Annotated in this window: 50 protein-coding genes (2 of these 50 only partly in view); 19 read left to right on the top strand and 31 right to left on the bottom strand. The window is 75.3% G+C overall.

Annotated elements, in window-relative coordinates:
• Together BLS21_RS05340 and BLS21_RS05335 are read right to left on the bottom strand one after the other, a co-directional pair.
• On the bottom strand, positions 1 to 409 hold the 5' portion of the coding sequence (locus BLS21_RS05340) for an alpha/beta fold hydrolase (protein ID WP_091214777.1). 329 nt of this gene lie to the left of the window's left edge; 409 of the gene's 738 nt are visible here — the first part of the coding sequence; it begins with the start codon at positions 407 to 409; its stop codon lies off the left edge, out of view.
• Positions 410 to 549: 140 nt separating this feature from the next.
• Entirely contained in the window at positions 550 to 1,491 is a 942-nt protein-coding gene (locus BLS21_RS05335; RefSeq protein WP_091214774.1) for an alpha/beta fold hydrolase, read from the bottom strand.
• 189 nt (positions 1,492 to 1,680) lie between these two features.
• Here BLS21_RS05335 and BLS21_RS05330 point away from each other — a divergent pair, with 189 nt between their 5' ends.
• Positions 1,681 to 2,283, top strand: a complete 603-nt coding sequence (locus tag BLS21_RS05330; RefSeq protein WP_091214771.1) for a TetR/AcrR family transcriptional regulator — start codon at positions 1,681 to 1,683, stop codon at positions 2,281 to 2,283.
• A 27-nt stretch (positions 2,284 to 2,310) separates the two neighbouring features.
• On the opposite strand, the gene BLS21_RS05325 is transcribed toward BLS21_RS05330, so the two are convergent.
• From BLS21_RS05325 to BLS21_RS05300, 6 genes are all read right to left on the bottom strand, one after another.
• On the bottom strand, positions 2,311 to 3,384 hold the full coding sequence (locus BLS21_RS05325; RefSeq protein WP_091214767.1) for a thioredoxin family protein: 1,074 nt from the start codon (positions 3,382 to 3,384) through the stop codon (positions 2,311 to 2,313).
• 31 nt (positions 3,385 to 3,415) lie between these two features.
• On the bottom strand, positions 3,416 to 4,636 hold the full coding sequence (locus BLS21_RS05320; RefSeq protein WP_091214763.1) for an epoxide hydrolase family protein: 1,221 nt from the start codon (positions 4,634 to 4,636) through the stop codon (positions 3,416 to 3,418).
• Positions 4,637 to 4,782: 146 nt separating this feature from the next.
• Positions 4,783 to 5,226: a VOC family protein gene (locus BLS21_RS05315; protein WP_091214760.1), complete on the bottom strand. Its 444-nt coding sequence runs from the start codon at positions 5,224 to 5,226 to the stop codon at positions 4,783 to 4,785.
• A gap of 34 nt (positions 5,227 to 5,260) precedes the next feature.
• Positions 5,261 to 6,568 (bottom strand): NAD(P)/FAD-dependent oxidoreductase, encoded by a 1,308-nt coding sequence (locus tag BLS21_RS05310; RefSeq protein ID WP_091214758.1) that lies wholly within the window; start codon positions 6,566 to 6,568, stop codon positions 5,261 to 5,263.
• A 53-nt stretch (positions 6,569 to 6,621) separates the two neighbouring features.
• Positions 6,622 to 7,980, bottom strand: coding sequence for a dihydrolipoyl dehydrogenase family protein (locus tag BLS21_RS05305; RefSeq protein ID WP_091214755.1), 1,359 nt, complete (start codon positions 7,978 to 7,980; stop codon positions 6,622 to 6,624).
• Complete coding sequence (locus BLS21_RS05300; RefSeq protein WP_091214752.1) at positions 7,977 to 8,165, bottom strand: bleomycin resistance protein; 189 nt, start codon at positions 8,163 to 8,165, stop codon at positions 7,977 to 7,979. Before BLS21_RS05300 ends, BLS21_RS05305 begins: the two co-directional genes overlap by 4 nt.
• Before the next feature lie 390 nt (positions 8,166 to 8,555).
• Here BLS21_RS05300 and BLS21_RS05295 point away from each other — a divergent pair, with 390 nt between their 5' ends.
• A complete protein-coding gene (locus tag BLS21_RS05295) occupies positions 8,556 to 9,149 on the top strand; it encodes a peroxiredoxin family protein (protein ID WP_091214749.1) in 594 nt (197 codons plus the stop codon).
• A 13-nt stretch (positions 9,150 to 9,162) separates the two neighbouring features.
• On the opposite strand, the gene BLS21_RS05290 is transcribed toward BLS21_RS05295, so the two are convergent.
• The 3 genes from BLS21_RS05290 to BLS21_RS05280 all read right to left on the bottom strand — a co-directional run bounded on the left by BLS21_RS05290 (position 9,163) and on the right by BLS21_RS05280 (position 15,374).
• Entirely contained in the window at positions 9,163 to 11,922 is a 2,760-nt protein-coding gene (locus BLS21_RS05290) for an ATP-binding protein (protein ID WP_091214747.1), read from the bottom strand.
• A gap of 770 nt (positions 11,923 to 12,692) precedes the next feature.
• Positions 12,693 to 13,931, bottom strand: coding sequence for an epoxide hydrolase family protein (locus BLS21_RS05285; protein ID WP_217635991.1), 1,239 nt, complete (start codon positions 13,929 to 13,931; stop codon positions 12,693 to 12,695).
• Positions 13,932 to 14,132: 201 nt separating this feature from the next.
• Positions 14,133 to 15,374, bottom strand: a complete 1,242-nt coding sequence (locus tag BLS21_RS05280) for an epoxide hydrolase family protein (protein ID WP_091214741.1) — start codon at positions 15,372 to 15,374, stop codon at positions 14,133 to 14,135.
• Positions 15,375 to 15,792: 418 nt separating this feature from the next.
• Between BLS21_RS05280 and BLS21_RS05270 the strand changes: the two genes are divergently transcribed.
• Complete coding sequence (locus BLS21_RS05270; RefSeq protein ID WP_217635990.1) at positions 15,793 to 17,409, top strand: GNAT family N-acetyltransferase; 1,617 nt, start codon at positions 15,793 to 15,795, stop codon at positions 17,407 to 17,409.
• 637 nt (positions 17,410 to 18,046) lie between these two features.
• On the opposite strand, the gene BLS21_RS05260 is transcribed toward BLS21_RS05270, so the two are convergent.
• Both BLS21_RS05260 and BLS21_RS05255 read right to left on the bottom strand, forming a co-directional pair.
• Positions 18,047 to 19,081 carry a uroporphyrinogen decarboxylase family protein gene (locus BLS21_RS05260; protein WP_091214738.1) on the bottom strand — a complete coding sequence of 345 codons (1,035 nt, stop codon included), beginning with the start codon at positions 19,079 to 19,081 and terminating at the stop codon, positions 18,047 to 18,049.
• A gap of 107 nt (positions 19,082 to 19,188) precedes the next feature.
• Positions 19,189 to 20,070, bottom strand: a complete 882-nt coding sequence (locus BLS21_RS05255; protein ID WP_091214735.1) for a helix-turn-helix transcriptional regulator — start codon at positions 20,068 to 20,070, stop codon at positions 19,189 to 19,191.
• A gap of 133 nt (positions 20,071 to 20,203) precedes the next feature.
• Here BLS21_RS05255 and BLS21_RS05250 point away from each other — a divergent pair, with 133 nt between their 5' ends.
• The 4 genes from BLS21_RS05250 to BLS21_RS05235 all read left to right on the top strand — a co-directional run bounded on the left by BLS21_RS05250 (position 20,204) and on the right by BLS21_RS05235 (position 22,954).
• Entirely contained in the window at positions 20,204 to 21,226 is a 1,023-nt protein-coding gene (locus BLS21_RS05250; protein ID WP_175479432.1) for a zinc-dependent alcohol dehydrogenase family protein, read from the top strand.
• A gap of 89 nt (positions 21,227 to 21,315) precedes the next feature.
• Positions 21,316 to 21,459 carry a cupin domain-containing protein gene (locus tag BLS21_RS25740; RefSeq protein WP_245700074.1) on the top strand — a complete coding sequence of 48 codons (144 nt, stop codon included), beginning with the start codon at positions 21,316 to 21,318 and terminating at the stop codon, positions 21,457 to 21,459.
• Positions 21,460 to 21,503: 44 nt separating this feature from the next.
• Complete coding sequence (locus tag BLS21_RS05240; protein WP_091214727.1) at positions 21,504 to 22,544, top strand: NAD(P)-dependent alcohol dehydrogenase; 1,041 nt, start codon at positions 21,504 to 21,506, stop codon at positions 22,542 to 22,544.
• Entirely contained in the window at positions 22,541 to 22,954 is a 414-nt protein-coding gene (locus BLS21_RS05235; RefSeq protein WP_091214724.1) for an SDR family oxidoreductase, read from the top strand. The genes BLS21_RS05240 and BLS21_RS05235 overlap by 4 nt, the downstream gene beginning before the upstream one ends.
• Before the next feature lie 20 nt (positions 22,955 to 22,974).
• Here the strand turns inward: BLS21_RS05235 and BLS21_RS05230 are convergent, their stop codons facing one another.
• Positions 22,975 to 23,334: a carboxymuconolactone decarboxylase family protein gene (locus BLS21_RS05230; protein ID WP_091214722.1), complete on the bottom strand. Its 360-nt coding sequence runs from the start codon at positions 23,332 to 23,334 to the stop codon at positions 22,975 to 22,977.
• A 216-nt stretch (positions 23,335 to 23,550) separates the two neighbouring features.
• Here BLS21_RS05230 and BLS21_RS05225 point away from each other — a divergent pair, with 216 nt between their 5' ends.
• Complete coding sequence (locus BLS21_RS05225) at positions 23,551 to 25,422, top strand: glycoside hydrolase family 2 protein (protein WP_091214718.1); 1,872 nt, start codon at positions 23,551 to 23,553, stop codon at positions 25,420 to 25,422.
• Positions 25,423 to 25,475: 53 nt separating this feature from the next.
• On the opposite strand, the gene BLS21_RS05220 is transcribed toward BLS21_RS05225, so the two are convergent.
• Positions 25,476 to 26,513 (bottom strand): 2Fe-2S iron-sulfur cluster-binding protein, encoded by a 1,038-nt coding sequence (locus BLS21_RS05220; protein ID WP_091214716.1) that lies wholly within the window; start codon positions 26,511 to 26,513, stop codon positions 25,476 to 25,478.
• A gap of 1 nt (position 26,514) precedes the next feature.
• Positions 26,515 to 27,759: a cytochrome P450 gene (locus tag BLS21_RS05215; protein ID WP_091214713.1), complete on the bottom strand. Its 1,245-nt coding sequence runs from the start codon at positions 27,757 to 27,759 to the stop codon at positions 26,515 to 26,517.
• A gap of 168 nt (positions 27,760 to 27,927) precedes the next feature.
• Here BLS21_RS05215 and BLS21_RS05210 point away from each other — a divergent pair, with 168 nt between their 5' ends.
• Positions 27,928 to 28,866, top strand: coding sequence for an AraC family transcriptional regulator (locus BLS21_RS05210; RefSeq protein ID WP_091214711.1), 939 nt, complete (start codon positions 27,928 to 27,930; stop codon positions 28,864 to 28,866).
• 9 nt (positions 28,867 to 28,875) lie between these two features.
• On the opposite strand, the gene BLS21_RS05205 is transcribed toward BLS21_RS05210, so the two are convergent.
• Positions 28,876 to 30,342 carry an MDR family MFS transporter gene (locus BLS21_RS05205; protein ID WP_245700071.1) on the bottom strand — a complete coding sequence of 489 codons (1,467 nt, stop codon included), beginning with the start codon at positions 30,340 to 30,342 and terminating at the stop codon, positions 28,876 to 28,878.
• A gap of 265 nt (positions 30,343 to 30,607) precedes the next feature.
• Between BLS21_RS05205 and BLS21_RS05200 the strand changes: the two genes are divergently transcribed.
• Positions 30,608 to 31,801: an amidohydrolase family protein gene (locus BLS21_RS05200; protein WP_175479431.1), complete on the top strand. Its 1,194-nt coding sequence runs from the start codon at positions 30,608 to 30,610 to the stop codon at positions 31,799 to 31,801.
• A 25-nt stretch (positions 31,802 to 31,826) separates the two neighbouring features.
• Here the strand turns inward: BLS21_RS05200 and BLS21_RS25505 are convergent, their stop codons facing one another.
• Entirely contained in the window at positions 31,827 to 32,708 is an 882-nt protein-coding gene (locus BLS21_RS25505) for a response regulator transcription factor (RefSeq protein ID WP_217635989.1), read from the bottom strand.
• Between the two features lie 675 nt (positions 32,709 to 33,383).
• Between BLS21_RS25505 and BLS21_RS05190 the strand changes: the two genes are divergently transcribed.
• Complete coding sequence (locus tag BLS21_RS05190; RefSeq protein ID WP_091214707.1) at positions 33,384 to 34,166, top strand: AfsR/SARP family transcriptional regulator; 783 nt, start codon at positions 33,384 to 33,386, stop codon at positions 34,164 to 34,166.
• 111 nt (positions 34,167 to 34,277) lie between these two features.
• Here the strand turns inward: BLS21_RS05190 and BLS21_RS05185 are convergent, their stop codons facing one another.
• The 3 genes from BLS21_RS05185 to BLS21_RS05175 form a co-directional block, all read right to left on the bottom strand.
• Entirely contained in the window at positions 34,278 to 34,871 is a 594-nt protein-coding gene (locus BLS21_RS05185; protein WP_091214704.1) for a DJ-1/PfpI family protein, read from the bottom strand.
• A 322-nt stretch (positions 34,872 to 35,193) separates the two neighbouring features.
• The gene (locus BLS21_RS05180) at positions 35,194 to 35,670 is read right to left on the bottom strand and encodes a DoxX family protein (protein ID WP_175479430.1); all 477 of its coding nucleotides are present in this window, start codon (positions 35,668 to 35,670) and stop codon (positions 35,194 to 35,196) included.
• A gap of 562 nt (positions 35,671 to 36,232) precedes the next feature.
• Positions 36,233 to 36,745, bottom strand: coding sequence for a single-stranded DNA-binding protein (locus BLS21_RS05175; RefSeq protein WP_091214700.1), 513 nt, complete (start codon positions 36,743 to 36,745; stop codon positions 36,233 to 36,235).
• Between the two features lie 174 nt (positions 36,746 to 36,919).
• Between BLS21_RS05175 and recD2 the strand changes: the two genes are divergently transcribed.
• On the top strand, positions 36,920 to 39,154 hold the full coding sequence (recD2, locus tag BLS21_RS05170) for an SF1B family DNA helicase RecD2 (RefSeq protein ID WP_175479429.1): 2,235 nt from the start codon (positions 36,920 to 36,922) through the stop codon (positions 39,152 to 39,154).
• Positions 39,155 to 39,227: 73 nt separating this feature from the next.
• On the opposite strand, the gene BLS21_RS05165 is transcribed toward recD2, so the two are convergent.
• Entirely contained in the window at positions 39,228 to 39,791 is a 564-nt protein-coding gene (locus BLS21_RS05165; protein WP_091214697.1) for a hypothetical protein, read from the bottom strand.
• A gap of 334 nt (positions 39,792 to 40,125) precedes the next feature.
• Between BLS21_RS05165 and BLS21_RS05160 the strand changes: the two genes are divergently transcribed.
• Entirely contained in the window at positions 40,126 to 41,586 is a 1,461-nt protein-coding gene (locus BLS21_RS05160) for a hypothetical protein (protein ID WP_091214695.1), read from the top strand.
• Positions 41,587 to 41,653: 67 nt separating this feature from the next.
• Complete coding sequence (locus BLS21_RS05155; protein ID WP_091214692.1) at positions 41,654 to 42,721, top strand: PD-(D/E)XK nuclease family protein; 1,068 nt, start codon at positions 41,654 to 41,656, stop codon at positions 42,719 to 42,721.
• Here BLS21_RS05155 and BLS21_RS05150 read toward each other — a convergent pair.
• A complete protein-coding gene (locus tag BLS21_RS05150) occupies positions 42,718 to 43,833 on the bottom strand; it encodes a hypothetical protein (protein WP_091214690.1) in 1,116 nt (371 codons plus the stop codon). The genes BLS21_RS05155 and BLS21_RS05150 overlap by 4 nt on opposite strands.
• Positions 43,834 to 44,033: 200 nt before the next feature.
• Between BLS21_RS05150 and BLS21_RS05145 the strand changes: the two genes are divergently transcribed.
• The 3 genes from BLS21_RS05145 (at position 44,034) to BLS21_RS05135 (ending at position 46,028) form a co-directional block, all read left to right on the top strand.
• Positions 44,034 to 45,008, top strand: coding sequence for a site-specific integrase (locus BLS21_RS05145; protein ID WP_245700069.1), 975 nt, complete (start codon positions 44,034 to 44,036; stop codon positions 45,006 to 45,008).
• Between the two features lie 167 nt (positions 45,009 to 45,175).
• Positions 45,176 to 45,448, top strand: a complete 273-nt coding sequence (locus BLS21_RS05140; RefSeq protein WP_091214688.1) for a hypothetical protein — start codon at positions 45,176 to 45,178, stop codon at positions 45,446 to 45,448.
• Positions 45,449 to 45,788: 340 nt separating this feature from the next.
• Entirely contained in the window at positions 45,789 to 46,028 is a 240-nt protein-coding gene (locus BLS21_RS05135) for a hypothetical protein (protein ID WP_091214686.1), read from the top strand.
• A gap of 63 nt (positions 46,029 to 46,091) precedes the next feature.
• Here the strand turns inward: BLS21_RS05135 and BLS21_RS05130 are convergent, their stop codons facing one another.
• The 4 genes from BLS21_RS05130 to BLS21_RS05115 all read right to left on the bottom strand — a co-directional run bounded on the left by BLS21_RS05130 (position 46,092) and on the right by BLS21_RS05115 (position 51,152).
• Positions 46,092 to 48,368: a sensor histidine kinase gene (locus BLS21_RS05130; protein ID WP_091214683.1), complete on the bottom strand. Its 2,277-nt coding sequence runs from the start codon at positions 48,366 to 48,368 to the stop codon at positions 46,092 to 46,094.
• The gene (locus BLS21_RS05125) at positions 48,365 to 49,732 is read right to left on the bottom strand and encodes a hypothetical protein (protein ID WP_091214680.1); all 1,368 of its coding nucleotides are present in this window, start codon (positions 49,730 to 49,732) and stop codon (positions 48,365 to 48,367) included. Before BLS21_RS05125 ends, BLS21_RS05130 begins: the two co-directional genes overlap by 4 nt.
• A 92-nt stretch (positions 49,733 to 49,824) precedes the next feature.
• On the bottom strand, positions 49,825 to 50,490 hold the full coding sequence (locus tag BLS21_RS05120) for a response regulator transcription factor (RefSeq protein ID WP_091214677.1): 666 nt from the start codon (positions 50,488 to 50,490) through the stop codon (positions 49,825 to 49,827).
• Entirely contained in the window at positions 50,481 to 51,152 is a 672-nt protein-coding gene (locus BLS21_RS05115; RefSeq protein WP_139177019.1) for a sensor histidine kinase, read from the bottom strand. The genes BLS21_RS05120 and BLS21_RS05115 overlap by 10 nt, the downstream gene beginning before the upstream one ends.
• A gap of 205 nt (positions 51,153 to 51,357) precedes the next feature.
• Between BLS21_RS05115 and BLS21_RS05110 the strand changes: the two genes are divergently transcribed.
• Complete coding sequence (locus BLS21_RS05110) at positions 51,358 to 52,455, top strand: Hsp70 family protein (RefSeq protein ID WP_091214672.1); 1,098 nt, start codon at positions 51,358 to 51,360, stop codon at positions 52,453 to 52,455.
• 693 nt (positions 52,456 to 53,148) lie between these two features.
• Here the strand turns inward: BLS21_RS05110 and BLS21_RS05105 are convergent.
• The 4 genes from BLS21_RS05105 to BLS21_RS05095 all read right to left on the bottom strand — a co-directional run bounded on the left by BLS21_RS05105 (position 53,149) and on the right by BLS21_RS05095 (position 56,418).
• Entirely contained in the window at positions 53,149 to 54,963 is a 1,815-nt protein-coding gene (locus tag BLS21_RS05105; RefSeq protein WP_091214669.1) for an asparagine synthase-related protein, read from the bottom strand.
• Positions 54,960 to 55,697 carry a PqqD family protein gene (locus tag BLS21_RS05100; protein WP_175479427.1) on the bottom strand — a complete coding sequence of 246 codons (738 nt, stop codon included), beginning with the start codon at positions 55,695 to 55,697 and terminating at the stop codon, positions 54,960 to 54,962. The genes BLS21_RS05105 and BLS21_RS05100 overlap by 4 nt, the downstream gene beginning before the upstream one ends.
• Positions 55,663 to 55,860, bottom strand: a complete 198-nt coding sequence (locus BLS21_RS25005) for a hypothetical protein (RefSeq protein WP_175479426.1) — start codon at positions 55,858 to 55,860, stop codon at positions 55,663 to 55,665. Before BLS21_RS25005 ends, BLS21_RS05100 begins: the two co-directional genes overlap by 35 nt.
• Positions 55,861 to 56,160: 300 nt before the next feature.
• Complete coding sequence (locus BLS21_RS05095) at positions 56,161 to 56,418, bottom strand: hypothetical protein (protein WP_091214664.1); 258 nt, start codon at positions 56,416 to 56,418, stop codon at positions 56,161 to 56,163.
• 495 nt (positions 56,419 to 56,913) lie between these two features.
• Here BLS21_RS05095 and sbnA point away from each other — a divergent pair, with 495 nt between their 5' ends.
• Positions 56,914 to 56,981: the start of a 2,3-diaminopropionate biosynthesis protein SbnA gene (sbnA, locus tag BLS21_RS05090; protein WP_091214661.1), read on the top strand. It continues 970 nt past the right edge of the window; the window shows 68 of its 1,038 coding nt (coding positions 1-68); its start codon is at positions 56,914 to 56,916; its stop codon lies off the right edge, out of view.

Here is a 56,981-nt window from a genome sequence, read left to right as displayed (position 1 = left end):
TCTCCGTCCCGCCGTCGGCCGTCGGGTAGCTCCACTGGAGCAGGGCCGTGAGCAGCACGCTGTCCCTGGAGTCGGCCTCGACGTCCTGCAGGGTCTCCCCCTCGTCGGGGGCGAAGCCGGCGACGTAGACCAGTCCGACGACGTTGCCCGCCCGCAGCGCGGCGTTCGTGATGACCGCACCGCCGTAGGAGTGACCGACGGCGAGCACCGGTCCGTCGATCTGCGAGAGGGCGCTGGCCACGTAGGCGGCGTCGTGGGCGATGCCGCGCAGCGGGTTGGAGACGGCCCGCACCCGCACCCTGTCGGCGAGGAGCCGGGCGACGACGTCGGTCCAGCCCGCGCTGTCGGCGAAGGCCCCGTGGACGAGTGCGACGGTCGGCCGGGCGCCGTTCGCGGTGGCCTCGGTCATGGTGATCCCCTCCGGAACTGGTCGGCGGCTGAGGTGGCACCCGCCGCGCCCGGACGTCGGGGACGGCGTGCCGCAGGCAGGGACGTTGCCCCGGCGTCCGGGCGGCCGCATCGGTCAGGTGACCTGATGCGGCCGCCGGGTCAGGCGGACCCGGCCGGGCTCCGGTGGCCGGCGTGGAACCCCCGGATCGCGGACAGCGTCTCGTGCGGACTCTCCTCGACCATGAAGTGCCCGCAGTCGATCGCCCCGCCGGTGACGTCGTCGGCCCACTCCCGCCAGATCGCGAGGGTGTCGTACCAGGCCTCGAGCGCACCCCTGCCCGCCCAGAGCACCTGCGTGGGGCAGGTGATCCGTCGCCCCGCCGCGCGGTCCTCGTCGTCCTCCCGGCGGTCGCAGGTGGCCCCGGCCCGGTAGTCCTCGCACATGGCCTCGACGGTCGCCGGGTCCCTGGCGCAGCGGGCGTAGTCGGCCACCGCCACCGGGGGGAACCGGCGGATGGCGCCACCGAACTCGGCGTCGAACAGGAAGAAGTCGGGATCCCGTCCGATGAGCCGCTCGGGGATCGGGGAGGGCTGGGCCAGGAAGGCCCAGTGCCAGTAGCCGAGGGCGAAGCGGGCGTCGGCCCGGGCCCAGACCTCGCCGGTCGGGATGACGTCCAGCACCGTGAGTCGGCGGACCACCTCGGGGTGGTCCAGGGCCATCCGGTAGGCGACCCGCCCGCCCCGGTCGTGGCCGACGACGTCGAAGGCGTCGAAGCCGAGTCCACGCATCAGTGCGATGCAGTCCTCCGCCATGGCCCGCTTGCCGTAGCTCTCGTGGCCGGGCACCGCGGCCGGCTTGGAGCTGTCCCCGTACCCGCGCAGGTCGGGCGCGACGACCGTGAACGTCCGGGCGAGCTCGCCGGCCACCAGGCCCCAGGCCAGGTGCGTCTCGGGATAGCCGTGGAGGAGGAGCAGCGGAGGTCCCGAGCCGCCGTCGCGGACCCGCAGCGAGACCTCCCCGACGGAGACGTGCGACAACCTCAGCTCGTCGAACCCGTCCGGGAAGGCACCGTCGCTCGGAGCGTCGGCAGGTGTGGACATCGGGCTCCTCCCGGTGGGCACGGCCGAGGCGACCGCAACGGTGGACCGTGTCCGACGGCCGGGCCGTGGCGCATCGGTCAGCTGACCGCTCAGGGGAGAACGCGCACGTCGGTGACGGCGCGGTCCGGTGGGGTGACAGACTCGTCGCTCGTCCGGATCGGCCCCGCTGCGGGGACAGGAGGGAGCGGCATGCCGCCGAGCAGATCGGCTGCCGGCTCCCGGGAGCAGCGGCGTGCCCGGATCGAGCAGACGGCGCTGGAGCTCTTCCGCGCGAGGGGGTTCGACCACGTCACGGTGGAGGACGTCTGCGCCGAGGCGGGGGTGGCTCCCGCGACCTTCTACCGGCACTTCGGGACCAAGGAGGAGGTCGTCTTCGCCTACCAGGCGGACTTCACCGCGGCGCTCGGCAGGGCGCTCGATGCCGGCGCGCAGGTCCCGGACGCGGAGCGCCTGCCGGTCGTCCTCGGCGAGTTCGCGGCGTTCCTCGAGTCGCAGCAGGACGTCCTCGCGCTGCGGGACCAGATCGTGCTGGGACACCCCCGGCTCATGCAGCGGACGCTGACGGTCCAACGCGACATGGAAGGTGCGCTGGCGGCGGGTCTGGCGAGGTCGCGCGGCCTGCCGACGCCCGACTCGACGGCCCTGCTGGAGGCCGGTGTCGGCATCCTGGTGCTCCGCGTCGCACTCCGGTCCTGGCGGGCAGCGGGCGGGGGGTCGCTGGTGGCGGTCACCCGGCAGACGTGGCTGCGACTGCGGGAGGTGGTGGCCGGCCTGGTCACCGGCGGCGGGTGAGTCCTGCCGGTCCGCCGTCCGGCCCGCCTATCCGAAGGTGAGGGCGTAGACCGCGACGCCGGGGTCGAGGAACTCGACCTCGGAGGTCCCGCTCGTGACGGGGCCACGTCGACGGAGGAGCTGGTACAGGCGCGGTTCGGTGACCGTGCCGCGCCCGGTGTCGTCGACGTCGGTGCCGTGGTCGGATCCCGGGTCCCGGCCGTCGAGCCGGACGCGGAAGCGCACCTGCGCCCCGGCGGGCGGCGCCACGACCAGGTGCAGGTCCCGGGCGTGGAAGCGGCACGTGAGGCGGCCACCGGGCTCGTGCGAGGACGACGACTCGGCCCCGACCGTCCAGCTGCCCGCGAGGGACCAGTGCCCGAGTCCCAGCCGCTCCGCCGCGGTGTAGGCGTGCGGCCGGTCCGGCACGAGCCCGGGGGAGGAGGCGAACCCGGAGGTCCGGTCGTAGCCGAGGTAGGTCTCCGCGGAGCGGAGCGTGTCCCAGTCGGCGGGGACCTCGATGCCGCGGGCGTCGACCGGCGCCGGCGCCGGCCCGAGGTCGCCGGCACCGGCTTCGCCGAGGAGCTGCCGGAGGACCCGCTCGTCCTCCTCGTAGCCGCCCTCGCCGAAGCTGTGGTGGCGGAGGCGTCCTCCGGCGTCGACCAGGTACCGGGCCGGCCAGAACTGGTTGTGGAAGGAGCGCCAGACCGCGAAGTGGTCGTCGATCGCGACGGGGTGGTCGATGGAGCGGTCCCGCATGGCACGGCGGACGTTGTCCACGTCGTGCTCGAAGGAGAACTCCGGCGAGTGCACGCCCACCACGACCAGCCCGGAGTCGCGGTAGGCCTCCTCCCACGCGCGGACGTGGGGCAGGGACCGCAGCCAGTTGATGCACGTGTAGGTCCGGAAGTCGACCAGCACCACCCGACCGCGCAGGTCCGCACCGCTGAGCGGCGGGGAGTTGAGCCAGTCCGTGGCCCCCGCCAGGGAGAACTCGTCCTCGGCCGGCCAGAGGGCGTCCGTGCTGCCGGCCGGCCCGCGGTCCTCGGCCCGGACGGCGTCGTGGCGGAACCGGTGCCCGAGACGTCGGGCGACGTCGATCAGGTTGTCGTGGGATGCCATGGCCGGCGTTCCTCCCCGGAGTGGCGCGAGCTCAGCGGACGGACCGGAACGCGGCGCGCAGTTCCTCGGCGAACAGCTGCGGCTGCTCCCAGGCGGCGAAGTGGCCGCCCCGGTCGACGCGGCTGTAGTGGATCAGGTTGGGGTAGGCCCGCTCGGTCCAGCTGCGCGGGGCCTCGTACTGCTCACCCGGGAAGACGGTCACCGCCACGGGGATCGTGACGCCCTTGGCGTCGAAGAAGCCGCCCCGGTACTCCCAGTAGAGGCGGGACGCGGAGACCCCGGTGTTCGTCAGCCAGTAGAGCGTGATGTTGTCGAGCACCTCGTCCCGCGTCAGCTCACCGGCCGTGCTGGTGTGCCGGTCCAGGGCCGCGACGACCGCCGCGGCCGGCTGGCCGTCGGCGTCGTTGTGGTCGAGCAACCAGGCGGCGAGGCCGACGGGGGAGTCGGCGATGCCGTACAGGGTCTGCGGGCGCGCGGCCATGTACCGGGCGTACTCCACCTGCCCGAACGTCCGGATCAACTGCTCGTAGGCGCGCTGCTCCTCGGCGGAGAGACCGGTGGGCGGCGGCTGGCCCGCCAGCGCGGCGGCGTTGACGTCGGCGGGCACGGTGGCCGGCATGTTGGTGTGGACGGCGAGCAGCCCCTCGGGCGCCTGCAGGCCCATCTGGTCGACGACGAAGGCGCCCCAGTCGCCGCCCTGGGCGACGTAGCGGGTGTAGCCGAGGCGCTGCATGAGCTCCGTCCAGGCCCGGGCCATGTGCTCGGGGCCCCAGCCGGTGCTCGTCGGCTTGCCGGAGAAGCCGTAGCCGGGCATCGACGGGACCACCACGTGGAAGGCGTCCGCTGCGCTGCCGCCGTGCGCGGTCGGGGCGGCGAGCCGATCGATGATCTTGAGCTGCTCGATCACCGAGCCGGGCCACCCGTGGTTGACGACGATCGGCAGGGCGTTCTCGTGCTCGGACCTGACGTGGATGAAGTGGATCTCCAGGCCGTCGATCTCGGTGGTGAACTGCGGCAGGGCGTTGAGTCTCGCCTCGCAGGCGCGCCAGTCGTAGTCGGTGGCCCAGTGGCGGGCCAGCTCCTGCATCGCGGCGAGCGGCACGCCCTGCGACTGGTCCGGGACGGTCTCGCGCTCGGGCCACTGCGTCGCGGCGATGCGTCGTCGCAGGTCGGTGAGCGCCTCCTCGGGGATGTCCACGTGGAAGGGGCGGATCGCCGTGGCGCCCGCCTGCTTCTCGGCTGTGACGGACATGTGCGCCCTCCCTGATCTGGTGACGGCAGGAAGCCTGCTGGTCCCCGGGTCGCCGCGCGCCCGTCGAAGTCCCTGGGTCTGTCCCTGGTCCCTGCCGTGTCCCCCACGGTCGACGTCCCTGCCGACCCGGGCTGTGCACCGGGACGTCAGCGTCCCGGCAACCGGGTGGTGATCTGCTGGAGCACCCAGCCGTTGCCGTCCGGGTCGCTGAACACGGCGTGCGACTGGTAGCTCCGACCCTCGGGGTCCGGCCCGGGCAGCCGGACACTCGGGTCCTCCGGGTGGAACCGCCCGGCCGGGCCGTGGAAGACCTCGCTCACCGGGGCGCCGCGCTCGACGTACTCGGCACGCGTGGCCTCGATGTCCTTCGTGACCAGCAGCAGTCCCTGCAGCGACCCCGGCGCCATCGTCGTGACACCGGTGCCGAAGCTGATCGAGCAGGACGACCCGGGCGGGGTGAGCTGCACGATGCGGAAGTCGGCGCCGCCGACGATGTCGGCGTCCTCGCGCCACCCCAGCCCCTCGTAGAACTGCTTGGCGCGGTCGACGTCGGACACGGGCAGGACGACGACCTCGAGCTCGACATCCACGATGGACCTCCTCGATCTGCGGTGTGGCGGCGGATCAGCGGGTCACGGACAGGGCGCCCTGTTCCCGGGGCAGTCGCGCAGCGGTCGGGTCGACCAGACCGAGCTGCGCGGCGATCGGCCTGCTGACCAGGTTCACCGCCCAGTCGGCGGCGACCCGGAGCCGGTTCGCTGCCGCCGGGAGGGCGTAGAGGTGGTAGCCCTTCGTCACGACCTTGGCCGTCAACCCGGTCAGCGGGAGACCCAGCGGCCGCGCGACGGCCGCCGCACCACCGAGGTCGGCCACCAGCCCGAGGTCCCGGCGCCGGTAGGGGCGCGGACTGCCGTGGCCCAGGTCCGCGGCGATGTTGCGGCCGATCGTCACGCCCTGCCGCTGCGCGTGCTGCGCGGTCGGCGGGTAGTCCCGCCCCGCGTCGCTGTAGGGGTCGCGGGCGGCGGCGGTGTCACCGGCGGCCCAGACCCCGTCGCGGAGCCGGAGCTGCTCGTCGACGACGAGCCGGCCCCGCGCCACGGGCAGACCGAGCCGCGCCACCAGTGCCGGCGGGGTCACCCCGACGGTCCACAGGACGGTCCGGGTCGCCAGCCGGGTGCCGTCGGAGAACAGGACGCCGTCGTGGGTGATCTCCGCGACCGTCGTGCCCAGGCGGACGTCCATGCCGCGGGAACGGATGACCCGCATGGCGGCGCGACCGAGCCGCGGACCGAGTTCGGGCAGCACCCGCGGGGCCAGGTCGACGAGCACCCACCGCACGTCGCCCGGGGACAGCCGGGGGAACCGGTCCAGCTGCGAGGTGGTCATGTGCTGCAGCTGCGCGGCGGTCTCGGTGCCCGTGTAGCCGGCGCCGACGACCACGAAGGTCAGCCGCGCCCGGCGCTCGCCCTGATCGGAGGTGGCGTCGGCCAGCTCCATCTGCCGCAGCACGTGGTCGTGCACGTACTGCGCCTCCACCAGGGCCTTGAGCCCCAGCCCGTACGTCTCCACCCCGGGCGTGGGCAGCACGCGGGTGACGCTGCCGGTGGTCAGCGCCAGCCGGTCCCACCGGAGCGGCTCCAGCGGACACCCCCCGGCGGCGAAGGTCAGCGTCCGCCGGTCGAAGTCCACCGTCTCCACCGTCGCCTGCAGGACCCGGGTCCGGCGCAGCCGGGCGCGCAGGGGGACGGCGATGCGTCGCGGGTCCAGTCTCCCGGCCGCCACCTCGGGCAGGAGCGGGCTGTAGCAGAGGTGGTCGGTCGCGCTGACCAGCGTCAGGTCTGCCGCTCCCGGGGGCAGCAGGCGCTCCAGCGTGCGGGCGGTGTGGACACCGGCGAACCCCCCACCCACCACCACGACCGACGGGGTGCTCACCCCTGGTCCTCGCGGACGGCGGAGCGGGTCCGGCACGGTCCCGGACGGGTCGGTCACGACGACGCCACCTCCAGGGGCCGGTCCGCCGCGACCGCGCCGAGCAGCGACTGCAGCGCGGAGAGGTAGACCTCGGAGAAGGTCGGGAACGGCTGGATGGTGTCGACCAGGACCTCCAGCGGCACCCCGCCGCGGATCGCCACCGTGGCCTGCTGGAGCCACTCGCCGGCCTCGGGCCCCAGCGCGCAGGCGCCGGTCAGTCGCCGGCCGTCGCTGAGCAGGGTCAGGAAACCGTTGCTCTCGGCGTACGCGCGGGTGTAGGTCCCCGTCCTGGCGACGCCCGACAGCGCGGCCGTCGCGCTGAACGGTGCCCCGGTGGCGCCGACGGCGGCAGCCTGCGGATCGGTGTACACGACCCGGGGCACGGCCTCGTAGTGCGCCTCGCGTGGTCGGCCCAGGATGTTGGCCGCGACGACCCTGGCCTGGTACTTCCCGACGTGGGTCAGGGGCCAGGTGCCGGTGACGTCGCCGATCGCCCACAGCCCGTCGCCGGCGCGCAGGTGACCGTCCACCGGGATGCCGTGGGCATCCGCCCGCACGCCGACCGTCTCCAGGCCGAGCCCCGCGACCCGGGGCCTGCGGCCGGTGGCGACGAGCAGGCGGTCGCCGCGCAGCTCGCGGCCGTCGTCCAGGTGCAGGACGACGTCGGCGCCGTCGCGTCGCGCGCTCCGGGCGCTGCGGCCGAGCTCCAGTTCGACGCCGTCGCGGCGCAGTGCCTCGGCGAGTGCGGCCCCCAGCGGCGCGGGCTCGCGGGGCAGCAGGTGGTCCCGCATCTCCACGACCACCGCGCCCCCACCCAGGCGGCGGACGGCCTGGGCCATCTCCACGCCCACCGGGCCGCCACCGAGGACGAGCATCCGGCGCGGGACGGTCGCCATGCCGGTCGCCTCCCGGCTGGTCCAGAGCCCGTCGATCTCCCGGAGTCCCGGGACCGCCGGGATGGCGGGCTCCGAGCCGGTCGCGATCACGACGTGCCCGGCCGTGTGCCGCACGCCGTCGACCTCGACCGCCCCCGGCCCGGCGAGCCGGCCCGTGCCGCGCAGCAACCGGATCCCCTTGTCGGACAGCCAGCGTTCCTGGCCGGCATCGGACCAGCCCGAGACCATGGCGTCCCGCCAGGCGAGCGCTGCCCCGACGTCGACGTGCGCGGTGGCCGCCGCCTCGCGCGCGCCGTGCACCGCCTCGCCCGGACGGAGCAGCGTCTTGGACGGGATGCAGGCCCAGTACGAGCACTCACCACCCACCAGGTCGCGTTCGACCAGCGCGACGCGCAGCCCGCCGTCGGCGAGGGCTCCGGCGCAGTGCTCCCCGGGCGCGCCGCCCCCGAGGACGATGACGTCGTGGTCGGTGGTCACCGCAGCGCCGACTCCGTGTGACCGGTGGCGTCGGCGACGGCCTGGTCCTCGGTCCGGCCCTGCTCGCGCGCGACGACGTAGGCGGCGTACCAGTCCGACCAGTGGTGCGGCGGTGCGGTGGGCTCGTACCGGCCGTGGTGCTCCTCGGCCTCCCGCAGGAGCTCGGTCAACGTGGTGACGTCCATCGTGGTCCTCGTCGGTCGTGCTGTTCCCGGGGGTGTGTGGAGGGCGCGGACGCCGGGGCGGGGTCCGGACCCCTCGTGCTCGTGGGCCGGCACCGACGTGTGCGGGCTCGGCCACCCTGGCGTGGCCGCGCCGGGGTCGCCCCAGGGAGAACCCCTGGTCCGTGCCTGGCCGTCGGCTCGGCGCTGGGCGCCGGGGAGCACCCGGTGGACCGGGGAGGGACCAGGGGGTGTCCCTGGCGCGAGGGCCACCCGGTCCAGCCACAGTCGACCGGGGGACCGGCCGAGGGAGGCGGTCACCGGACGGGACACGCGACAGCTCATCGCCATGCACCCCTCCGGCGAGGCGTCCGTGCTCGCCGTCCTGGGTGCCCGAGGGAAGGCGGTGACGCCATGCGCTCCGACATCGTCCCCGGCGGCGTCTTCCCCGACTACGCGCTACCCGACCACACCGGGACCGTCCGCACGCTCAGCTCGCTCCAGGGACGTGACCCGCTGGTCCTCACGCTGGCGCGCGGCCACCACTGCCCGGAGGAGCACCAGCAGCACCTCGAGCTGGCGGCGTTCCAGACGACGATCTCAGTGGCCTGCACCCGGATCGTCACGATCGCGACCGACGACCAGCACGCGCTGCAGGACTTCCGCGCGTCGGTCGGCGCCCGGTGGACCTTCCTCTCCGACCCCGGGCGGATCGTCCAACGGGATCTCGACATCCAGGAGTACACCGACCCCGAGAACGACCCGATGATCCCGCACACGCTCGTGCTCGAGCCGGGCCTGGTCGTCCACACCGTCTACAACGGCCACTGGTTCTGGGGCCGCCCGTCGGTCCAGGACCTCTGGCACGACCTGCGCGCGGTCACGGCGGAGATCCGCCCGGACTGGGACCTGAGCGCGCCGGGACTCCGCGAGGCCTGGACCGCCGGGGACTGGTCGCCCGCCCAGGGGGCGGACGGACGCGCTCGCACCGCCCTCCCCGCGCCCTGAGGGACCACGAGCGTCAGGGCGTGGATCGCGGCAGGGACCGTCGCAGCTCGCGGCGCGTGCCGACCCCGAGCTTGGCGAAGACCTTGCGGAGGTGCCACTCGACCGTCCGGGGGCTGAGGTACAGCTCGGCGCCGATCTCGCGGTTGGTGAGCCCCTGCGCCGCCAGCCGGGCGATGTGCACCTCCTGGGCGGTGAGCTCGCCGAGGGTCTCCACGGTGCGCCTGCGCACGGTCTCCCCGGTGGCCAGCAGCTCGTGGCGCGCGCGCTCGGCGAAGGCGTCGACGCCCATCGCGGTGAACGCCTCGTGGGCGCTCCGCAACTGCGTGCGGGCGTCGACGCGGCGGCCCTCCCGCCGCAGCCACTCGCCGTAGAGCAGTCGTGCGCGAGCGAGCTCGACGCGGACGGACGTGCGCTCGAGCCGGTCGAGCGCCTCCAGGTGGAGCCCCTCGGCGGTGCGCCCTCCGCTCAGCAGGGCGCGCCTGCTCGCCGCGATCCCGAGCCCCCACTCCGTGCCGCTGGTCCGGGTCATGGTCGAGAGCTCCTCGAGCGCAGCGACCGCCGCCTCGGTGTCCCCGGTGCGCACGCCCGCCTCGACGAGTTCGGCGAGCGCCCACTTGGGTGGCCCGAGCTCGAGGGGGCGCGCGGCCGCCTCCCGGGCCGCACGCAGCGCGTCCCCGTAGCGGCCCAGACCGTTGCACAGCACGGCCCGGGCCCACTGCACCACGGTGGCGCCGGCCCCCTCGCCACGGGCGGTGACGTCCTCGAGGCAGCGCTGGATCAGCGGCTCCGCCTGCGCGGCGTCCCCCCGCACGGCGAGGAGCCCGACCTCCCCGTAGGGCGCGAGACTGCTCCGCGTCACCTCGGTGACGAATCGGGCCTCCTCCACCAGGGACGCCGCGGTGGTCAGGTCGCCGGTGAAGAGGTGCACGAGCGCACGGGTGTGCAGGGCGAGGGGCAGCGCGCTGAGGGCTCCGGACTCGCGGGCCACGTCCAGGTGCCGACGGGTGAGGACGTCCCAGCCGTGGTGGTCCCAGAGGGACGCCGCCGTCGCGGCCGCGAGCCAGGCGGACCGCAGCGCCTCGTCCAGCGTCAACTCGTCCGTGACGAACGCCCGCACCGCCCGGCGCAGGAGTGGCGCCGCGGACCCGTACCCGTCCGTGAACAGCGCCGCGAGCCCGGCCAGGAGCACGTCCCCCTTGCGCGGGGCATCCGGTGTCGGCGCCGCCCGCACGGCCTCGGCGACCTGCCGTGCTCCCGGACCGGCGGCCAGCCGTCCGGCGAACAGCGCAGCGGAGAGCGCGTCCAGGTAGGTGTCCCGGGAGAGCCGCGCGTCGAGCGGTTCCAGCCGGCGGGCCGCGGGCAGCAGCAGGGGCAGCGCCTCGTTGCCGCGGTTCGCGGCGAAGGAGATCTCCGCCCGCAGCAGGTCGACCCGTGCCCGTTCGGCATCCGCGAGCGGGCCTCCGTCGGCCGTGGCCACGAGGGCCGCCGCGTCGCCGAGCGCGCCCGCGTGCACCTTGGCCTGAGCGGCGTCGAGACAGCGCCCCGCCCGCCGCGCCGGATCGGACGTCAGCGCCGCGGACTGTTCCAGGAACGCGGCCGCCGCCGCCAGCCCGCCGTGCGAGAACGCGCGACCGGCGGAACGCTCGAGCTCTGCCGCGACGTCCTCGTCCGGGCCCACCGCAGCGCGGGAGCGGTGCCATGCCCGCCGGTCGGGATCCACCTCCGGGTCGGTGACGTCCGAGAGCGCTCGGTGGACCTCCCGCCGTTCCGCCGGTGTGGCCGAACGGTAGACCGCCGAGCGCACCAGCGGGTGCCGGAACCGCACCCGGTCGTGCAGCTCGATCAGGCCCGAGGCCTCGGCCGCCGCCGCCGCGGTGGACCCGATGCCGAGCCGCTCGGCGGCGCGCCACAGCAGCTGGACGTCACCGACTGGTTCGGCGGCCGCGGTCAGCAGCAGTCGGAGTGACTGCGGCGGGAGGGGTGCCGCCTGGCGCAGGAACCCCTGTTCCAGCCGCTGGACGAGGGGCGTCGCGCTGTGGCCGATCCCGCCCCCGAAGGACAGGTCGGCCGCCGAGAGGCCTCGCGGCAGCTCGAGGAGAGCGAGCGGGTTGCCGTGGCTCTCGGCCAGGATGCGGTCCCGGACCCGGGGATCGAGCACCCCGGGCACCGAGGACTCCAGGAGCGTCGCCGCGTCTCCGGCGCCCAGGCCCCGCACCGCGAGCTCGGGGAGCCCGCTGAGCCGCGGCTCCTGGTCGGACGTGCACACCGCGAAGACCATCGCCACGCGCTCACGCACGAGTCGGCGGGCCACGAACTCCAGCGCCTGCCCGGACGCCCGGTCCAGCCACTGGGCGTCGTCCACGACACAGACGAGCGGTCGCTCCTCGGCCACCTCGGACAGGAGGGCGAGCACCGCCAGGCCGACGAGGAAGCGGTCCGGGGTGCTGCCCGGCCGCAGTCCGAAGGCCGTGCCGAGGGCCTCCTGCTGCGGATCGGGCAGCTTGCCCAGCCGGTCCAGGTACGGACTGCACAGCTGGTGCAGGCCCGCGAACGCGAGCTCCATCTCCGACTCGACCCCGGCCGCCCGGGCCACCCGGCAGCCCGCTGCGCGTCCGAGCAGGACGTCGAGCAGCGCGGTCTTGCCGATCCCCGCCTCGCCCCGCAGCACCAGGACCTGGCTGCGGCCCGCCTTCGCCGCCGCGACCAGGGTGCTCAACGTCTCGCACTCCATCCGACGTCCGAGCAGGCCTGGCCACGATCTGGTACCGGACATGGGTCACACCGCCAGAGGTCGTCGGAGGGCGCGCGCGACGGTTCTCGCCCGACCACGTGCAGGGCCGCCCGCGGCACGGCCCTCCCGGTCCGATGCCGGCCGTCGGTCAGCAGACCGGGAGGGGGTCCGGGAGGTGACGGTTCGCGGACCGGGGCGCGCCGGTCGGTGCGCCGCGCAGATCAGCACGGGGTGACGGAGGGGCGGGTCTCCGTCGGACGCCGCACGACCGGACTGCCATCACGCCTCCTCAGCGGGAGCCGCGGGAGCGGTGACCGGCCGGCTGATGGGGCGGGCGGGAACTCCCCGGCTCCCCCACGCTAGGGGAGGCGGTCCGGACCCACATGCGTCATTTGACTCCGACGGCCGGTGGGGCTCGGCGCAGGGCCGTCCCCGGTGACGCCGACGGGGGACCGCGTGCGTCGGGCCCTGGCGGCGCTGCTGACGCTCACCGTCTCGCCGGGGTCCGTGTCCGGCCCGGCCGGCGCGGCGGCGGCGGAGCGCCCGAGTGCCGGGCGGAGGCGAGCAGCCACCGCCCGAGTGGGATCGGCGTGTCGGCGCAGACGTCGGAGGCGCGGGTGGTGTCGGACCCGACGGCAGCGGCCGTCGCCGGACTGCGTGGCCGACCTGCACGGACGACCGGTGACCGGGGCCGGTCCCCCGTGCGGGACCCCGGCGGCGGGCACCTGGGCTCGCGGTCTGCAGGCGACGGAACGGCTGCTCGGAGCGGCTCCGGGGACGGCACCGGTGTCCTGGAGCGGCCGGGCCCGTGTTCAGTGACGGGGTCCGGGGACCTGGGGTCCGCGCACGGGGCGGAACGCGGCCCGGACCTCGGTCGCGAACAGCTCGGGTTCCTCCCAGGCGGCGAAGTGGCCGCCCCGCTCGACCTCGTTGAAGTACGTCAGCGTGGGGTAGCTCTGCTCGACCCAGCTGCGCGGTGCCCGCCAGATCTCGCCGGGGAAGGTGGTGAACCCCACGGGGACCGACACCGGCGGAGGAGCCTGGCCGGCCGCGGCTGCGGCGGCGGGGGCGTCGGGTCCGTAGCTCTCCCAGTACGACCGGGCCGCCGAGGCCCCGGTGCCGGTCAGCCAGTACAGGGTGATGTTGTCCAGGATGTTGTCCCGGGTGAGGTTGCCGGAGGGCTGCCCGTCGACGAACGCGCGGGAGATCTTGTAGTAGGCGTCGGTGTCGTGGTCGAGCATCCACGCGGCCAGGGCCACGGGGGAGTCCAGCAGCGCGTAGCCGATCGTCTGCGGCCGGGTGGCCTGCTCGAGGAAGTAGGCGAAACCGCTCGACCGGAAGGTGGCGACCGCCTCGAGGGCCGAGCGCTCCTCCTCGGTGTCGCCCGGCTGCGGGCCGCCCAGTGCGGTGACGAGCAGGTTCACGTGGATGCCGAGCAGCCCCTCGGGTGCCTGACGCCCCATCGCGTCGCTGACGCCGGCGCCGACGTCGCCGCCCTGGGCGACGTAGCGGGTGTAGCCGAGGCGGGGCATCAGCTGCGCCCACGCCCGTGCGACGCGGGCGACGTCCCACCCGAGCTCCGTGGGCTCGCCGGAGAAGCCGTAGCCGGGCAGGGACGGCAGCACCAGGTCGAAGGCGTCCTCGGCCCGGCCGCCGTGCACGGTGGGGTCGGTGAGCGGGCCGACGGAGTCGAGCAACTCGATGACCGAGCCGGGCCAGCCGTGCGTCATGACCAGCGGGAGGGCGTCCGGGTGCGGTGACCGGACGTGGACGAAGTGGATGTCCACCCCGTCGATGGAGGTCGTGAACTGTGGCAGCGCGTTCAGCCGCGCCTCGACCCGGCGCATGTCGTAGCCGTCCGCCCAGTAGCGGCAGAGCTCCTGCATCGTCGCCAGCTGCACGCCCTGCGACCGGTCGTCGACCAGCTCTCGGGTGGGCCAGCGCGCCGCGGCGATGCGGCGCCGCAGCTCCACCAGCGCGTCCTCGGGGATCTCGATCCGGAACGGGCGCACCGCTCCGGCGGCTGCAGACGTCTCGGTCGTGGTGACCACGTGCGCCTCCTGTGTCGACGAGGCCGCCGAGCGTGACGACCTCGTCGCCACCTCGCGCCCGTGGATGTCCCTGGTCCTGCCTTCCCGGTCGTCCGATCCGGGATCGTCGAGGTGGGTCCGGCTCGGGTGGCCGGGCGGTGGTGCGGTCCTGCGCGCGCGGACCGGGGACGGCGGACCGGCGTGCCACCGCCCCCGTCCGGGTCAGCGCAGGGATCGGAACGCGGCGCGCATCTCCTCGGCGAAGACCTGCGGCTCCTCCCAGGCCGGGAAGTGGCCGCCGCGCTCGGCCTCGTGGAAGTAGACGAGGGTGGGGAACGCCCGCCGGGCCCACGTCTCGGGGGCCCGGAAGAGGTCGTCGTCCGGACACACCGTGATGGCCACGGGCATCCTGATCGTGTCGGTCCGCTGCCCGGCCGCGCTGATCAGGCTCTGCTCGCGGTTCTCCCAGTACAGCCTCGCCCCGGAGGCCACGGTGTTGGTCAGCCAGTGCAGCGAGAAGTTGTCGAGCACCTCGTCCACGGTCGGGGTCTGCTCGGGGTCCTCGCCGTACGTCCACTTCCCGAACCCCCCGTGCACGAGCATCCACCCGGCGAGCCCCGCGGGGGAGTCCGTCAGGCCGTAGCCGACCGCCTGTGGTCGCGCGGTCATCATCTGGTAGTAGCCCCAGCCGCCGGTCGCGAGGAACCTCCGCACGTCGTCGAACGCCGCCTGCTCCTTCTCGGACAGCCCGGCGGGTGCCGGGCCGCCGCTGGCGATCGCCGCGGCGGCCTCGGGCGGGAACACCGCCGGCAGGTTGGTGTGGATGGCGAGCAGACCGTCCGGCGCCTGCCGGCCCATCGCCTCGACCACCCCCGCCCCCCAGTCGCCGCCCTGCGACACGTAGCGGTCGTAACCCAGCCGCTTCATCAGCACGTCCCACGTGCGCCCGATGCGTTCCACGTCCCAGCCGGTCTCGGTCGGTCGTGACGAGAAGCCGTAGCCCGGCAGGGACGGGATGACGACGTCGAAGGCGTCCTCCGCCCGACCGCCGTGAGCCGTCGGGTCGGTGAGGGGTGCGATGACCTTGATCTGCTCGAAGACCGAGCCCGGCCACCCGTGGGAGATGACCAGCGGCAGCGCGTCCTCGTGGGGGGAGCGGACGTGGAAGAAGTGGACGTCGACGCCGTCGATGGTCGTCATGAACTGCGGCCAGGCGTTCAGTTGCGCTTCGCCTCTGCGCCAGTCGTACTCCGTGCGCCAGTACTCGACGAGTCGCTGCAGGTCGGCCAGCCGCGCGCCCTGCGTGCGATCGGGCACGGTCTCCTGGTCGGGCCACCGCGTCGCCGCGAGGCGCCGGCGGAGGTCGTCCAGGTCCGCCTGCGGCACGTCCACCCGGAAGGGGCGGACGGCGGCGGTCCCGGCGTCCTGCGTGGTGTCGACGGGCGGCTCGATCGTCGCGGTCATGGTCGTCGTCCTTCCTGGCGAGGTCGCTCCCGCGCGTCGAAGGTCCGCTGTCCGGCAATCCGTCGCACCCGTGGAAGGCCCTGGTCGGCCCGGTCGCCCGTGGCGCTCGGGCCGGACCCGTGGGTGACGAGGGCGAGGCAGGCTGTCGCTGCCCGAGGGGCTGCAGGTCCAGGCCCGCCAACGCCCGGTCCGACGCCGACGGGCAGGCGATCGGCCTGGACCCGCGCGGCCACCGCCACGGGCAGCCCGGCCCGGTCGCCCACCGGCACGTGGACGACGTCGCGACGAGCCTCGCCGCCCCCCTCGTGCAGGCCGGCGCCGAGACGGTGCAGGACCCCACCGACGTCGGCGGAGGGCTCCGTGGGCGGCCGGCGACGAGCAGCGGCCCACGCGGCCGTCCCCGTGCCAGGCTGACGCCATGACCGTGGAACGGACGGTCCACCTGCGGTTCGGGGACCCGGCGCGGACGGCGGGCACCCACAGGAACCTCTCGGCCGTCCGCAGCGACGGCGCCGTCCTCTGGGTGGCCGGTGACGAGACCGCGACGATCGAGCGGCTGGTCGCCGACGACCCCGGGGAACCGCGTCGGTACGCACAGCAGGCCGGCGTCCGGCTCGCCGACCTCGTGGAGCTGCCGGGCACGCGGGACGACGAGGCCGACATCGAGGGCCTGGCCCGCGACGGCTGCTCCCTGTGGGCGGTCGGGTCGCACAGCCTGCGCCGCAAGCAGATCGAGGACCGGCACGGTGACCGGAAGGCCCTGCGCCGGCTGGCCGAGGTCACCGGGCAGCCCAACCGCCAGATCCTCGTCCGGCTCCCCGTCGCCATCGTGGACGGCCTGCCGACCGTCGTGCCCGAGCTGGAGCAGGACGGCGTGCGGCACCGGGCCGCGTCGTTCGGCGTGCACGGCCCCGACCTGCGGGACGTCCTGGCCGACGACGAGCACCTGGGTCCGTTCCTGCCGCTGCCGGGCAAGGACGGCGGGCTGGACGTCGAGGGCATCGCCGTGGCCGGGCCGCGGGTGTACCTGGGCCTGCGCGGGCCGGTGCTGCGCGGCTGGGCCGTGGTGCTGCAGCTCCGCCCCGAGGCCGACCCCGACGCGCCGGAGCGGTTGCGCCTGAGCCCGCTCGACGACGGCCGCGCGTACCGCAAGCACGTCCTGCGCCTGGGCGGCCTGGGCGTGCGGGACCTCTGCCCGGACGGCGACGACCTGCTCGTGCTGGCCGGGCCGACGATGGACCTCGACGGACCGGTGCACGTGGTCCGCTGGCACGGCGCCCTGCGGGCGGACACGCCGCAGGTGGTCCGCGGCGACCAGCTCACGCGGGAGCTCGACCTGCCCCACGGCGAGGGCTGCGACCACGCCGAGGGGATCGGCCTCCTCGGCCCGCCCGGCAGCGGGCGCCTGGTGGTCGTCCACGACAGCCCGTCCCCGGCCCGGCTGACCGACGACGGCGTCCTCGCCGACGTGGTCCGGCTGCCGGGCGCGCCGGACCGGTCCGCGACCGACCGGGGTGGCGGGCCTGCGGAGCAGGAGGCGACCCCCGGGCGCGAGGAGAGCGGCACGACGTCCCGGGGGGTGCACCTGCGGGAGATCACCGACGACAACCGCGAGGCGGTCCGCGCGCTGCGCGTCCGCGGTCGCCAGGAGCGGTTCGTCGCCTCGGTGTCCACCTCGCTCCGGGACGCCGCCGAGTCGCCGAAGGCCAACCCGTGGTACCGCGCGGTGTACTGCGGCGAGGAGCCGGTCGGCTTCGTGATGCTCTCCTGGAAGCCGCGGAAGGGCCCGTACCGCGGGCGCCACTTCCTGTGGCGGCTGCTCGTCGACAAGCGGCACCAGGGGCGCGGGATCGGCCGGGCGGTGCTCACGCAGCTCGTCGACCTGGTGCGGGCCGACGGCGGCACCGAGCTGCTGACCAGCATCGAGCCCGGCAAGGGCGGACCGTGGCCCTTCTACCAGGGGTTGGGCTTCCAGCCCACCGGGGAGCTCGACGACGGCGAGATCGTCCTGCGACTCCCGCTGCCCGCCCGATGAGCGGACCCGGATCCCCGTCGTGCGCCTCGTCCCCCCCGACCGATCCCGCGACACGGCCGGCGGCAACCGGCCGTGCGACCCCGCAGGAGGACCCGCACTGCCGGTCACCGAGGACACCACCACCGACCTGGCTGCCGAGCGGTGGGCCACCGCCGGGGATCCGCGGCCGGCCGAGCTGGCTCGCCGTCCGGGTGGACCACCGGCTCGGCCCGGACGCGACCCCGGCGGGGACCCGCTCGCCGGCGCGGTGCTCGACGTCTGGCAGGCGGGCCGACACCGAGAGCGCCCACGAGTCGCAGCTCCCCGACGTCGACGAGGCCCGCCTGCGGGCCGAGTGCACGACCCGGCGGGGCGGCGGCTGCTGCCTGCGGACCATCGCGCCGAAGGGGTGCACGATCCCGGTGGACGGGCCGGTCAGGGACCGGCGGCGGTCATCCTGCCGACCACCAGCGCGCTGTCGCCCACGACGGGGACGCGCTCCACCGGGTGGTCGATGCGCCGGTGGACGTGGTAGCCGGAGCGCACCTCGTCCAGGTACCGCGCCTCGGTGTCCCGGGCGCCGCTGGAGTGGGCGCCGCTGGAGTGGGCGCAGCCCAGCTCGTCCGCGCACCGCGCGTCGAGGGTCGCGACGGCGGCGTCAGAGTCCGGCCCGCAGGGACGCAGCCGCCTGGGCGAGGGCGCGCATCTTCCCGGCGGCGGACGCCCGCGGGAGGTACTTCAGCCCGCAGTCGCTGGAGAGCACCAGCCGGTCCACGTCGACGTGGTCGAGCGCCCGGCGCACCCGGTCGGCGACCGTCTCCGGCGTCTCGACCTCGGGCGTCGAGAGGTCGAGGACGCCGAGCGCGATGCCCTTGCCCCGCAGGGGCCGCAGGGCCGCCGGGTCGAGGCGCGACTGCGCCGTCTCGACCGAGATCGTGTCGGCCGGTGTGTCGGCCAGCTCGGGCAGGAACGAGTAGCCCGCCGGGCGCTGCGAGACCATCGCCGCGTAGCCGAAGCACAGGTGCACGTGCACGGGACCCGCAGCGTCGGCCACCGCCCGGGTCACCGCCTCGGCGCCGTAGCGACGGGCCACCTCGGGGCGCGCCTGCAGCCACGGCTCGTCCACCTGGACGATGTCGGCACCGGCGGCGAACAGGTCGGCGATCTCCTCGCGGACGACGTCCGCGTAGGCCATGGCCAGGGCCCGGTCGTCGCGGTAGTGCTCGTCCTGCGCCTGCTGCGCCATCGTGAACGGACCGGGCACCGTGATCTTGACCGCGCGATGGGTGTGGGCGCGCAGGAACCGGACGTCGTCCACCTGGACCGGCGACGGCCGGCGGATCTCGCCGACCACCCGCGGCACCGGGATCTCGACCCCCGAGCGGTTGCGCACCGTCCCGGGGTGGTCGAGGTCCAGGCCGCCGAGGGCCGTCGCGAAGTGGTTGGAGTAGGACTCCCGCCGGATCTCCCCGTCGGTCACGACGTCCAGCCCGGCCTCCTCCTGGGCGCGCACGGCCACCAGCGTGGCGTCGTCCTGGGCCTCCTGCAGGAACTGCGGCGGGATGCGCCAGAGCTCCCGCGCCCGGACCCGCGGGGGGAACTGGTGACCCAGCCGCTCCCGGTCGATGAGCCAGTCGGGCTGGGGCAGGCTGCCGACGACCATCGTGGGCAGCGGGGGCAGGTGTGCCGGCATCCGATCCTCCTGGCGACGGGCGCGGCGCCGTCCGTCGCCGTCGGCCCCGACCTCTCGGCGAGAGGTTACGGACGTCGGGCGGACCGTCCGCGGACTGCGGGGCGCCCTCAGGCGGTGGGCTCGCCGGCGGTCCGGACGGCGGTGCTGGTGGCGGCCCAGCTGGCGAGGAGCTTGAGGGCGTCCTCGGACGGCGACCCGGGTTCGGCGGTGTAGATGGTCAGGGCGAGCTTCCCGTGGTCCTGGGTGGGCAGGTCGAGGGTGTGGTAGACCAGCTCGAGGGTGCCGACCGCGGGGTGCCGGAACTGCTTGGTCCCGGCGTGGTGGATGCGCACGTCGTGCGCGGCCCAGCGGGTGCGGAACTCCTCGCTGACGGTGGACAGCTCGCCGACGAGCTCGCGCAGGTCCTTGTCGTGCGGGTCGCGGCCGGCCTCGGTCCTCAGCAGCGCGACGGTGACCTTGGCCGCGCCGTCCCAGTCGGTGTGGTAGTCCCGTGCCCGCGGGTCCAGGAACTGGAAGCGGGCGATGTTCGCCGGGCGGCGCGGGTCGTCGAACACCGGCGAGTACAGGGCCCGGGCCAGGGTGTTGGCGGCGAGGATGTCCATGCGGCCGTTGGCCACGAACGCCGCGGACGAGGTCATCGAGTCGAGCACCCACTGCACCCGCGGGTGCACCCGGGCCCTGCTGCGCCGCTGGGGTGCGCGGGTGGGCCGGGCGGCCCGGGCGAGGTCGAACAGGTAGGCCCGCTCGGCCTCGTCGAGCTGCAGCGCCCGGGCGACCGCCTCGAGGACGTCCTCGGAGACGCCGGCGATGTGGCCCTTCTCCAGCCGGGTGTACCAGTCGGTGCTCACCCCGGCGAGGACGGCGACCTCCTCCCGGCGCAGACCGGGGACCCGCCGACGGCCACCGCCCGGCAGCAGCCCCGCCTCCTGCGGGGTGAGCCGGGCGCGACGGCTGGCGAGGAAGTCGCGGATGTCGGAGCGGTTGTCCACCGCATCGACGCTACGTCGCCTCCCTGCGGCAGGGAGGTCGTGCTTCTACCCCCCACAAACCCGACCCCCCGCGCGTGCGCCCGACGGTGTTCCGTGGAGTCCACACCCACTCGTCCTGCGAAGGAGCACCGTCTTGCGAGGAGCCGTTCTCCACGCCCCCGGCGACGTCCGCGTTGAGGAGCGCCCCGACCCGAGGATCGAGCAGCCCACCGACGCGGTCATCCGGCTGGCCGCCACCTGCGTGTGCGGGTCGGACCTGTGGCCCTACCGCGGCATCGAGGCGGTGAACGGGCCGGCCCCGATGGGCCACGAGTACGTCGGCGTCGTCGAGGAGGTCGGCAGCGAGGTCACCGCGGTGCGGCCGGGCCAGTTCGTCGTCGGCTCGTTCTTCGCCTCCGACAACACCTGCGCGATCTGCCGGGCCGGCTACCAGACCCACTGCGTCAACCGGCAGCCCGGCGCCCCCACCGGCGCGCAGGCCCAGTACGCCCGCATCCCGCTGGCTGACGGCACCCTCGTCGCCACCCCCGACCTGCCGTCCGACGACCTGGTGCCCGGCCTGCTGGCCGCCTCGGACGTGCTGGGCACCGGCTGGTTCGCCGCCGTCGCCGCCGAGGCCGGCCCGGGCAAGACCGTCGCCGTCGTCGGCGACGGCGCGGTCGGCCTGCTCGGCGTCCTGGCCGCCCGGCAGCTCGGCGCGGAGCGGGTCATCGCGATGAGCCGGCACGAGCCCCGCCAGCAGCTGGCGCGGGAGTTCGGCGCCACCGACATCGTCACCGCCCGCGGCGACGAGGGGGTCGCCGCCGTCAAGGAGCTCACCGGCGGGCTGGGCGCGCACTCGGTCGTCGAGGCCGTGGGCACCCAGGAGTCGATGGTGCAGGCCATCCGCGCCACCCGCCCCGGCGGTCACGTCGGCTACGTCGGCGTCAGCCACGACGTGTCCCTGCCCGGCGAGGAGCTGTTCTTCTCCGGCGTGCACCTGCACGGCGGCCCCGCCCCGGTGCGCCGGTTCCTGCCCGAGCTGATCGACCTGATCTGCAGCCGGGCCATCGACCCGGGGCGGGTCTTCGACCTCGAGCTCCCGCTGGAGCAGGCCGCCGAGGGCTACCGGGCGATGGACGAGCGCCGCGCCATCAAGGCGCTGCTGCGCCCCTGACCGCCACTCCAGGGAGGACGAGGACCGAGCAGATCACCCGCAGTTCGATCGACACCGCCAAGGGCCCGGCCGACTGGTTCACCGGCGACGTGTACATCGACGCCGTGGCCGCCGCGCCGAACCGGCTCATGGTCCACCTGGCCATCAACGAGGCGGACGCCGAGCACGCCGTCGTCCACTGGCTGACCCCCGTCACCGACGAGGAGTACGGCGCCGCCCCGGCTGTCGGCTGACACCCGTCCCCACCTGACCACCGCAGAACGAGGAGCACCCCCGCATGCGCGTCCACGCCTACGCCGCCCCCGCGGCCGGCCGGCCCCTGGCCCCCACCACCGTCGAGCGGCGCGACGTCGGCCCCGACGACGTCCTCGTCGAGATCGAGTACGCCGGCATCTGCCACTCCGACATCCACACCGTCAACGGCGACTGGGGTCCCCAACCCTTCCCCGTCGTCCCCGGTCACGAGATCGTCGGCGTCGTCGCCGAGGTCGGATCGGCCGTCACCCGGCACCGCGTCGGCGACCGCGTCGGCGTCGGCTGCATGGTCGACTCCTGCGGCGAGTGCGCCAACTGCCGCGACGGCGACGAGCAGTACTGCCTCGACGGCATGGTGCCCACCTACGCCGGTACCGACCGTGACGGTAGCACCACCCAGGGCGGCTACTCCACCCACGTCGTGGTCGACGCCGACTTCGTCCTCCGCGTACCCGACGGCATCGACCCGGCGGCTGCCGCACCGCTGCTGTGCGCCGGCATCACCACGTACTCACCGCTGCGCCGCTGGGGCGCCGGCCCCGGCACGCAGGTCGCGGTCGTCGGCCTCGGCGGGCTGGGGCACATGGCGGTCAAGCTCGCGCACGCGATGGGCGCCGAGGTCACGGTGCTGTCCCAGTCGCTGAAGAAGCAGGAGGACGGCCTCCGGCTCGGCGCCACCCACTACGCCGCCACCACCGACCCGGACACGTTCGCGCAGCTGGCCGGCCGGTTCGACCTGATCGTCAACACCGTCAGCGCGCCGATCGACGTCGACGCGTACCTGTCGCTGCTGGCCGTGGACGGCGCGCTGGTCAACGTCGGCGCCCCCGCCGAGCCGCTGAGCCTGAACGTCATGTCGCTGATCGGCGGCCGGCGCACCTACGCCGGTTCGATGATCGGCGGCATCGCCGAGACCCAGGAGATGCTGGACTTCTGCGCCGAGCACGGCATCGGTGCCGAGGTGGAGGTCATCGCCGCCGACCGGGTCAACGAGGCCTACGAGCGGGTCCTGGCCTCCGACGTCCGCTACCGGTTCGTCATTGACACGGCGACCCTGCGGTGACGGCCCCGGGAAGCGCCCGCTTCGCCGGGGAGGTCGCCTTCGTCACCGGCGGCGGCGGCATCGTGAACACCTCCTCGGGCGCCGGCGTGGTGGGCATCGCCGGTCAGGCCGGCTACGCCGCCGCCAAGTGGGGCGTGATCGGCCTGACGAGGTCCGCGGCCCTGGAGTACGTGGGCGCCGGCATCCGGATCAACGCCGTCGGCCTCGGCATCATCGACACGGCCATGATCGGCCGGGTCTCCGGCGGTACCGCCGAGGGGCGCGCCGCCATGGTCGGCCAGGAGCCGATCGGCCGGATGGGCCGCCCGGAGGAGATCGCCTCGGCGGTGCTGTGGCTCTGCTCGGACCTCGGCGGGTTCGCCGTCGGCCACGCCCTGGTCGTCGACGGCGGCCAGACCGTCGGTCTCTGACCGCGGCGGCCGCCCCGGGGTCACCCCTGCTCGGGATTGGCCGCCTCCGCGAACTCGCGGAAGGCCGCGAACGCGCGCGGGCCGTACACGGTGCCCGGTCCGCCGTTCATCGCGATGGCGACGCCGAGCGCCTCGGCGACCTCCGCCTCGGTCGCGCCGGTGCGGACGGCGCCACGCGCGTGCGACGCGATGCAGCCGTCGCACTCCTTGCCCACCGCGATGGCGAGCGCGATCAGCTCCTTGGTCTTCTGGTCCAGGGCACCCGCGGCGTACGCGGCGGTGTGCATCCGGCGGTAGCCGTCGTAGACCTCGGGGATGGCGCGGCGCAGTGCGCGCGCCGGTTCGCGGAGCTCCTCCTGGACGGCGTGACCGTGGCTCATGACGCGATGGTGCCAGCTCCCGGGCCGCCGCCTCCGGTCGTCCGGGCGGTGCATCGTGGAGGTCGCCGCCGTTCCCGGCGATCCGCGACGGATCCGAGGCGCCGGACGGCGTCGCAGCACCCCGGACGGGGCCAGACTCTGAGGTCTGCGCGCCGGCCCTGAGCCACCGGGCCCCTCGGGCGTCGACGACGTCAGCGCGCGGAGGACGGGGGAGCCATGACGATCCTGTCGCGATCCCGGCGGCGTGCCACCGGACTGCTCGTCTCGGCGGCCATGGCGGGGGTGACCTCGCTGCTCACCGCGGCGGTGGAGCCGCCGGACGACGGCTGGCAGGTGGGCCAGCTGCGGCTGACGACGCCGTGGACCGACCAGGTCTCGCCGGACAACGCGCTGCCGGAGTACCCGCGGCCACAGCTGACGCGGGACCGCTGGCAGAACCTCAACGGGGTGTGGCAGTTCGCCGGTGCCGCGCCGGGGGAGTCGCCACCGGTCGGCGAGGACCTCGCCGAGAGGATCCTGGTGCCGTACCCGACCGAGTCGGCGCTGTCCGGCATCCAGCGGCACGAGGACCACATGTGGTACCGGCGGACGTTCACGGTCCCGGAGTCCTGGCAGGTCGGGCAGGGTCAGCGGCTGCGCCTCAACTTCGGCGCCGTGGACCACACGGCCACCGTGTGGGTGAACGGCACCAGGGTCGCCCAGCACGCCGGCGGCTACACCAGGTTCTCCGCCGACGTCACCGACGCCCTGGTGCCCTCGGGCCCGCAGGAGGTCGTCGTCGGTGTCGAGGACCGCACGGACGCCACGTGGCAGCCGGTCGGCAAGCAGCGCGACGTCCCCGACCGCGGGATCTTCTACACCGGCTCCTCCGGCATCTGGCAGACGGTGTGGATGGAGCCCGTACCCGCCCCCGGGTACGTGGCGGGCCTCGACACGGCCACCGACGTCGACACGGACACCCTGGCGCTGACCGTGGACACCGGCGGGGACGCCGCTGGCCTCACGGTCCGTGCCGTCGTCCGGGACGGCGCCCAGGAGGTCGCGACCGCGGAGGGAGCGCCCGGTCAGCCCCTGCAGGTGCAGGTCCCCGACGCCCGGCTGTGGTCACCCGACGACCCGTTCCTCTACGACCTGGACGTGACCGTGCTCGACGGCCAGCAGGAGGTCGACCGGGTCGGGTCCTACGTCGGCATGCGGGAGATCGGGACGGCCCGGGGCGCGGACGGCCGCCTCCGCATCACGCTCAACCACGAGATCCTCTTCCTGATGTCGACCCTGGACCAGGGCTTCTGGCCGGACGGCATCTACACCGCACCGACCGACGAGGCGTTGCGGTCCGACGTCGCCCTGACCAAGCGCCTCGGGTTCAACACCATCCGCAAGCACCTCAAGGTCGAGCCGGACCGCTGGTACCACGCCGCGGACACCCTCGGCCTGCTGGTCTGGCAGGACATGCCCTCCATGCGGACCGGCGGGATCCCACCGCCGGACGCCCGGGCCGAGTTCGAGCGCCAGCTGCACGAGATCGTCGACCAGCAGGACGGCTGGACGTCGGTGATCGGCTGGGTCCCGTTCAACGAGGGCTGGGGGGAGTGGAGCAGGGAGGCCACCGGGCGGATCGCCGACTCGGTCGCGGCCCAGGACCCCACCCGGCTCGTGAACGCGAACAGCGGGGTGAACTGCTGCGCCTCCCTCGGTGACAGCGGTCGCGGCGACGTCATCGCCTGGCACGCCTACACCGGTCCGGCGCAGCCCACGCCCGACGACTCCCGCGCGGCGATCGACGGGGAGCACGGTGGCTTCGGGCTCGAGGTGCCCGGCCACATGTGGTACGAGGACGGCCACGGGTACCAGATGGCGCAGGACGCGGCGGAGCTCACGCGGCTGTACGCGGAGAACCAGCGAGCGCTCATCCCGATCGCGCAGCAGAACGCCATCAGCGGCGCGGTCTACACGCAGATCACCGACGTCGAGCACGAGGTCAACGGCTTCCTCACCTACGACCGGCGGGTGGAGAAGATGGACCTCGACCAGGTCCGGGCGGTCAACCAGGCGGTCATCGGCGACGCGTCCCCCGCCGTCCCCTGACGACGACCGCCGCCCCCGGCGGACCGGGACGCGGTCCGCCGGGGGCGGGGGGGTCAGGCTCCTGCGGCTCCGGTGTCGAGCGCGTCGGCCGGGGTGAACTTCTCGCGGTGGACCTGCCGGGGTGCCATGCGGCGGCGCTTGAACGCCTTGACGCCGGCCTCGACCATCGCCGGGGGGCCGCACAGCCACCCCGACCAGCCCCGCGCGCTCGGCACGTCCTCGACGAAGGCGTCGGTCGGGAACCCGGCGCGGCAGGAGGGGGCCGGCTGGTCCGACAGCACCGGCACGAACCGGAAGCCCGGGGAGGCGGCCGCGAGCTCGGTCAACCGGTCGACGTCGTAGAGGTCCTCGGCCCCGCGGACGCCGTGGTAGAGCACGATCTCGCGGTCGGGCCGCCGCTGCAGCGCCGTCCGCACGATGCCCAGGAACGGGGCCAGCCCCGTGCCGCCGGCGATGCACGCCATGGGCTCGCCCTCGTCGTCGGCCGCGTCGGGCAGGTGGAAGTCCCCCAGCGGCCCGGTCAGCTCGACCCGGTCCCCGACGGCCACGGACCCGAACAACCAGGCGTCGCTGGCGACGCCACCCGGCACCCGACGGACGTGCAGCTCGAGGACCTTGTCCTCCTCGGGCGTGTTGGCCAGCGAGTACTGGCGGCGCACGCCGCTGCCCGGGACGACCAGCTCGACGTACTGGCCGGCGGAGAACGCCAGCGGCTCGTCGAGGCCCAGCAGCAGCCGCCGGGTGTCGCGGGCGACGTCCTCCACGTCGAGGACGGTGGCCACCAGGTCGCGCAGGGCGTGGGTGCCGCGGACGGCACCCGAGGCCGTCGGTGAGCTGACGACGGTGTCGCACCGGGGGCTGGCCTGGCAGGCCAGCGCCATGCCGGCCTGCCGCTCCTCGTCGGGGAGGGTGTCGGCCGGCGAGCCGCGGTGGTCGACCTCCCCGTCGAGGACGCGCAGCTTGCAGGTGCCGCAGGTCCCCTGGTTGCACGAGTTGGGCATCCACACCCCGGCCCGCAGGAAGGCGTCGAGCAGGGACTGGTCGGGCGCGCACTCGACCCGGCGGTCGCCGACGGTGACGGTGTGGGCCATCTCAGACCTCCCAGGTGACGTGCAGGGTCGTCGGGCCGCGGAAGCCCCAGCCCCAGAACTCCACGCCCTCGCGGGTGTCGCGCTCCAGGTTCGGGATGGACTCGAAGAGCTCCTCCAGCCCGATGCGCATGACGTGGTTGGCGAAGTAGATCCCCGCGCAGGCGTGGTTGCCGGCGCCGAAGGCCAGGTGCGGCAGCGGCGGGCGGTGCAGGTCGTAGGCGGTCGGCGCCTCGTACAGGCCCGTGTCGTGGTTGGCCGACCCGTAGGACAGGATCACCGGCGTGCCGGCCGGGAGGTCGACGCCCGCGACGGTGACCGGCGTGGTGGAGATGCGCGCGGTGGCCGACCAGATCGGTGAGGTCCACCGCATGCCCTCGGAGATGGCCCGCGGGATCAGGGTGGGGTCGTCGACGACCTCCTCCATCTGTTCGGGCCGGCTGAACAGCCCGACCAGGGTGGAGGCCATGCCGTGGCCCGGCTCCTGCATCGCGCCGAGCAGGTAGACGTAGATCGTCGGGTAGATGTACTCGCGGTCGCGGGTCCGGCCGGGCGGCATGCCGTCGTGCAGCCAGTGCGAGATCGCGCTGTCGTCGGGCTCGACGATCCACCGGTCGATCAGCGGGTCGACGATCGAGCGGATCTCCGCCTTGGCGGCGTCCCCCTCGGCGAAGCCCTCCGGGTGGGCGAACTCCCCGTTCTCGTCCATCGCGGCGTTGGTGAACGACCGGTTCAGCTTGTGGAACCAGTCGCGGAGCTGGTCGGAGGAGACGTCCTTCAGCCCGAGCAGGTCGCCGAGGGCGCGCACGCTGACCGGCTCGCAGTACTGCGCGACCAGCTCGGCGTGCCCGTCGTCCTCGAACTGCTCGAGGAAGCCGCGGGCGATCGGCCGCACCAGGTCGTCGATCCACCGGTCGACCTCGACCGGCTGCAGCGCCGGCTCGACCATCGAGCGGAGGTCGGCGTGGACGTCGCCGTTGACCCCGATGATCGCGGGGTGGCCGAACGTCCGGCCGCCGGCCGGGGTGATGACGGCCTCGAAGTCCGGGCTGGTCGCGATCGAGCGGCACACCTCGGCGGTGGAGGCCACGTAGGAGCCGAGCACGGGCACGAAGGCCAGCGGGGCCTCCCGGCGGAGCCGCTCGTAGACGGGGTACGGGTCGCGCTCGAGCTCGGTCATGGTGACGGCGTCGAGCCAGGACAGGTCGCGCTGCTCCGTCGCGGCAGCGGGCTGTTCGGTGATCGTCATCAGGTCCCTCCGGACTCGGTCTTCCTCACGGGCGGCCCGTGGTCGGTCGGAAAGCTAGGCCGGGCGCGGGTGGGCCACGACACCCATCGCGCGGCCGCGGCACCGATCGCGCGGCGGTGTTGTGATCGTCGTCTCAGGGGGCCCGGCCGCTCGGGTAGCCTCGAACGCGTGTCCGGCCGGCGTCGTGGCGGGCCCTCCGACTGGGGGCAGGCCTCCCGCGTCGTCGCCGAGGCGTACTTCCCGCACGAGCTGCGCCGGCTGGGCGGCGCGGCGGCACCGCGGCTGACGCTGCGCACGCTGGACCTCGGCCACGTCCTGGTGGGGCACGTGGGCTGGGGGGCCGACGTGGCGATCGAGTGCGACTACCCCGGCGCCTACGAGGTCAACATGCCGCTGACCGGGCACCTGGAGAGCCGGGGCCGCCACGGCCGGGTGACCTCGCTCCCCGGGCAGGGGACGGTGTTCCGGGCCGACACCCCGTCGCTCATCAGCCACTGGGACGCGACCTGCACGGTCCTCGGGGTCAAGTTCGACGGCGCGTGGCTCGAGCGCGAGGCCGAGCGGGTGCTGGGCGGCGACCGCGCGGGCACCCGCGGCTCGCTGCCGGACCAGGTGGACCTCGGCTCGGGTCAGGGGCTGGCCTGGCGCCAGCTCGTCGCCGGCCTCTCCGCCCACCTGCGCGCGCCCGACCTGTTCGGGGGCAGCACCCTGGTCCGCGACCAGCTCGCCGGCGCCGTCGCCGCCGGGTTCCTGCTCTGCAGCTGCCCGGACGGCGGGCGCGCCGTGGGAGCCCGGCCCCGCACGGTCAGGCGGGTGGTGGACCAGCTGCACGACGACCCGGCCCGGCCGTGGACCGCCGGGGAGATGGCCGCGCTGGCCGGCACCAGCGTGCGGCGGCTGCAGGAGGGCTTCCGCGAGTGGCTCGGGTGCACGCCGACCGAGTACCTGGCCGGCGTCCGGCTCCAGCGCGCGCACGCCGAGCTGGTGGCCGATCCGTCCCGCACCGTCAGCGACGTCGCCGCCACGTGGGGGTTCTCCAGCGCGAGCCGCTTCGCCGCCGCCTACCGCCGCCGCTACGGGCGTTCCCCGTCCGAGGCGCGGCGGTGAGGACCCCGGTCAGCCGGCGGCGACCTCGGTGGCCTCCTGCGCCGGCGGCTGCGCCCGGCTCCGGTCGCGCGGCATGAACAGCACCGCGGCCAGCATCGCCACGGCCAGCACCGTCGTCCCCAGGAAGACGGAGTGCACCGCGGTGGTGAGCGCCTCCGGCGCCACCCGGTCGCTCTCCACCCCCGATCGGCCGAGGGTCGCGTTGACGACCGCGCCGAAGACGGCGACCCCGACGGCGCTGCCCGCGGAGCGGGAGAACATGTTGAGGCCGGTGACCACGCCGCGCTCGTGCCACTGCACCGCCGACTGGGCGGCGATGAGCGTCGGCGCCGCGGTGAAGCCCATGCCGAGGCCGATCACGAACGCCGTCGCGCCGACCTGGACCACGCTCGAGGACTCGTCGAGCAGGAGCAGCAGCGCCGAGCCGAGGACCACGACGGCGGCGCCGACGAGCGCGGTGGACCGGATGCCGATCCGGAGGTAGACCCGGCCGGACAGCGACGCGGTGATCGGCCAGCCGAGCGTGAGGGCGGCCAGCGCGAACCCGGCGACCAGCGGGCCGGTGCCCAGGACGTCCTGGGCGAACGTCGGCACGTAGGAGGTCAGTCCGAGCAGGACGGCGCCGACGCAGGCGGATGCGAGGTTCGTCGCGACGAGCAGCCGGTTGCGCAGCAGCCGGAGCGGGACGACGGGATCGGCCGCCCGGCGCTCGATGACGACGAACAGCCCGAGCAGGACGGCGCCGGCCACGAGGACGGCGATGCTCTGCGCGGACCCCCACGCCCAGGCCTGGCCGCCCTCGAGCAGACCGAGGACCAGCAGCGTGAGGGCGACGGTGAGCGTGGCCGCCCCGGCGGAGTCGATGCGCGGACGCCGCCGGTCGACCTGCTCGTGGAACCGCAGGGCGATGGCCGCCGCGGCGACCAGGCAGAGCGGGATGTTGACGAAGAAGATCCACCGCCAGCTGAGGTACTGGGAGAAGACGCCGCCGAGGGTCGGGCCCACGACCGACGACACGGCCCAGACGCTGGCGATGTAGCCCTGCACCTTCGCGCGCTCCCTGAGCGAGTACAGGTCACCGACGATCGTCATCGACATCGGCTGGACCGCGCCGGCGCCCAGGCCCTGGACGGCGCGGAACGCGATGAGCGCCCCCATGCTCCCCGCGACGCCGCAGAGGACCGACCCGAGGAGGAACAGGCCGATGCCGACGAGCATCACCGGCTTGCGCCCGAAGACGTCGGCCAGCTTGCCGTAGACCGGGACGGTCACCGCCTGCGCCAGCAGGTAGACGGAGAACAGCCACGGGAACTCGGCGAAGCCGCCGAGGCTCGCCACGATCGACGGGACGGCGGTGGCGATCACCGTCGCGTCGATGGCCACCAGGGCCGTGGACAGCATGATCCCGATGAGGACCGGGCCGCGCTCCGACCGGAATCCGACACCCGACGACGCTGCGCCCCGCTCCACGCTCACTGCTCCGAGGTTAGGACGGCCGGGGGACGCGCACAGGGCCGCCTCCGGCGGACAGGTGGAGCTCCGCCCACCGCGGCTGCCGTCCGGGCGTCGCGGCCGCGCACCGGCCGGGTGCGGCCTCCGGCCGGGCGCCGCCTCGGCCGTGCGGGTCCTCGGCGAAGGCTCCGGCGGTGTCCACGGTCGGCCCTCGAGGTCGCCCTCCGGGATGCTGGGACGCGGTGGCGCCGGTCGGTGCGGCCACGCTCGACGGGAGGGTGGGGGCAGGGTGGCGCCGGACGACCTGCTGATCCAGGGAGCCAAGCTCTTCGACGGGCACCGCTTCCTCCCGCCCGGATGCCTGCTGGTGCGGCAGGGGCGCGTCGCCGCGCTCGCCGAGCGGCTGACCCCACCGGCGGGCGTGCCGGTCCTCGACGCCCGCGGGAGCACCGTCCTGCCCGGCCTCATCGACGCGCACGTGCACGTCCTCCCCGGCGCCCTGCAGGCGGCGCTGCGGGCAGGGGTCACCACGGAGGTGGACCTGTTCGCCGACCCCCGCCTCGTCGGGTCCCTCCGGCAGCAGGCGGCGGCCGATCCCGGCGCAGCCGATCTGCGCTCGGCCGGCATCGGCGCCACCGCTCCGGGCGGCCACCCGACCCGGCTGGTCGAGCGGGGGTTGCTGCCGCCCTTCCCCACGGTGGCGGGACCGGAGGAGGCCGAGGACTTCGTGGCGGCGCGGGTCGCGGAGGGCTCGCACCTCCTCAAGGTGGTCCTCGAGGACGGCACCACCACCGGGCACCCGTGCCCCTCCCTGACGGCGGACACGGTGCGGGCGCTGGTCTCCGCTGCGCACGCCCGCGGCCTCCTCGTGGTGGCCCACGTCCTCACCCAGGCGCACGCGCTCGTCGCCATCGGCGCGGGCGTCGACGGGCTGGCGCACCTGTTCGTGGACGAGCCGCCCGCACCGCAGTTCCTCGACGCCGTCGCGCAGGGCGACGTGTTCGTCGTCCCCACGCTCACCTCGCTCGCCGCCCGCGCCGGGCACCACCGGGGCCGGGCGCTGGCCGCTGATCCCCACCTCGGTCCGTCCCTGGACCCGCGCCAGCGCGCCACCCTGGAGATGGACTTCCCGGCCGCGCCGGGCGCACGGGCCGACCTGGGCCACGCGCTGTCGACCGTCGACCGGCTGCACCGGGCGGGCCGGCGGATCCTGGCCGGGACCGACGCGTCCAGCCCGGGCACCGCCCACGGCGCCAGCCTGCACGACGAGCTCCTGCTGCTGGTGGAGGCCGGTCTCCCGACGGCCGCGGCCCTGGCCGCGGCGACCAGTGCCCCGGCCGCCGCACTCGGCCTCCCCGACCGGGGAGCGCTCACCCCGGGGCTGCGCGCCGACCTCCTGCTCGTCGACGGCGACCCCGAGCTCGACGTCACCAGGACCCGGCACGTCGTGCAGGTCTGGCGCGCGGGCCGTCGAGGGACCTGACCGCCGGCCGCCGCACCGGCGGGCGTCAGGACCCGCCGTCGCCCCGCCCGGCGTGCTCGACGGCGGCGAGGTGCTCCCCGCTGCGGGGCGAGGGGACCAGCGCGGTGGGGTCCGTGGTCCCGCGTCGTCCCCCGCACCCGGCAGGCGTGGCCAGGAGGCCGGCGTCCCGGGCTCGCTGGACCGCCATCAGCCGGTCGCGCACGCCGAGCTTGCGGTACAGGTGCTCGAGGTGCTTGTGCACCGTCCGGGGCGAGGTGTCCAGGCGGCGGGCGATCGCCTGGGCGGTGAGACCTGACCCGAGCAGCGTGAGCACGGCGAACTCGCGTTCGGTCAGGCGGCGGTCCACGACGCGGTCGAGCTGCTCCTCGGGCACGTCCTGGAGCGCCCGGTGCTGGCGGACCAGCGCGGCCACTGCCGGCAGGACCAGGGTGGCCAGGTCGGCATCGGCGTCGTCGTAGTCGTCGTCGGGACGGCTGACCACGTAGGCCTCGATCCCCCTCCCCACCCGGAGGGGCAGCGCGAGCTGGTGGGTGATCCCGAAGGGGCGGGCGAACGCCGACCACTGCGCGCACATCCTCGGACCCGCCACCGCGCGCGGCACCCGGCCCAGGATCTGGGGTGCCGAGCAGCCCGTGACGGCGTACCACCGGATGAGCGGCTGGGTGGTCGCGTCGGGGAGGATCCCGGACGGCGGCGTCGTCGGCAGGTAGCCGACCGGCCAGCCCCCGACGACGTGGTCCACCCACGCGCGGTCCACGACGTTCAGCGAGCAGCAGGCCGCGTCGAAGGACTCGAGGAGCAGGGCCGCCACCTGCGCGTGCGGGAACTCCCGCGCCCCGGGCTGCCCCTGCAGGATGTCGCCGACGAGCTCCAGCCACGCTGCATGACGCCTCGTGGTGCGCGACACAGAGCTGAGGGTAATCCGTCAGCGCCGGATCGCGGAGGTCGTCCGGGCACGGCGGCCAGGGCCCGGCAGCCGGTGTGGCCCGCCGACTACGCACAAGTGCGTACGGTCCCGGCGCTCGGACCTGGCTAACGTGGCCCTTCCGCATCTCGAGCGCATGCGTCCAGGGGGAGTCATGTCAGGCAGCGTCGTACACCTGCATCTGAGGACCACCAGCGCGAACGAGGGCGGTCGGGCCCGCCAGGCGCCACCGAGCCGCACGACCTGACGGCCGGTCGATCCCGGAGTCGCTGGGGCGTACGCGCCCACCCCGGTGAGCGGCCGGCCGCTCCCGTCCCGGAGCCCACTGCGGACGACCTGACCCATGCCGTCCACCGGCCAGCACGGTGGAGCCACCGGCCAGCACGGTCGAGCCCCGTCGGCGGTCGTGCCCGCCCGGGCGGGCCCGCAGACGCGCAGCCGCGTCGGCTGGCCTCCTCCGCCGGGAACGGCCCGGAGGCGGAGGACGCCCACCTGGCCGCTCGACCCCGCACCGACGAGCCCGCCCGGAACCGACCGGTCGCCCACCGGGCCCAGGAGGGTCGGTCGTCCGGGCCGGCCGGATCCGGAGCCGGACGGCCGTATCTGGCAGCGCTGTCCGGCGATCGGTCGCTCGACCCGACAGGAAGGACCAGTCCCGTGGACCGTCCACCGGCTGCCCGGATCACCCTGCTCGACGGCTTCCGCCTGGACGTCCCCGGCCGCCACCGGAGGTCGGCCGCGGACGAGCTGCCACGTGGCGTGCAGCGGCTGGTGGCACACCTGTGCCTGTCCCACCGGCCGACCCGGACGGCGACGGCCGGCCAGCTGTGGCCCGACGTGCCCGAGGACCACGCGCACGGGAGCCTGCGCTCGGCGTTGTGGCGGCTCAACAAGGCGGCACCCGGGCTGATCGAGGTGTCGGGGAGCGCGCTGCGGCTGGCGGGGGGTGTCCGCGTCGACGTGTGGGAGCTCGACGACTGGGCGCAGCGGGCGATCAACCCGACCGGAGGCGCCGACGACGTCGCGGTGCCGGACACGGCGCTCCTCGGCGACCTCCTGCCCGGGTGGTACGACGACTGGGTCCTCCTCGAGCGGGAGAGGCTGCGTCAGCTCCGCATGCAGGCGCTGGAGGCGGTGGCAGCCGGACTCGCCTTCCGCGGCCGCCACTGCGAGGCGCTGGAGGCCGCCTATGCCGCGGTCCGCGCCGATCCGCTGCGGGAGAGCGCCCACCGCACGGTCGTCCGCGTCCACCTGGCCCAGGGGAACCTGGCCGAGGCGCTGCGGGCCTACGAGTTCTTCCGGGCGATGGTGGAGGACGAGCTCGGCGTGCCCCCGACCGAGCAGATGACCCGACTGGTCCAGGACATCGCGCGGCTGCGCCGGTCGCTGTGCGGGGAGCGCCGGGCTCCCGGAGGAGCGTGGTCCCGTCCGGAGCGGTGAGCTCCGCGAGGGCCGGACGACGTCCGTCGGCGGTCGTCCGCCGTCCGCACCCGGCCCGGCGCCGCCGGCGGTGCCCACCTGCCGCCGCTGCGCCCGCCCGGCGGATCGCGATCAGGGCGCGTACTCGATGCCCTCGCGGACCTGCTGTGCCCGCTCGCGGCCGGCCAGGCGCCCGACGATGTGCAGGGCCATGTCGATCCCGGCGGAGATGCCGGCGGAGGTGATCACGTCGCCGTCGTCGACGAAGCGCGCACCCGGCCGGAGGGTGATCGTGGGGTCGATGGACCGCAGCTGCTCGAGCGCGCCGCGGTTGCTGGTGGCCGGGCGGCCGCGGAGGAGGCCGGCGGCCGCCAGCACGGTCGATCCCGTGCACACGCTGGTGACCAGGGGGACGTGCGCGCGCTGCTCGCACAGCCAGGCGAGGTGCGCCCGGTCGGTGAGCATCGCCTGGGTACCGTCCCCGCCGGGGTGGAGCAGCACGTCCAGCGGCGGCACGGTGGCGGTGCTGTGGTGGGGCTGCACCACGAGGCCCTTCTCGCACGTCACCGGCCGGCCGTCGGAGGAGAACGTCGTCGCGGTGTAGCCGTCGGCGGGGAAGTGCCGGGTCCACCAGGCGAACACCTCCCAGGGGCCGACGGCGTCCAGCTCCTCCATGACGTCGAACAGCAGGATCCCGATGTGGCGCGTACCCGGCGTCGTGGTCATGGTCGGCGCCTGCGACCCGATCCGGACCGGCGGTGGCCGGGATCCGGCACGCCGCGGGGGAGCCGCCGGTGCACCAGGTCGCCGTCCTCGGCAGTCGTCACTCGCACTCCTCGATGGGTCCATCGCCAGCGGAGTACGGAGCCTTCGTGCGGGCCGTCTGATACCGGCGTGGTCACGTCTGCGGGAGTCCGTCCAGGCCCGCAGACCGGCACACCCGATCGAGGGCCGAGCGCGGCAGGAGCGCCCTGCTCGCTGCGCCGTGCGGGACGCCGGAGCCGGCGACCGGCACCCGTTCCCATCCGGTCCCGTCGACGACGGGTCGTCAGGCCGCGCGCCGTGGCGTCCGACGGAGGCGCCGGACGATCAGCGGGTCCAGCCCGAAGCGGCCGGAGCCGGTCACGGCCAGCACGAGGCCGAGCAGGCCCAGCGCGATGACGAGTTCGGGGCCGTTGTGGTCCATGGCGTACAGGCCGCTGGTGTGCACGAAGACCCAGGCGCCGGCCATGTTCAGCGCCATCAGCACGCCGACGACGGGGACCGCGACGCCGAGGACCATCGCGATCCCGCCGACGAGTTCGAACAGCACGTTGGCCGGCCCGGTGACGGCGGGCAGGGGGACGCCGGCCTCGGCGAAGAGCCGCCCCACCCCGGCGAGGCTGCCGCCGACGTCGTACTCGAGCTCGGCGTGCGCCACCATGAGCACGCCGAGGCCGACCCGCGCGGCGAGCAGGACGAGGTCGCGGGTGGTCTGGACGAGGCCGGTGTGCCGGGTGAGCGCGGTGCGGTCGACGGTGGTCATGGTCGTGGTCCTCCGTGGTGCTCGTGCGTGTGTCCCTGGAGCAGCAGCCCGCCGACGGCCGGCACGGGGGAGTGGCGGCAGGCGGTCAGCGGCGCTGGGGCGCGGTGCGTGGGCGGTGTCCGGGTGCGGTGGGCAGGGGACCCCCTTCCGGGTGTCGGGCTCCCGGGCGGTCGCCCGCCGGCTCGCCAGGTCGGTCGAGCCGGGGTCGCCTCTATGACTCCGCGGGACGGGCGGACTCATCACCACCGGTCCAGCCGATCGGTGCGGGCGGTGTGTGAGCGACGCCCAGCCGTGCAGCCGGTGGGGATGGACGGCGCGGACCCCTGCCGTGGAACGGGTCGTCCCTGGGCGCTCGCGGTCACGACCGAGCAGCCCGGCGGTCGCCGGTGCGCTCCTCCCGGCGCAGCGGCACCGCGCCCGCCGTCGCCGGCCGCATCTGCGCGTGGCCGCTCAGCCGCAGCGGACCCGGGCAGGAGGCGGGTCGGTCGGGGGACCCGACCCGCCTCCGGACGCGGGTACGCCGGTGCGGCACCGGTCGTCCCGCAGGGCCGCGGGGCGGAGCTCAGAAGGGCGGCTCCTCGCTGAGCCCGCCCACCGGCGCGGCCCAGGGGTCGGGTGAGCCGCCTCGCCCGGCCCCGGTGCGACCGTCCCCGCCGCCGGAGCCGGCGCCGAATCCGCCACCGGGACCGCCGCCCGGACCATCCCCGGAACGGGTCACCTTGGTGACCGACGCCGTCGCGTAGCGCAGGGACGGGCCGATCTCGTCGACCTCCAGCTCGACGACGGTGCGCTTCTCGCCCTCCTTGGTCTCGAAGGACCGCTGCCTGAGGCGTCCCTGGGCCATGACCCGCGAGCCGCGGGTGAGCGATCCCGCGACGTGCTCGGCCATCTGCCGCCAGCAGCTGCAGCGCAGGAACAGCGCCTCGCCGTCCTTCCACTCCTGGGTCTGGCGGTCCAGGGTGCGCGGGGTGGACGCGATGGTGAAGTCGGCGACCGCCGCACCCGAGGGCGTGAAGCGCAGCTCGGGGTCGCTGGTCAGGTTGCCGATGATGGTGATGACAGTGTCGCCGGCCATGATCCGGTCCTCCGTGTTGTCAGTGCATCGCTCAGGTGAGCGCCCGGAGGCTACGAGCACCGACTGACAGTTCCGTGCCCGCCGACGGGATCCCGTTCCGCGCACCCGCGGATTTCGTCCCCGGGCGGTGTGACGATCGAGGGGGCGGACGGAGCACCAGCGAGGGGACGGCGGGTGGCAGAGGCGCGGACCGGGTCGGTCCTGGAGGCGACGCTGGAGCGGATCACGTTCGCCAACCCCCAGACCGGCTACACCGTGGCCCGGGTGGACACCGGGCGGGGCGGTGACCTGGTGACCGTCGTGGGGTCGCTCCTCGGCGCGCAACCGGGGGAGACGCTGCGGCTGCGGGGGCGGTGGGGCGCCCACCCGCAGTACGGCCGGCAGTTCCAGGTCGAGGACTACACCACCGTGCTGCCGGCCACGGTGCAGGGCATCCGCCGCTACCTGGGCTCGGGCCTGGTCAAGGGGATCGGCCCGCGGCTGGCCGAGCGGATCGTGGACCACTTCGGCACCGACGCGCTCCGGGTCATCGAGGAGGAACCCGCGCGCCTGGCCGAGGTGCCGAACCTGGGCCCCAAGCGGACCCGGCTGATCACCGCGGCCTGGGAGGAGCAGCGGGCCATCAAGGAGGTGATGGTCTTCCTGCAGGGCGTGGGCGTGTCCACCTCGCTGGCCGTGCGCATCTACCGGCAGTACGGCGACGCCTCGATCGGCGTGGTCCGTGCCGAGCCCTACCGCCTGGCCGCCGAGGTGTGGGGCATCGGGTTCCGGACCGCCGACACGATCGCGGCGGCGGTGGGCATCCCGCACGACAGCACGCAGCGGGTCGAGGCGGGGCTGCAGTTCGTGCTCTCCGAGGCGACCGGGCAGGGGCACTGCTTCCTGCCGGAGGCCGAACTGGTCGCCCGGGCGATCGAGATGCTGCAGGTCCCGGCGGACCTGGTGGGGCACTGCCTGGCCCTGCTGGTCGCGGAGGAGGGCCTGATCCGCGAGGAGTTCCCCGGCGCGGACGGCGAGCCGCCGACGGTCGCGTACTACCTCGTCCCCTTCCACCGGGCGGAGGTGTCCCTGGCCGGGGGGCTGAAGAGGCTGGCGACCGCCGACGACGACCGGCTGGCGGCCTTCGCGAGCGTGGACTGGGACGCGGCGCTGGCCTGGCTGCACCGGCGCACGGGCGTGGAGCTGGCGGCCGGGCAGAGGGCCGCGGTGCAGCTGGCGCTGACCGAGCGGGTCGCCGTCCTCACCGGTGGCCCCGGCTGCGGCAAGAGCTTCACGGTGCGCTCCATCGTCACCCTCGCGGCGGCCAAGGGCGCGAAGGTCGTGCTGGCCGCGCCGACCGGCCGGGCCGCGAAGCGGCTGACCGAGCTGACCGGTGTCGAGGCGGTCACGGTGCACCGGCTGCTGGAGCTGCGGCCGGGCGGGGACGCCGCCTTCGACCGGGACCGGCCGCTGCAGGCCGACCTGGTCGTCGTCGACGAGTCCTCGATGCTGGACCTGCTGCTGGCCAACAAGCTGGTGCGGGCCGTCCCGCCGGGCGCGCACCTGCTGCTGGTCGGCGACGTCGACCAGCTGCCCTCGGTCGGGGCCGGCGAGGTGCTGCGCGACCTGCTCGCCGACGGCACCCCGATCCCGCACGTGCGCCTGACGCAGGTCTTCCGCCAGGCCAGCCGGTCGGGCGTGGTCACCAACGCGCACCGGATCAACGCCGGCAGCCATCCCCAGGTCCGCGGCCTCGACGACTTCTTCCTCTTCCCCACCGACGACGCCGAGGAGACCGCCCGGCTCACCGCGGACGTCGTGGTGCGCCGGATCCCGGCCCGGTTCGGCCTCGACCCCCGCCGCGACGTCCAGGTGCTGACCCCGGTGCACCGCGGGCCGGCCGGCGCCGCCGCGCTCAACGAGCTGCTGCAGGAGGCGCTCACCCCGGCGCACCCCGACCGGGCCGAGAAGCGCTTCGGCGGGCGGGTGTTCCGCGTCGGGGACAAGGTCACCCAGATCCGCAACGACTACGACAAGGGCGCCAACGGGGTCTTCAACGGCACCCAGGGCGTCGTCACCGCCATCGACGTCGTCGACCAGAAGCTCAGCGTCGTCACCGACGAGGACGAGGCGATCGACTACGACTTCAGCGAGCTCGACGAGCTGGTGCACGCCTACGCCGTCACGGTCCACCGCTCCCAGGGCAGCGAGTACCCCTGCGTCGTCGTCCCGCTGACCACCAGCGCCTGGATGATGCTGCAGCGCAACCTGCTCTACACCGCCGTCACCCGCGCCAAGCAGCTGGTCGTCCTCGTCGGCTCGCCCCGGGCCCTCGGTCAGGCCGTGCGCGCCACCGGCTCCGGACGCCGGCACACCGCCCTCGCGCGCCGTCTGCGCGGCAGAGCGCCCTCCGTCGTCCCTGCGGCGTGACGCGGCACCACCCGCCGGTCCGCCTCGCGGCGGTCCCGGCCGTGGAGCACCCGGAACCGAGCGGGGGAGGGCGTCACGGCGTGTTCAGGCGACGCTCCTCCAGCTGGCGCTCGTGCAGCTCCTGGCGAGCCTCGAGCGCCACCTGCGCCTGCATCTCCAGGCCGTCGAAGGTCTGCTCCACCTGCTGCAGCCGCTCCCACCAGGCCGTCACGGCGTGCAGGTCGGCCAGGTCGACCGCGGACAGGCCCAGCAGGCCGCGGACGGACGCGTCCGCCTCCTCCAGCACACCGGAGTCGTCGTCCGGCGACTCGGCCCGCGCTGCCCAGAACACCTCCGCCCACAGTGCGGCCACCGCGACGCCGTCGGCCGGCGGCACCCGTTGCTCGAACGCCAGCCGCCGGTCGGCGGCCACCACGGTCAGCCGCAGCGCCAGCAGGCGGCGCGTCAGTCGCAGGAACTCGGGTGCGGCGGCCCGGCACGCCTGCGGGGTGCCGGCGTCGAGGATCCGCTCGTACATGTCCCCGAGGCGCTGCGACGTCTCCTGGCTCCACTGCCACAGGTCGTAGGGCGTTGCTCCTCGCAGTGCGGCGGCGTCCACCGCGTCGCCACCCGGACCGCCGTGGGAGAAGCCGCTCACGCTCCCGAACGCTAGTGCTGCCTGCTCCCTCGTCCGGCGAGCCGCGCCGCCTCCCCGCAGGACGCCCGCCACTCCGGGGCCGGGCAGCTCTCCCGTGGCTGCCGCGATCGCCCCGCCCCGGTCGCCCGGCGGGAGCTGGCCCGGGTGCGGCCGTGAGGGGCGCCGGTTACGCCGACAGCGAACGGCCGACACGCCGATCGGCCTTCCTGTGCCGCGCTGACCTGCGGGTTCGCACGGAGGGCCGGATGTGCTTGCGCGATCGGCGGATGGATGTGTCAGTACCCACCCCTAGCTTTCGGGTCGACATCTTCCCCATGTCGACGAGGAGTTCACCATGGCCGTCTCTGGCCTCAAGACCCGCAAGCCCACCGGTCGCGTGCCGTGGCCGTGCATCCTCCTGGAGGGGGAGGAGAAGGCCGGGAAGTCGTGGGCGCTGGCCCAGTTCAGCGCCTCGGACAAGATCGGCACGCTGTACTGGATCGACCTCAACGAGGGCGCCGGTGACGAGTACGGCGCGATCCCCGGCGCGAAGTACGAGCTGGTCGAGCACGACGGCTCCTACGCCGCGGTCCTGGCCGCCGTCCAGGCGGTCAAGGCCCAGGCGCGCCGCGCCGCGGACGCCGGCGAGCCGCCGGTGGTCCTCGGCATCGACACCGGCTCGGCCATCTGGGACGGCCTGAAGGACTGGGCGAGTGAGCGCGCCGCGAGGTCCGCCCGCAACCGCGAGCTGCTCAAGCGCGACCCGAACGCCGAGATCACCATCAGCCAGAACCTGTGGAACGACGCCGGCGCGCGCTGGCGCAAGCTGCAGACCGAGCTGCTCACCTTCCCCGGCATCGTCGTCGTGACCGCCCGCGGCAAGGAGGTCACCGAGGTCGACGCCAACGGCCGGCCCATCGAGGGGCAGAAGACGTGGTCGGTGCAGACCCACCGCGAGTTCCCCTACGCAGCCAGCGTGTGGGTGCGGCTGCGCCGCGGGCGCCGGCCGCTGATCGTCGGCGCGCGCAGCGTGCACGTCGGCATCAAGCCCAACGACGACCCGGCCAAGGAGGTCACCGACAAGAAGGCGGACGGCCGGCTGCTGGAGTGGCTGGTGTTCGACGCCCTGAAGTGCGATCCGGGCACCGCGCACGTCCGCGACCTCGTGCCCTTCCACGGCGGCGGGCTGCTCGAGCACGAGCGGACCGAGCAGGCCCCGGCCGGTCGGCAGGCTGCTCGGGCGGGCGGACGGCGCGAGCCCGACGCCGGCGACCTGGTCGCGCGGATCGGCGACGCCGGCGACGACGACGAGCTGCGCGAGGTGTGGGCCGAGGCCAACCGCAGCGGCATGCTGCAGGTCGACGTCCCGACCCCCGGCGGCTCGTACACCGTCGCCGAGCTGATCCAGGCCCGGCACGAGGAGTTCCTCGAGGCGTCGGTGGAGTCCCACCCCGCCGGGCGCCGCAGGGCCTCGGCCGCCGGCCAGACGTCCGCCCCGGAGACGCCCGCCGCGGTGGTGGAGTCCGCCCGGGCCGCCGCCGCGGCCGCCCGACCGTCCACCGGCCGGGAGGAGACGCCGGCGAACCCGCTGCTCGAGCCCTCGCCGACCCCGGACGACCCGGGGGAGCGCCGGCTCAACGCCGCCCGCCGTGGCGTGCTGGCCAGCCTGGAGGCGCTGGGCGTGACCGAGGAGCAGATCGCCGCCCGCTTCGGCCGGCCCGCCGAGCAGGTGGCCACCCGGCGGCTGACCGCACTGGTCCGCGACGTCATCGCCACCCAGCGGGCCGCGGGCGACGACCGCACGGACGTCGCCTGAGCCGAACCGCCGGAGCGGGGCCGGCCCCCCGGCCCCGCTCCGGCACCCCCGACCCCAGGGAGACGCGATGACCGCCGTCCTGCCCGCCCGGCCCAGCGCCGCCGAGCGCCGGGCCGCCCCGAGCCTGGCCGCCGCGGTCCGCGACCTCGACAGCCGCCGGGCCCGTTCCCGCCAGCGGATGATCGGCGCCTCCGAGCTCGGCGAGTGCCGCCGCCGTGCGGCCTACCGCATCGCCCGCCGCCGTCCCACCAACACCCGCACCGGCCTGCAGGCCTTCATGGGGACCGAACTGCACCGCGGGGTGCTGCGCGCGCTGCGCCGCCAGTACGGCGGCCTCACCGAGGTCGGCCTCAGGGGCGAGCAGGTCCGGGGGCGCTGCGACTGGTGGCACGCGCCGGTCGTGGAGGACCTCAAGACGACGTCCCGGTTCGGCTTCGAGCGGGTCCTCACCCGGGGGGTCCCGGTCCGGCACTGGTTCCAGGTCGCCGTCTACGCCTGGTTGCTGCGGACCGGGCAGACCGCCGACCGCCGGTTGCCGGCCGGCGACGGGCAGGACGTCGACGGGCTGCGCATCCGCTACCTGTCCCGCGACTCGGGCGAGGACGTCGTCTTCGAGGCCGACCACGACCCGGCGCTGACCGCCGAGGCCATCATGTGGCTCACCGACGTCTACGCCGCCGTGGAGGACGAGGGCGTCGACGCCGTCCCCCGCGACGGGTTCGGACCCGGCGTGGACACCATGTGCGACTGGTGCCCGTTCCTCGACCTGTGCTGGGGGCCTCCGGTGGACCCGGAGACCGAGGGCGAGGTGTCGCGGCAGTCGCGGCTGACGGTGACCGACGAGGACTACGTCGAGGCCGTCCACGACTACGACGCCTGGCGGGCGGCCGAGAACGAGGCCAAGCGGCACAAGGAGTACGCCCGGGAACGCCTGCGGGGCCGGTCCGGGCCGGCGGACGACCTGTACTGCGAGTGGTCCGGTGGCGGCCTGCGCACGCAGGTGGACAAGGACGCCGCGGTCGAGCGGCTGGTCGAGCTCGGCGAGGTCCTGCCCACCCGGAGGACCCGCAGCCCGCAGACGATCCGGGTCACGCGCAGCGGCACGCGGCAGGACCGAGCGGCCGGACCGGCCTAGCTCCCTCCGCTCCCCGCCTCCGTCGGGTGGGCCGCCGCTGCTGCCTGTCCGGCCCGTGCCGCCGCCGCGTCGGCAAGAGCGCGGTCGCGCGCCTCCTCGGCCCGCAGCCGGTCCCGTCGGCTCTCCTCGGCGCGGCGCTCAGCACGTTCGGCGCGGGCCTCCTGCGCGCTCGCCTGCTGCGTCGCGGCCTCGGCTCGGGCCTCCGCCGCCCGGACACGGCCCTCCGCGGCGGTGGTCTCCAGCCGGGCGGCCGCCTCCGCCTGCTCGGCGCGGCTGACCGCCTGCGCCGCGTCGGCCCGTGCGCGTCCGGTCTCGGTCCGGGCCGCGCGTTCGGCGTCCAGCGCCCGGTCCCGCGCCGCCTCGGCGGCGGTCGCCCGTTCCTGTGCCGCCGCGGCGTCGGCGAGCGCGCGGTCCCGCGTCTCCTCGGCCCGCGCCGCCTCGCCGCGCGCCGACCCGGCGTCGCGGACGGCCGCGTCCCGCTGCCGCTCGGCGTCCCGTCGCCCGGCCTCGGCCGCGCTCCCGGCGGCTCGGGCCGCGTCCGCGTCGGCGCGCGCCTGCTGAGCCCGCGCGTCCGCGGCCTCGGCTGCTCCGCGGGCCGCGGCTGCCTCGTCCTGGGCGGCGGACGCTGCCTCCCGGGCGCCGGCGGCGTCGGCCTCGGCGCCGGCCGCCACCTCGAGGGCCTCCCGCGTCGCCTTCTCGGCGACCGCCCGCACCCGGTCGGCGAGGGACGCGCGCTGCTCGGCCTCGGCGATCTCGCGGCGTGCGTCGGTGCGGACGGCTGCCCGCTCCACCTCGAGCAGCTCCGCGTCGGCGGCCCTGGTCAGCACCTCGCGGGCGCGGACCACCTGCTCCTCGATCGCGCCCAGGGTGGAGCGGAGCCGGTCGGCGATCTCGGTGAGCGTCTCGCCGGGACGCGTGCCCGGCTGCGGAGCGGCGGGCGCCTCCGCAGCCGTCGACGCGCGTCCGGCTGCCTCCGCGCGGCGGGCGGCGAAGGCGGTCGTGCGGTTGTGGTCCGGGAGCGAGCAGTAGGACGAGCGACCGCCGGTCGGCGGGGGCGGGGCCACGGGGCGCTCGCAGTCCGGATAGGCGCACGTGGCCCGGACCGCGGTCATGGCCCCAGTGTGGGGCCGGCCGTCCGTCACAGCCAGTCGTTGTTGACGAACGAACGACCGTGCTGCTGCGCCGGACGGAGGGACGAGCCGACCCGAGCACTCCATAATCAGCTGTTATGGAGTCCGAACTCCCGACGGCCGGGACACCCTCCGGAGAGCCCGGCGCGGGGGTGGAGACGACCGGAACAGGCGCCCTCGCCGTGGCCGGAGCCGCTGACGGCGGCCTGGTGCTCCCCGGGGACGTCGAGTCGGTGGGGCGCTACCTCACCGCGGCCAAGGCCGAGTCCACGAGGAGGGCCTACGACGCGGACTTCCGCGCCTGGTCGACCTGGGCCCGGCAGCGCGGCTTCTCCCCGCTGCCCGCGGCCGACGCCGCGGTGGCGGCCTACCTCGCGGCGCTCAGCGACGCGGGGGCGAGCCCGCGGACCATCGCCCGGCGACTGTCCGGCATCGGGCACGCGCACCGGGAGGCCGGGCACCCCAGTCCCTCCGAGCACCCCGGCACCCGGGAGGTCCTCCGGGGCATCCGGCGCACGGCGGCCCGCGACGGCCGTCGTCCGAGGAAGGCCCGGGCGCTGGACACCCAGACGATCCGCGCGCTCGTCGAGGACCTCCCGGCCGGGGTGGCCGGCGTCCGCGACCGGGCCCTCATCCTCACCTCGTTCGCCCTCGCGCTCCGGGCGTCGGACGTCTGCGGGCTGGACGTGACCGACCTGGCCCCTGCCGGGCACGGCGGCCCCGACGTCACCATCCGGTGGTCGAAGACCGATCAGGAGGGCTCCGGCGAGGTGCTGGCACTGGCGCCCGGGGTGCGCGCACGGACCTGCCCGGTGCGCGCCCTGCAGGCCTGGGTCGAGGCGGCCGGCCTCACCGGGAGCTCGGGGCCGCTGTTCCGCAGCGTGGGGCGAGGCGCCCGTCCCCGGATCGGCCGGACGCGGATGGCCAGGTCGTCGGTCCGGCTGGTCCTGCGCCGTGCCGCCGAGCGTGCCGGCGTCCCCCTGGACGGGCTGAGCCCGCACAGCCTGCGCCGGTCGTTCGCGACCGAGGGGTACAAGGCCGGTGTGAGCGAGCGGGAGCTGGCCCGGACCGGCAGGTGGGCCTCGGTGACCACCATGCGGGGATACGACGCCAGCAGTCGCTGGGCGGACCCGGCGTCCGCTCGGCTCGGTCTCTGAGCGGCCCGCAGCGGACGTCCGCGTGCGTCCAGAGGAGGGGATGGCACCCGTCGTACCCGGGGCGCATAATCGAACACGCGTTCGACCGGCTGCGGCCGGCTGCACCGCCCGGAGCGAGGACCACCCGAGGCCGGTGGGCCGGTCGGCTCGATGCCCAGGAGGCCCTGATGACCACCGTCTCGACGTCCAACCTGCCCGTCGGGGAGCCCGTCCTGACCACCGACGTGGTCGGCACGGACTTCGGCCTGCCCCTGGTCCGGCCGACCCGGACCAGGCAGGGCAGCCAGGTCCGGGTCGTGCGCTCGCGCTGCAAGGCGCACGGGGGAGTCGTCGTGTGGTTCACCGACGGCACCAAGACCCCGCCGCTGCACGGGCGCACGGCCTGGGTCGTGGCCGCGCCGGAGCCGGGTGCGCACACGCCGGCGCGTGTGGTGGCGTGACGCGGGACGCCCGTCGCAGGCCGCCCCTGGACCGGCCCACGCCCGCGCGGCCTCGTGGGCAGGAGGCTGGAGCGCAGGGCCGAGAGCTCGTCGACGCGGAGGGCCCGCGGTCGCTGACCGCGGGCCCTCCGCGCGCGGTCGCCCCTCACCCGGCCCGCGACCCCACCGCGGCCGCGGGCGTCGGCGGCCCCGCCGGCTGTCTCCCGACGGACCCGGTCGGGGAGCTGGCAGGAACGACGCGACCGACGTCTCTCCTGCCACTCGTGCCCGAGCCCTGCGCGGTCGACGCTGGGTCTGCCGGCGGACGCCGCCGGAGGCCGGGCAGTGCGGGAGGCGACCGATGGTCCGCTGGAGGGCGACGACGCTGCGAGCCTGGCGGGGACTGCGCGAGTTCCTCGCCGTCCAGGTCGAGCTGCACGAACGCGCGGCCCTGCGCGACCGGCCGTGGGAGGAGGACTTCCTGCACTGGGCCGGCGGCGGGCGGGAGCTGCACGGCCGGCTCGTCCCGCCCCCCGGGCGAGGACGGGGCACCACCCGCAGCGGCTGGTGCCCCGGCGCGGTGCCCTCGCGTGGCGCGTAGCCCTGGACGGGTCCGCGGTCGCCGGCCGGACGCCGGCCCGTCCGGAGGACGCTGACCCGCGTGCTAGTGGTCGCCGGCCGGGCGGGCCATGGTGGGGCCCTGGTCGACGGGACGGGGGACCGGTACGGCGCGGGGTGCGGGTGGGGACGCCTCCGGATCGCCCAGCGGCACCCGGCCCTCGACCCGGGTGCCCGCTCCCGGGGCTGATCGGACGTCGAGGTGTCCGCCGACGGCCGCGATGCGGGACGTCATGTTGCGCACCCCTCGGCCGAGGTGGTCCGAGCGGGTCTCGGGGTCCCACCCCCGCCCCTCGTCCTCGACGATGAACAGGAGGTGGTCGTCGGCACGGTGCAGCCACACGCACACCGGCGCCCCACCCGCGTACTTGCGGGCGTTGTTCACCGACTCGAGGCAGCAGAAGTAGACGGCGGCCTCGACCTCGGGGGGGAACCGGTCGACGGTCACGCCGGTGGTGTCCAGCCGGACCTGCGGGTCCTGCCCGAGCTCGTCGCGGAGGGCGGCGACCAGGCCCCGCTCGGCGAGCGCGGCCGAGGAGAGGCCCGTGGCGGTCCGGGTGAGGACGGCCTCCGCGGTGTCGAGCTGCCCGACGACCTGGTCCAGCCGGGCGCGTGCCTGCTCCAGCCGCCCGGCCCGGACCTCGTACTCGGCCAGCCCGAGCGTCAGGCTCAGCGACACCAGGTGGTGCTGGGCCCCGTCGTGCAGGTCCCGCTCGATGCGCCGCCGCTCGCTGTCCGCCTCGGCCACGACCCGGCGACGTGCGTCGGCGATCTCGGCGGCGTGGGCCACCGCGGCCCGCAGCTCGCGCTCGAGGTCGATGCCGGTCCGCACGGCCTGCAGCACGACCCCGAGGCTGTTCGCGATCGCCCCCAGCAGGTCCTGCCGCTGGTCGTCCGCCCCGGCGACCGCAGCCCGGTCGACCGCGATCGTCCCGACCTCCTGCCCCCCGTGCCGGATGGGGACCTCCAGCGACGTCTCGGCCTCCTCCTCACCCGGCCTGACCCACCGGTAGTCCCGGTCGCGCAGCCCCGGCCGGTGCACGGTCAGCCGGCACGTGGTGGCGCCCAGGCCCTGGCCGACCGCCTCCGCGACGCCGGCCAGGTCGGGAACGCCCCCCGTCGTGGCCCGTGGCAGGGCGGCGAGCTCGGCCAGCACGCTGTACGGAGTCGGCCTGGTGCCGTAGAGCAACCGGTCGGCCGCGCGTTCGGTCAAGAGGAACACGGGGAGGAAGGCCAGCGCGCTCACCGTCACGGCCGTGCCCACGACGAAGTGCGGAGGGGCGGGCTTCCCTCCGAACACGAACCTCGCCGAGAGGAAGTCGACGACCACGTACAGGCAGCCGATCGAGGCCGTGACCAGGACGACGACCACCCCGCGGCTGAACCACCGCTGCGCGCTCACGGCACCGGACCCGCGGCTGGTCACCAGCACGGCCATGGCCACGGCCGGCAGGGACAGCCGAGCAGTCCAGTACCACAGCACCATCGGCCCCTGGGCCGGTGAGAGCGTCGACAGGTCCACGGTCGTCCAGTCCACGACGGCCATCCCCTGCTGGCTCAGCGACGCCACTACGCCAATGATGACCGCCGGCGCCGCCCCCACCGCCACGATTCCGACCAGCACGCCGAAGAGCAGCCGCGCCGGCGCCCGCAGCCGCTCGCTGGTACTGGCGCGGAGCTGTTGGCGCAGGCCGGCGATCCCGAGGAGCGGCAGCACGAGCCCGACCAGGAGGACGCAGCGAAGCGAGTCCGGGAAGAACGCGGCGCTCAGCAGGGCCGCCGCTGCGACGCTGACCGCCGCAGCCACCACCCACGTGCGGGGGCGGCAGAGGGGACCGCTCCGCGGCGCCCAGGCCAGCGCGAGCACGTAGGCGACGCAGGCGACCACGGGCAGCACGAACCGGGGGACCGCAGCAACCCCGTCGACCCCGGTGACGGTGGCCAGCACCTCCGACGCCGCGTCCGACTGCGGGCCGAAGGCGGCGGGCGAGGCGGCCAGCGCCGTCCCGAGCAGGAGCTGCGCGGGGTCGCGGGGAGCGCGCACCAGCAGGGCCCCCGCGAGGCCGAGGACGAGCACGGTCAGTGCCGCGTCGGGGATCAGCACGGACAGGGGCTCGCTGTGCGGCATCCCGGCGACCAGGCCCCGCGTCCACACGTCGCTCGCGGCGACCGCCTCCGGGGTGAGGCCTGCGACGCCGGCGAACTCCTGCGCCACGGCCACGGCCACCCCGAGGACCAGCCAGCAGACCGACACCAGCGCGCACCCGACGAGGAGGGCACCGATCCAGGTGCCGCCCCGTCGTTCGGCACGCCCGTCGGTCACCGGACCGCGACCTCCATCTCGAGGACGGCCTCCACGACCGGCTCCACCCGGTCGGGCACCCAGGCACGGACGACGACGGGGGGACTGCCGCCCCGGCCGGCGGGGAGGGCGGCACCGTCCTCGCCGTGTGCGGTGACCCGCAGGCCGCCACCGAGCGCGACCAGGCGGTCGGCGTCGTCGGCGAGCACCGCCTCGAGACGAGCCGGAGCCACCGGCGGGGCGGGGTCGTCGAGGACCACGCTGATCTCGCCGCGGCACTCCTCCAGGCGCAGGCTCAGCTCTCGTTCGGCGGGTCGTCCGGCCAGCTCGCGGAGTGCTGAGGCGGCGGCGTAGTAGAGCCCGGACTCCAGCTCCCACGCCGCCCGCGACCCCAGGTGGGCGTGGAGCCGGACCGGCCGCGGCAGGTCGGCCACCACCTCGTCGAGCGCGGCGGCCGGCCCGTGGTCGCGCAGCACGGACGGGTAGACGCCCCTGGCCACCGTGCGGAACCGGTCGAGCAGGTCGTCCAGCCGGACCCGGGCGTCGGCGAGCGCGTCCCGGACCGGCGCCAGGTCGACCGGCGCGTCGGCGAGCCGGGCGCGGGTCGCCGCCAGGTGCGTCCGCAGCGCGGCCAGGCGGTCGTCCGTGGCGTGCGAGAGCTCCGCGAGCAGCCACCGGCGCGCCGCGTCCCGCGCCGAGGCAACCCGCCGGCGAGACGCCCGGAGCTCCTCGGCGAGCTCGGCGGCCCGCTGGACCCGCTCCCTGAGCTCGGCGTTGAGCGCCACCACGCGGAGAGGCAGCGCCGCACCGTTGGCGACGTCGTGGAGCAGGTCCCGGTCGGCTGCGGTGATCAACCCCGGCTTGGTGATCGTCAGGGCGGCCCGGAGCACCCCTGCGTCCAGCACCGGCACGACGGAGTCGACGTCCGGGTCCACGAGCAGATCGGCGAGCCCGCGCACGGTCCGGCCGGGTGGACTCGTGCCTCCCGTGTCCGGAGGGTGGTGGACGGCTTCCACCAACCGGTCTCCCACGGCCAGCCAGACCGCGGTCCGGACCGCCCCGGTGCCCTCGGCCAGCACCTGCGCCAGCCCGGGGAGGACCTGGTCGAGGGACCCGGCCTGGATCCGCCGGGCCGCCTCGGCCAGCGCCGAGTACGGGCTGGCCAGCCTCTGGCCGGCCACGCGGGCGACCGTGCGCTCGAGCACGGGCCACACCAGGAAGAGCCCGACGGCCGCGAGGCCGACTGCGAGGAACGGCAACACCAGCCTGAGCTGCCCGCTGTCGATCACCTCCCGGCCGCCGAAGGCAACCGTGGCCAGCACCACGGCCACCCCTCCGGTGACCAGCAGCCAGCGGAGCACCACTGCGGTGCTGACCCGGGTCATACTCACCACCGACCCACGCCCGGCTCCCGGCCGGGCCGTGCGCTCACGCTAGGCCCACGGGCACGCCGCGCCAACCCCCCTTGCGGTCGGGGTCAGTCCTCGTCGCGCTGGGCCCGTAGGTACGTCAGGACGGCCAGGACCCGGCGGTGGTGCTCGGTGGCGTCCTCGGCCAGCCGGAGCTTGCCGAAGATGCTGGCGATGTGCTTCTCCACCGCCTTGGGCGTGACGAACAGCTGTGCCGCGATCCCGTTGTTCGACCGGCCCTCGGCCATCAGCCGCAGGACGTCCAGTTCTCGTGGCGACAGTGACTCGACGGCTCCCTTCCTCTCCCCGCGGGGGTGTTCGACCAGGCGTTTGGCCAGGACCGGTTCGATGACGATCTCACCGGCCCTGATCCGGGCGAGCGTGTCGCTCAGGACGTCGACGCTGCCGACCTTCTCCTTGAGCCGGTAGCCGATGGCCTCGGTGCCGATCTGCAGGATCCGCATCAGGTAGTGGGACTCGGCGTAGTGGGAGAGGAAGAGCAGCCCCATGTCGGCGTGCAGTGCCCGGAGCCGTTCGGCGGTCACCAGGCCGCCGTCGGGCCCCGGGGGCATCCGGATGTCCAGGATCGCCACGTCGGCCGGTTCGGTGTCCAGCAGCTCGACCAGCGCGTCCCCGTCGGCGGTGGAGCCGACGACCTCGTGCCCCGCGGCCTCCAGCAGCATGAGCAGCCCCTCGCGGAACAGGGCGCCGTCCTCGGCCAGGGCTACGCGCACGGGATCCTCACCGTGATCGTCCCCGAGCCGGGCCCCTCTGCGACGCCGACCTGACCACCGAGCCCCTGCACCTGGCTCAGCACCTGGACGGCGTGCCGGGCCGGCACGCCGTCCAGGGAGACGACGAGCACCTTCCCCTCGCGGCGCACCACCACCTCGACCGGCGGCCCCCCGGCCTCGAGCAGGGCGAGGCACTGGGTGACGGCGAAGTAGACGGCCCCCTCGACCTCCGGGCCGAAGCGCTCCGCCGGTGCCACGACGCGCAGGGGCACGGCGACGCGGTCGGCGAACTCGCACAGCGCCGGACCCAGCCCGGCCTGGTCCAGCAACGGTGGGTAGATCTCCCGCGAGACCTCCCGCAGCTCCTGCAGCACCGTGTGCAGCTGGTCCTGCAGGTCGTCGATGGAGAGCCGGACACCGTCCTCGTCGTCGGACAGCTGCTTGCGGACCACGCCGAGCCGCGGCACGAGTGCGGAGATCTGCAGCGACGCGCCGTCGTGCAGACGGCGCTGCAGGCCCAGCCGGCGCAGCCAGTGGTCGCGCACGGCCTGCCGGGTGCCGACCGACCCGAGGTCGACCGGTCGCGACGACGGCACGCTGCCGGCAGGCCGCTCCGGGTCAGCGGCACCCCCGTCGTCCGGCCACTGCGCAGGCGTGCACATCACCACCAGATCCTCCGGCCGAGCCGGCGTGCCCGGAATGGGGAGCGCCCCATCCCGGAGGTGGGGTAGACCCCCGCATCCACTGGGTGACGGATCGCTCGCGGAGCACCCGCGTCGACGCAGGACGGACCGCACGGTCCACCGGCCTCGTTACGCTGCGGCCGGCGAGGAAGTCCGCTGCCCGCTGCCTTCCCCAGGGGGCGCTGTGGGTTACTGCCTCGGGGTGGACCTCGGGACGACGTCCGCCGCGGCCGCGGTCGCGGACGGCGTCCGCCTGGACGTCGTCCCGCTCGGGAACCGATCGCCGGTGATGCCCTCGGCCGTCTACGTCCGGGACGACGGGGCGCTGGTCGCTGGCGACGAGGCCGCGGGGCACGCCGTGAGCGACCCCGACCGGGTGGCCTCCGAGATCACGCGCCGGCTCGGGAGCCCGACGCCGGTGGTGCTCGGCGGGACCTCCCACCCGGCCACCGACCTGCTGGCCGCGCTGCTGCAGGAGGTGGTCGCCCGGGTCACCGCACAGCAGGGCCTCGACCCCGAGCTCGTGGTCCTCACCCACCCGGCCACCTGGGGTCCCTTCCGGCAGGGGTTGTTCGAGGAGGTGCCGCAGCTGGCCGGCATCCCCGACGCGCGGACCACCACGGAGCCGGAGGCCGCCGTCGCCTACCACGCCACCACCCGGCAGTCCCCGCCGGAGGAGATCGTCGCCGTCTACGACCTCGGGGGCGGCACCTTCGACGCGGCGGTGCTGCACCGGGACGGTCGGAGCACCGCCGTCCTCGGCACGCCCGAGGGCATCGAGCGTCTCGGCGGTGCCGCCTTCGACGAGGCGGTCCTCTCCTTCGTCGACGACGCCACCGGCGGGGCGCTCTCCGAGCTGGACCGGGACGATCCGCGGGCCGCCGTCGCCCTCGCCCGCCTGCGCCGGGACTGCACCCTCGCCAAGGAGGCGCTGACCCTCGACACCGAGACGGTCATCCCGGTGGACCTGCCGGGGGTCCACCCGGAGGTCCGGCTGACCAGGGAGGAGTTCGAGGAGCTGGTGCTCGGCCTGGTCGAGTCGACCATCACCGCGTTCCGACGGGCGCTGTGCTCGGCGGGGGTCTCGCCGGAGGTGCTCTCGGCGGTGCTGCTGATCGGCGGCTCGTCGCGGATCCCCCTGGTGGCCCGACTGCTCTCGCGCGAGCTGGGGCGTCCCCTCGGCGTCGACGCCCGTCCGCAGCACGCCGTGGCCCTGGGAGCGGCCGCGTCGGGCGACCTCCACCCCGCTGCCCACCCGCGGATCCCCCGCGGACGGTCGTGAGGGGACCGGTCCGGGGGACCGCCGGTCCCGTGTCACCGGCGTGGACGGCGGCGACACGTCCGCAGCGGCGGTCGAGCTCGCGGGCCGACCGCCGCCGCGGCAGCGGCTCTGCTCGAGGTACGCGTCGAGGACGGCGTCGACCCGGGCGCCGGTCTGCTGGACGGCGAGCCGGCTCGCCGCCGTGTCCTCGACCCGCTGCCGGTGCCGGGCCTCGGCGCGCTCGTCGCACGCGCGCCGGAAGTCGACGCGCAGGCCGGCGGAGCGGCCCTCGGTCTCCTGCTGCTCGTGCGAGCTCTCGACGGCTGCCGTCCCGGCGGCTGCGGTCTCGACGACTGCGGTCTCGACGACGGCGGTCCCGGCGGCGTCGTCCCGGGGCGCGGCACCTCCCGCCACCGGCGGGACGGCGCGCCGCGCGAGCTGCCGGGACAGGTGCCACGCGGTGCAGTCGTCGCAGTGGGCCAGCCAGGTGCGCGAGTGGCGCAGGCAGGGCAGGGGAGCGGACATGGCAGGTCCTCGATGTGGAGAGGGCGTCCCCGCTCTCGTCCGGGAGGCCGCGAACCGGGCTCCGGTCCGGGAACGCTGGGACCAGCGTCGCCGGGTCCGGAGGCACCCGACACCCGGCCAACCCCCCACCTGCCGGCGCGAGCCCCCGTTCCGCGGCGGGGGAGGACCCCCCGGATCCGGGAGGGGCTGTCACCGGGCGGCCTCCTGCGGTCCGGTGCCCCGGTGGTCGTCGGCGACCGGCCGGGACGGGAGGACGCCGTCGTGCGGGCCCCGTCCTGCCTCCTGGAGCAGCCACCGCGCCAGGGTCAGCGCGAGGTTCAGCGAGTGCAGCTCCGGGACGCGCAGGCCACCGACGGCACCGCGGTCGAGGACGGCCGCCAGGGCCTCGGCGTCCAGGATCCCCTGGTCGGCGACCGCGGGGTGGCGGACCAGTGCCACCAGCTGGTCCCTGTTGCGCAGCAGCCCGCGGTAGTAGACCTCGTTGAAGTGCCCCTTGCGCCGGCGCGTCGTGATCGGGTCGGGCAACGTGTCGCCCATCGCGGCGCGCAGCAGCGGCTTGCTCGGCGTCGGCTCCGGGCGGAGGTCCGCGACGGCCCGCAACGCCGCCCGCAGCACCCGCCGGTCGAGGAAGGGGTGCGAGACGACCAGGCCGAGCGGGTGTGCCACCGCCCACCGGACCGGGTCCCCCGTCCGGTTGCGGATGCCGGCCAGGGCGGACCCGACGGAGGGGACGGGGTGCGAGGCGGCACCGGACGCCGCCTGCTCCGCGATGCGTTCCGCCAGGGCCGTGCGCCGGGCGAACTCCGGCCGGACCCACGCCGGGACCTCGGGGGCCCGGCGGCGCCGACGGGCGAGCAGCGGGTCGAACCCGTAGGGCCGCAGCACCGTCCACGGGTCGGTGTTGTCCGCTGCCGCCCAGCGTCGCGCCTCCCGCCAGGCCCCGGCCAGCCGCCAGCTGCGCAGGTCCGCTGCGAGGTGGAAGGGGTGGGTGTCGAGCACCTCGTCGGCCCCGATGCCGGTGAGGACCCGCTCGGCACCGGCCTCGAACGCCGCGAGGGTCAGTGCGCGGTCCATCGCGATGCGCCACAGCCCGGGATACGGCTCGTCGTGCTCGGGCGGGTCGGCGAAGGCGTCGAAGTCCAGCAGGTGGTCCCCGTCGAGTCGCACCGACCGCACGCCGGGCGCGATCCCGAGCGCGGAGTCGACGTACGGCGTCTCGCGGGCGAGCAGACGCAGGTCCCGGTACACGACCGACAACCCGGCCACCAGCGTGCACCGGCCGCGGGCGGCGGCGTCGGCCGCGCAGCGCAGCACGGCGGACGAGTCCAGCCCGCCGGAGACGTGACACGCGACGTCGCCGACCGCGCGTTCCCCCACCGCGGCGACGAACACCTCGCGGAAGTCGGCCGCGGCAGCCGAGAGCGTGTCGCCCCGGCCGGGAGGGACCTCCAGCGGAGCGAACAGCGGACGAGCGGCCGTCGTCAACGCGGGGATCTCGACCTGGAGCGCCGCCCCGGCCGGGACCCGCCCGACGCCTCGGAAGGGCGTGCTCGTCCCGGCCGGCTCGTTGACCGGGGACTGGGCGGCGAGGTAGCCGGCGAGGTGGTCGACGTCCAGGTCGGCCCGCCGACCGCGCATCCGGTGCAGCGTCGCCAGGTCGGTCGCGATGACGACCTGCTCGCCGAGACGCTCGTGGTAGAGCCGGTGCCCACCCATGGGGTCACGCACGGCGAGGACCCGACCGGAGGGCCGGTCGTACAGCAGGAACGCGAAGTCACCCTCGAGCGCCGCGAGGGCGGTGCGACCACCACGGCGGTAGACCCGCGCGATCCGCTCGGCGTCGTCGGGCCGGCCCGGCCCCACCCGGAGGTCCGCGCGGTAGTGCAGTTCACCCAGCAGCGCCACCGTGACCCCGTCGCCGCTGCAGCTCGTGACGTGCCTGCCCGTGGCCGTCAGGGCGGCGCCGGTCGGACCGATCGCGGCGACCAGCACGCCGCCGCTCATCGGTAGCGGGCCACGGGCTGGAACGCGTCGCAGAGGTCGGGGAGGTCGCCGAGGACGACGTCGTCGTCCGAGAGGCACCAGGTGTGGGTGGCCAACGGGTAACAGCTCAGACCGAGCACCACGGCAGCCGGCAACCCCGCGGTCCGTGCCTCTGCCAGACAGACCACGGCCCGTTCCTTGCACGTGTGGCCGAGGACGCTGCCGGTGGCCGAGCGGCGCACCCGTCGGTCGATCTCGGCCGCGGAGCCTCCGCCCGGACGGCCCCGGAGCGGCAGGGAGGTCCACCACCGGAGGGTGCGGGACCACCCCGCCGTGGCGAAGCAGACCCGCGCAGCCGCCAGCAGGAGCCAGGTCCTCAGGCGTGGGTGCCCCACCCGGCGCAGGAGGGACAGCACGGCGACGACGAGCGGATCGACCCGCCCGCCGCGCCGGGCCGCGCCCCCGGTACCGATGCCCGGGGGCAGTTCCGTGAGGAGGGCGTCGAGGTCGGCGGCGACCTGCTGCTCGGGGACCCGGTACCGACGGGCGGTGGCACGCACCGCCTCGGTGCGGCCACCGCGCGACAGGCCGACCAGGAGCTCCGCGGCGATCGGGTCGACCGCGTGGAACGAGCCCGCGAGGTCCAGGAGCCTGCCGCTGCCGTCCGGAGCCCGTACGAGCAGCAGGTCGGGGCGGAGCTGTATGGCCCCGCGGGCGAGCTCAGGGCTCCAGGTAGTAGCCGGTGTAACCGTCATGGGCCTTGCCGTAGATGCCCCCGCGGACCAGCTTGGTCGCGGGGCCGACGGAGAAGGCCCGCGGCCGGGAGTACTCCCGCCGCTCGGGAGCGTCCCGTTCGGTGCGCTCGTCGAGGGCAACCGACCGGTCAGGGCCGTCCAGAGGAACATCGGTGACGGGCACGGGGGCCTCCTGGTGGGGATGGGGCGGTCGGTCCTGTCGACGAGGCGGCGGGCCTCCCGTCATCGGGGGAACTGGGACCAGGGATGTCCACGCCCGGCCCTGGCTCGGCGGGCGAGGTCACAGGCCACGGGACCATCGTCCCGACGGCGGGGGCGGGCAGGGAAGAGGGCGGCCCCTACCAGGGGGTGGGGGAGACCCCACCCCCTGGTAGGGGGACGTGGGCGCCGGTGCAGCGCCCGGCACCGTAAGGACGGGGACGTCGCCGACGGGGGCGACGGTCGTGCCCGGGGGAGAGGCGGCCTACGGGAGCGACCGGGGAGCCGGGACGCCGATCGGGCTCGACGCGACCCGGTGGCCGACGTCCCAGCACCGGGGGTCCGACAGTTCCAGGTAGAGGTCCAGCACGGCGTCGACCCGGGCGCGTTGCCGTTCGACGGCGGCGCGGTGAGCGGGCGTGTCCTTGGCCTGCTGTGCGAGCCGGGCGGCGACGAGGTCGGCACCTGCTTGCACGAAGTCGGGGCGGAGGTCGTCGGCGGGGCTGGGAGCCAGCGCGGTCATGGGGGTCTCCAGGGTCCGAGTGCCGGGCCGGTCGAACGGGGGACGTGGTCCCCGTGTCGTCCTGCTGTCCTGAGGGTGCCGGGCTCCCTGGGCCCGGACCATCGAGCCGACCCCCGTCCTGGCGTGGGGGCAGCCCCCGTCACGAGGGGGGAGCCGGGCCCCCGAGGGGCGCCCGGTCGGTTTCCGGGGTCCCCGTCCGTGCGGCGCACGAGTCCGGCCGCCGTCCACCGACCGCCCGGCCTGCTCGCGACCAGCCGGCCCGAGGTGCTGCCGGCGCGGTGACCGGCGCTGAGCAGGCGTCCGGCCGCGGTGGTGGGGATCCCCGGTGGGGTCTGCCCCACCCGGGACGGGGGGCGGAGGCCGCCGGTTCTCGGGAGAGCCCGATCGATCCCCCGTCCGTGCCGCCGCAGTCTCTCTGCGAGGGCCAGGCAGCTGCTCCCTCTCCCGGATCCCACACCCCGCGCGTCACCGCGCCAGCACAGCAGGGGGACCGACGTGCCCGTCATCTCCGCTCCGCACGAGTTCAACGAAGAGGACCTGTACGTCGACCTGCACCCGGTCGT

Source organism: Geodermatophilus siccatus (assembly GCF_900103785.1).
GTDB classification, from domain to species: domain Bacteria; phylum Actinomycetota; class Actinomycetes; order Mycobacteriales; family Geodermatophilaceae; genus Geodermatophilus; species Geodermatophilus siccatus.
The sequence above is the reverse complement of the archived record's forward strand: the minus strand, read 5'-3'. Positions and strand labels throughout refer to the sequence as shown.

Coding starts and splice junctions, on each gene's coding strand:
- BLS21_RS05215 (WP_091214713.1), bottom strand. CDS start 27,759: ATGACGATCACCGAACAGCCCGCTGCCGCGACGGAGCAGCGCGACCTG.
- BLS21_RS05290 (WP_091214747.1), bottom strand. CDS start 11,922: ATGTCCGGTACCAGATCGTGGCCAGGCCTGCTCGGACGTCGGATGGAG.
- BLS21_RS05240 (WP_091214727.1), top strand. CDS start 21,504: ATGCGCGTCCACGCCTACGCCGCCCCCGCGGCCGGCCGGCCCCTGGCC.
- BLS21_RS05095 (WP_091214664.1), bottom strand. CDS start 56,418: ATGACCGCGCTGGCTCCCAGCCCCGCCGACGACCTCCGCCCCGACTTC.
- BLS21_RS05185 (WP_091214704.1), bottom strand. CDS start 34,871: ATGACCACGACGCCGGGTACGCGCCACATCGGGATCCTGCTGTTCGAC.
- BLS21_RS05150 (WP_091214690.1), bottom strand. CDS start 43,833: ATGACCGCGGTCCGGGCCACGTGCGCCTATCCGGACTGCGAGCGCCCC.
- BLS21_RS05115 (WP_139177019.1), bottom strand. CDS start 51,152: ATGTGCACGCCTGCGCAGTGGCCGGACGACGGGGGTGCCGCTGACCCG.
- BLS21_RS05280 (WP_091214741.1), bottom strand. CDS start 15,374: ATGACCGCGACGATCGAGCCGCCCGTCGACACCACGCAGGACGCCGGG.
- BLS21_RS05325 (WP_091214767.1), bottom strand. CDS start 3,384: ATGGCATCCCACGACAACCTGATCGACGTCGCCCGACGTCTCGGGCAC.
- BLS21_RS05125 (WP_091214680.1), bottom strand. CDS start 49,732: ATGACCCGGGTCAGCACCGCAGTGGTGCTCCGCTGGCTGCTGGTCACC.
- BLS21_RS05320 (WP_091214763.1), bottom strand. CDS start 4,636: ATGTCCGTCACAGCCGAGAAGCAGGCGGGCGCCACGGCGATCCGCCCC.
- BLS21_RS05225 (WP_091214718.1), top strand. CDS start 23,551: ATGACGATCCTGTCGCGATCCCGGCGGCGTGCCACCGGACTGCTCGTC.
- BLS21_RS05230 (WP_091214722.1), bottom strand. CDS start 23,334: ATGAGCCACGGTCACGCCGTCCAGGAGGAGCTCCGCGAACCGGCGCGC.
- BLS21_RS05100 (WP_175479427.1), bottom strand. CDS start 55,697: ATGACGGTTACACCGGCTACTACCTGGAGCCCTGAGCTCGCCCGCGGG.
- BLS21_RS05105 (WP_091214669.1), bottom strand. CDS start 54,963: ATGAGCGGCGGCGTGCTGGTCGCCGCGATCGGTCCGACCGGCGCCGCC.
- BLS21_RS05220 (WP_091214716.1), bottom strand. CDS start 26,513: ATGGCCCACACCGTCACCGTCGGCGACCGCCGGGTCGAGTGCGCGCCC.
- BLS21_RS05270 (WP_217635990.1), top strand. CDS start 15,793: ATGACCGTGGAACGGACGGTCCACCTGCGGTTCGGGGACCCGGCGCGG.
- BLS21_RS05330 (WP_091214771.1), top strand. CDS start 1,681: ATGCCGCCGAGCAGATCGGCTGCCGGCTCCCGGGAGCAGCGGCGTGCC.
- BLS21_RS05135 (WP_091214686.1), top strand. CDS start 45,789: ATGGTCCGCTGGAGGGCGACGACGCTGCGAGCCTGGCGGGGACTGCGC.
- BLS21_RS05155 (WP_091214692.1), top strand. CDS start 41,654: ATGACCGCCGTCCTGCCCGCCCGGCCCAGCGCCGCCGAGCGCCGGGCC.
- BLS21_RS05335 (WP_091214774.1), bottom strand. CDS start 1,491: ATGTCCACACCTGCCGACGCTCCGAGCGACGGTGCCTTCCCGGACGGG.
- BLS21_RS05160 (WP_091214695.1), top strand. CDS start 40,126: ATGGCCGTCTCTGGCCTCAAGACCCGCAAGCCCACCGGTCGCGTGCCG.
- BLS21_RS05180 (WP_175479430.1), bottom strand. CDS start 35,670: ATGACCACCGTCGACCGCACCGCGCTCACCCGGCACACCGGCCTCGTC.
- BLS21_RS05295 (WP_091214749.1), top strand. CDS start 8,556: ATGCGCTCCGACATCGTCCCCGGCGGCGTCTTCCCCGACTACGCGCTA.
- BLS21_RS05175 (WP_091214700.1), bottom strand. CDS start 36,745: ATGGCCGGCGACACTGTCATCACCATCATCGGCAACCTGACCAGCGAC.
- BLS21_RS05260 (WP_091214738.1), bottom strand. CDS start 19,081: ATGCCGGCACACCTGCCCCCGCTGCCCACGATGGTCGTCGGCAGCCTG.
- BLS21_RS05300 (WP_091214752.1), bottom strand. CDS start 8,165: ATGGACGTCACCACGTTGACCGAGCTCCTGCGGGAGGCCGAGGAGCAC.
- BLS21_RS05140 (WP_091214688.1), top strand. CDS start 45,176: ATGACCACCGTCTCGACGTCCAACCTGCCCGTCGGGGAGCCCGTCCTG.